This is a genomic window from Stutzerimonas kirkiae, from assembly GCF_004327335.1.
GTDB classification, from domain to species: Bacteria; Pseudomonadota; Gammaproteobacteria; order Pseudomonadales; family Pseudomonadaceae; genus Stutzerimonas; species Stutzerimonas kirkiae.
Genome location: NZ_QJUO01000027.1, coordinates 1 through 57,671, shown reverse-complemented (window position 1 = coordinate 57,671; position 57,671 = coordinate 1). Strand labels below are relative to the sequence as shown.

51 protein-coding genes and 1 tRNA gene are annotated in these 57,671 nt (G+C 59.8%); 12 read left to right on the top strand and 40 right to left on the bottom strand.

The annotated features are described in order from the left end of the window. Nucleotides 1-356: 356 nt before the first annotated feature. The 18 genes from DNJ95_RS14385 to DNJ95_RS14300 form a co-directional block, all read right to left on the bottom strand. Nucleotides 357-1,772, bottom strand: a complete 1,416-nt coding sequence (locus DNJ95_RS14385) for a mannose-1-phosphate guanylyltransferase/mannose-6-phosphate isomerase (protein WP_131185420.1) — start codon at nt 1,770-1,772, stop codon at nt 357-359. Further along, on the bottom strand, nt 1,765-2,895 hold the full coding sequence (locus DNJ95_RS14380; protein ID WP_131185419.1) for a glycosyltransferase family 4 protein: 1,131 nt from the start codon (nt 2,893-2,895) through the stop codon (nt 1,765-1,767). The genes DNJ95_RS14385 and DNJ95_RS14380 overlap by 8 nt, the downstream gene beginning before the upstream one ends. Continuing rightward, nucleotides 2,873-4,069: an O-antigen ligase family protein gene (locus tag DNJ95_RS14375; protein WP_131185418.1), complete on the bottom strand. Its 1,197-nt coding sequence runs from the start codon at nt 4,067-4,069 to the stop codon at nt 2,873-2,875. The genes DNJ95_RS14380 and DNJ95_RS14375 overlap by 23 nt, the downstream gene beginning before the upstream one ends. A gap of 88 nt (nt 4,070-4,157) precedes the next feature. Next, nucleotides 4,158-5,384, bottom strand: a complete 1,227-nt coding sequence (locus tag DNJ95_RS14370) for a hypothetical protein (protein ID WP_131185417.1) — start codon at nt 5,382-5,384, stop codon at nt 4,158-4,160. A gap of 44 nt (nt 5,385-5,428) precedes the next feature. Then, nucleotides 5,429-6,190, bottom strand: coding sequence for an acyltransferase (locus DNJ95_RS14365; RefSeq protein ID WP_131185416.1), 762 nt, complete (start codon nt 6,188-6,190; stop codon nt 5,429-5,431). Further along, entirely contained in the window at nt 6,181-7,524 is a 1,344-nt protein-coding gene (locus DNJ95_RS14360) for a glycosyltransferase family protein (protein WP_131185415.1), read from the bottom strand. Before DNJ95_RS14360 ends, DNJ95_RS14365 begins: the two co-directional genes overlap by 10 nt. Nucleotides 7,525-7,645: 121 nt before the next feature. Continuing rightward, nucleotides 7,646-8,698, bottom strand: a complete 1,053-nt coding sequence (gene pseI, locus DNJ95_RS14355) for a pseudaminic acid synthase (RefSeq protein ID WP_131185414.1) — start codon at nt 8,696-8,698, stop codon at nt 7,646-7,648. Between the two features lie 10 nt (nt 8,699-8,708). Next, nucleotides 8,709-9,275: a UDP-4-amino-4,6-dideoxy-N-acetyl-beta-L-altrosamine N-acetyltransferase gene (pseH, locus tag DNJ95_RS14350; RefSeq protein ID WP_244944426.1), complete on the bottom strand. Its 567-nt coding sequence runs from the start codon at nt 9,273-9,275 to the stop codon at nt 8,709-8,711. Continuing rightward, nucleotides 9,272-10,387, bottom strand: a complete 1,116-nt coding sequence (pseG, locus tag DNJ95_RS14345; protein WP_131185413.1) for a UDP-2,4-diacetamido-2,4,6-trideoxy-beta-L-altropyranose hydrolase — start codon at nt 10,385-10,387, stop codon at nt 9,272-9,274. Before pseG ends, pseH begins: the two co-directional genes overlap by 4 nt. 11 nt (nt 10,388-10,398) lie before the next feature. Further along, complete coding sequence (gene pseF, locus DNJ95_RS14340) at nt 10,399-11,094, bottom strand: pseudaminic acid cytidylyltransferase (RefSeq protein WP_131185412.1); 696 nt, start codon at nt 11,092-11,094, stop codon at nt 10,399-10,401. After that, the gene (locus DNJ95_RS14335) at nt 11,091-11,732 is read right to left on the bottom strand and encodes an LbetaH domain-containing protein (RefSeq protein ID WP_131185411.1); all 642 of its coding nucleotides are present in this window, start codon (nt 11,730-11,732) and stop codon (nt 11,091-11,093) included. The genes pseF and DNJ95_RS14335 overlap by 4 nt, the downstream gene beginning before the upstream one ends. A gap of 1 nt (nt 11,733) precedes the next feature. Continuing rightward, entirely contained in the window at nt 11,734-12,894 is a 1,161-nt protein-coding gene (gene pseC, locus DNJ95_RS14330) for a UDP-4-amino-4,6-dideoxy-N-acetyl-beta-L-altrosamine transaminase (protein WP_131185410.1), read from the bottom strand. Between the two features lie 3 nt (nt 12,895-12,897). Further along, a complete protein-coding gene (gene pseB / locus DNJ95_RS14325) occupies nt 12,898-13,896 on the bottom strand; it encodes a UDP-N-acetylglucosamine 4,6-dehydratase (inverting) (protein ID WP_131185409.1) in 999 nt (332 codons plus the stop codon). 22 nt (nt 13,897-13,918) lie between these two features. Then, nucleotides 13,919-14,410 (bottom strand): hypothetical protein, encoded by a 492-nt coding sequence (locus DNJ95_RS14320; RefSeq protein WP_131185408.1) that lies wholly within the window; start codon nt 14,408-14,410, stop codon nt 13,919-13,921. A gap of 334 nt (nt 14,411-14,744) precedes the next feature. Continuing rightward, nucleotides 14,745-16,022, bottom strand: a complete 1,278-nt coding sequence (locus DNJ95_RS14315; protein WP_242671978.1) for a Wzz/FepE/Etk N-terminal domain-containing protein — start codon at nt 16,020-16,022, stop codon at nt 14,745-14,747. Between the two features lie 449 nt (nt 16,023-16,471). Beyond that, nucleotides 16,472-17,959 (bottom strand): MBL fold metallo-hydrolase, encoded by a 1,488-nt coding sequence (locus DNJ95_RS14310; RefSeq protein ID WP_131185406.1) that lies wholly within the window; start codon nt 17,957-17,959, stop codon nt 16,472-16,474. Nucleotides 17,960-18,164: 205 nt separating this feature from the next. Beyond that, a complete protein-coding gene (locus DNJ95_RS14305; protein WP_131185405.1) occupies nt 18,165-19,160 on the bottom strand; it encodes an Rpn family recombination-promoting nuclease/putative transposase in 996 nt (331 codons plus the stop codon). Nucleotides 19,161-19,475: 315 nt separating this feature from the next. Then, complete coding sequence (locus DNJ95_RS14300; protein WP_131185404.1) at nt 19,476-20,030, bottom strand: DUF2780 domain-containing protein; 555 nt, start codon at nt 20,028-20,030, stop codon at nt 19,476-19,478. 264 nt (nt 20,031-20,294) lie between these two features. On the opposite strand from DNJ95_RS14300, the gene DNJ95_RS14295 reads away from it, so the two are divergent. Beyond that, complete coding sequence (locus DNJ95_RS14295) at nt 20,295-21,329, top strand: Rpn family recombination-promoting nuclease/putative transposase (RefSeq protein ID WP_131185403.1); 1,035 nt, start codon at nt 20,295-20,297, stop codon at nt 21,327-21,329. 277 nt (nt 21,330-21,606) lie between these two features. Here the strand turns inward: DNJ95_RS14295 and ligA are convergent, their stop codons facing one another. From ligA to DNJ95_RS14265, 6 genes are read right to left on the bottom strand one after another with little or no spacing between them, the layout of a single operon-like run. Next, complete coding sequence (ligA, locus tag DNJ95_RS14290; protein ID WP_131185402.1) at nt 21,607-23,970, bottom strand: NAD-dependent DNA ligase LigA; 2,364 nt, start codon at nt 23,968-23,970, stop codon at nt 21,607-21,609. 53 nt (nt 23,971-24,023) lie between these two features. After that, the gene (gene tssA / locus DNJ95_RS14285; RefSeq protein ID WP_131185401.1) at nt 24,024-25,073 is read right to left on the bottom strand and encodes a type VI secretion system protein TssA; all 1,050 of its coding nucleotides are present in this window, start codon (nt 25,071-25,073) and stop codon (nt 24,024-24,026) included. After that, entirely contained in the window at nt 25,070-28,822 is a 3,753-nt protein-coding gene (locus DNJ95_RS14280; RefSeq protein WP_131185400.1) for a type VI secretion protein IcmF/TssM N-terminal domain-containing protein, read from the bottom strand. Before DNJ95_RS14280 ends, tssA begins: the two co-directional genes overlap by 4 nt. Further along, nucleotides 28,819-29,577 (bottom strand): DotU family type IV/VI secretion system protein, encoded by a 759-nt coding sequence (locus DNJ95_RS14275; protein WP_131185399.1) that lies wholly within the window; start codon nt 29,575-29,577, stop codon nt 28,819-28,821. Before DNJ95_RS14275 ends, DNJ95_RS14280 begins: the two co-directional genes overlap by 4 nt. Before the next feature lie 17 nt (nt 29,578-29,594). Further along, nucleotides 29,595-30,929, bottom strand: a complete 1,335-nt coding sequence (gene tssK, locus DNJ95_RS14270) for a type VI secretion system baseplate subunit TssK (protein WP_242671979.1) — start codon at nt 30,927-30,929, stop codon at nt 29,595-29,597. 53 nt (nt 30,930-30,982) lie between these two features. After that, nucleotides 30,983-31,441 (bottom strand): type VI secretion protein, encoded by a 459-nt coding sequence (locus DNJ95_RS14265; protein ID WP_131185398.1) that lies wholly within the window; start codon nt 31,439-31,441, stop codon nt 30,983-30,985. 212 nt (nt 31,442-31,653) lie between these two features. On the opposite strand from DNJ95_RS14265, the gene tssB reads away from it, so the two are divergent. The 10 genes from tssB (at nt 31,654) to DNJ95_RS14215 (ending at nt 43,895) form a co-directional block, all read left to right on the top strand. Then, nucleotides 31,654-32,193: a type VI secretion system contractile sheath small subunit gene (gene tssB, locus DNJ95_RS14260; protein ID WP_131185397.1), complete on the top strand. Its 540-nt coding sequence runs from the start codon at nt 31,654-31,656 to the stop codon at nt 32,191-32,193. 24 nt (nt 32,194-32,217) lie between these two features. After that, nucleotides 32,218-33,702 (top strand): type VI secretion system contractile sheath large subunit, encoded by a 1,485-nt coding sequence (tssC, locus tag DNJ95_RS14255; RefSeq protein WP_131185396.1) that lies wholly within the window; start codon nt 32,218-32,220, stop codon nt 33,700-33,702. Nucleotides 33,703-33,777: 75 nt separating this feature from the next. Continuing rightward, nucleotides 33,778-34,275, top strand: coding sequence for an Hcp family type VI secretion system effector (locus DNJ95_RS14250; RefSeq protein ID WP_131185395.1), 498 nt, complete (start codon nt 33,778-33,780; stop codon nt 34,273-34,275). Between the two features lie 15 nt (nt 34,276-34,290). Then, a complete protein-coding gene (gene tssE / locus DNJ95_RS14245; RefSeq protein WP_131185394.1) occupies nt 34,291-34,713 on the top strand; it encodes a type VI secretion system baseplate subunit TssE in 423 nt (140 codons plus the stop codon). Further along, a complete protein-coding gene (tssF, locus tag DNJ95_RS14240; protein ID WP_131185393.1) occupies nt 34,706-36,553 on the top strand; it encodes a type VI secretion system baseplate subunit TssF in 1,848 nt (615 codons plus the stop codon). The genes tssE and tssF overlap by 8 nt, the downstream gene beginning before the upstream one ends. Next, nucleotides 36,517-37,557, top strand: a complete 1,041-nt coding sequence (gene tssG, locus DNJ95_RS14235; RefSeq protein WP_131185392.1) for a type VI secretion system baseplate subunit TssG — start codon at nt 36,517-36,519, stop codon at nt 37,555-37,557. The genes tssF and tssG overlap by 37 nt, the downstream gene beginning before the upstream one ends. Further along, nucleotides 37,557-40,091, top strand: coding sequence for a type VI secretion system ATPase TssH (gene tssH, locus DNJ95_RS14230; RefSeq protein ID WP_131185391.1), 2,535 nt, complete (start codon nt 37,557-37,559; stop codon nt 40,089-40,091). Before tssG ends, tssH begins: the two co-directional genes overlap by 1 nt. 30 nt (nt 40,092-40,121) lie before the next feature. Further along, on the top strand, nt 40,122-41,147 hold the full coding sequence (locus tag DNJ95_RS14225) for a hypothetical protein (protein WP_131185390.1): 1,026 nt from the start codon (nt 40,122-40,124) through the stop codon (nt 41,145-41,147). A 188-nt stretch (nt 41,148-41,335) separates the two neighbouring features. After that, complete coding sequence (locus DNJ95_RS14220; RefSeq protein ID WP_131185389.1) at nt 41,336-43,342, top strand: type VI secretion system Vgr family protein; 2,007 nt, start codon at nt 41,336-41,338, stop codon at nt 43,340-43,342. Nucleotides 43,343-43,352: 10 nt separating this feature from the next. Then, entirely contained in the window at nt 43,353-43,895 is a 543-nt protein-coding gene (locus tag DNJ95_RS14215; protein WP_131185388.1) for a toxin-antitoxin system YwqK family antitoxin, read from the top strand. 3 nt (nt 43,896-43,898) lie between these two features. Here the strand turns inward: DNJ95_RS14215 and DNJ95_RS14210 are convergent, their stop codons facing one another. The 15 genes from DNJ95_RS14210 to DNJ95_RS14140 all read right to left on the bottom strand — a co-directional run bounded on the left by DNJ95_RS14210 (nt 43,899) and on the right by DNJ95_RS14140 (nt 56,349). Beyond that, nucleotides 43,899-44,294, bottom strand: coding sequence for a DUF4280 domain-containing protein (locus DNJ95_RS14210; RefSeq protein WP_131185387.1), 396 nt, complete (start codon nt 44,292-44,294; stop codon nt 43,899-43,901). Between the two features lie 108 nt (nt 44,295-44,402). Beyond that, nucleotides 44,403-44,477, bottom strand: a tRNA-Lys gene (locus DNJ95_RS14205). Between the two features lie 106 nt (nt 44,478-44,583). After that, nucleotides 44,584-45,375: a tol-pal system protein YbgF gene (ybgF, locus tag DNJ95_RS14200; RefSeq protein ID WP_131185386.1), complete on the bottom strand. Its 792-nt coding sequence runs from the start codon at nt 45,373-45,375 to the stop codon at nt 44,584-44,586. A 6-nt stretch (nt 45,376-45,381) separates the two neighbouring features. Then, a complete protein-coding gene (gene pal, locus DNJ95_RS14195) occupies nt 45,382-45,882 on the bottom strand; it encodes a peptidoglycan-associated lipoprotein Pal (protein ID WP_131185385.1) in 501 nt (166 codons plus the stop codon). Nucleotides 45,883-45,928: 46 nt separating this feature from the next. Then, nucleotides 45,929-47,227, bottom strand: coding sequence for a Tol-Pal system beta propeller repeat protein TolB (gene tolB / locus DNJ95_RS14190; protein WP_131185384.1), 1,299 nt, complete (start codon nt 47,225-47,227; stop codon nt 45,929-45,931). After that, nucleotides 47,224-48,240, bottom strand: a complete 1,017-nt coding sequence (tolA, locus tag DNJ95_RS14185; RefSeq protein ID WP_131185383.1) for a cell envelope integrity protein TolA — start codon at nt 48,238-48,240, stop codon at nt 47,224-47,226. The genes tolB and tolA overlap by 4 nt, the downstream gene beginning before the upstream one ends. Further along, complete coding sequence (gene tolR / locus DNJ95_RS14180; protein WP_131185382.1) at nt 48,240-48,692, bottom strand: protein TolR; 453 nt, start codon at nt 48,690-48,692, stop codon at nt 48,240-48,242. Before tolR ends, tolA begins: the two co-directional genes overlap by 1 nt. Nucleotides 48,693-48,703: 11 nt before the next feature. Then, nucleotides 48,704-49,396, bottom strand: a complete 693-nt coding sequence (tolQ, locus tag DNJ95_RS14175) for a protein TolQ (RefSeq protein WP_131185381.1) — start codon at nt 49,394-49,396, stop codon at nt 48,704-48,706. Between the two features lie 2 nt (nt 49,397-49,398). Further along, complete coding sequence (gene ybgC, locus DNJ95_RS14170; protein WP_131185380.1) at nt 49,399-49,839, bottom strand: tol-pal system-associated acyl-CoA thioesterase; 441 nt, start codon at nt 49,837-49,839, stop codon at nt 49,399-49,401. Nucleotides 49,840-49,890: 51 nt separating this feature from the next. Then, nucleotides 49,891-50,943: a Holliday junction branch migration DNA helicase RuvB gene (gene ruvB, locus DNJ95_RS14165; RefSeq protein ID WP_131185379.1), complete on the bottom strand. Its 1,053-nt coding sequence runs from the start codon at nt 50,941-50,943 to the stop codon at nt 49,891-49,893. Between the two features lie 3 nt (nt 50,944-50,946). Beyond that, entirely contained in the window at nt 50,947-51,552 is a 606-nt protein-coding gene (ruvA, locus tag DNJ95_RS14160; RefSeq protein WP_131185378.1) for a Holliday junction branch migration protein RuvA, read from the bottom strand. Between the two features lie 22 nt (nt 51,553-51,574). Beyond that, complete coding sequence (gene ruvC, locus DNJ95_RS14155; protein ID WP_131185377.1) at nt 51,575-52,099, bottom strand: crossover junction endodeoxyribonuclease RuvC; 525 nt, start codon at nt 52,097-52,099, stop codon at nt 51,575-51,577. A gap of 355 nt (nt 52,100-52,454) precedes the next feature. Then, nucleotides 52,455-53,201: a YebC/PmpR family DNA-binding transcriptional regulator gene (locus tag DNJ95_RS14150; protein WP_131185376.1), complete on the bottom strand. Its 747-nt coding sequence runs from the start codon at nt 53,199-53,201 to the stop codon at nt 52,455-52,457. A 107-nt stretch (nt 53,202-53,308) separates the two neighbouring features. After that, nucleotides 53,309-55,084 (bottom strand): aspartate--tRNA ligase, encoded by a 1,776-nt coding sequence (gene aspS, locus DNJ95_RS14145; protein ID WP_131185375.1) that lies wholly within the window; start codon nt 55,082-55,084, stop codon nt 53,309-53,311. A gap of 764 nt (nt 55,085-55,848) precedes the next feature. Then, on the bottom strand, nt 55,849-56,349 hold the full coding sequence (locus DNJ95_RS14140; protein WP_131185374.1) for a cytochrome b: 501 nt from the start codon (nt 56,347-56,349) through the stop codon (nt 55,849-55,851). 291 nt (nt 56,350-56,640) lie between these two features. Between DNJ95_RS14140 and DNJ95_RS14135 the strand changes: the two genes are divergently transcribed. Next, nucleotides 56,641-57,123 carry an acyl-CoA thioesterase gene (locus DNJ95_RS14135; protein ID WP_131185373.1) on the top strand — a complete coding sequence of 161 codons (483 nt, stop codon included), beginning with the start codon at nt 56,641-56,643 and terminating at the stop codon, nt 57,121-57,123. A gap of 99 nt (nt 57,124-57,222) precedes the next feature. On the opposite strand, the gene DNJ95_RS14130 is transcribed toward DNJ95_RS14135, so the two are convergent. Further along, nucleotides 57,223-57,671, bottom strand: a 449-nt coding sequence (locus tag DNJ95_RS14130; RefSeq protein WP_131185372.1) for a ZIP family metal transporter, incomplete at its 5' end; no start/stop codon positions are given.

The following is a 57,671-nucleotide window of genomic DNA, read 5'->3' as shown; positions in this document are numbered from 1 at the left end:
AGTTCTTAACAGCTCCCAGCCATGTTGGCTACGACGGTATAAGGCACAGCTACGAAAGTGCGCGGGAGTTTAGCATCCAGGGAAGCAGATGTTCGTGGCGTCGACGAAACCGGCGACACTGCCACAGCCAAAGCGCCGGCCCCGGAACCTATACGCCCGCGCGCCAGCACGTTGCGTCTATTTCAGACGGCTACCGGCATTCGGGGGTTCCCATACGCCCTGGAAACAGGCAGGTAACTGTAACCAACCATGGAACTAACGAACAGACAATACAATACTGAATATATAATTTCAGCAACCAATCATTCACACTCAATAATGGAGGCGGCTACCGTATTAGAGCCCCTATTACAAAATCATGCTCTCCCGTATTTATCCTCGAAACGCACAATATCATCCTCTCCCAGATACGAACCTGATTGCACCTCAATCAGTTCCAGTGGGATAACACCAGGGTTTTCCAAAGAGTGAACCTGTCCAATGGGTATATAGGTCGATTGATTTTCAGTCACCAAATACGTCTTGTCACCGTTAGTTACCTTTGCCGTACCGCTGACTACGATCCAATGTTCTGCTCGGTGATGATGCATCTGCACCGAAAGCTTGGCACCAGGGTTAACCGTGATGCGCTTGACCTGATAACGATGGCCGCTGTCCACTGAGTCATACACCCCCCATGGCCGATACACTTCACGGTGGCTCGCATGCTCGTGCCGCCGGCCATTCTTCAACTGCTCGACGATCTTCTTTACATCCTGCACTTGGCTCTTGTGCGTCACCAGCACAGCATCCTTGGTTTCGACAATCACCAGATCCTCGACCCCCACAGCAGCCACCAGACGGTGATCGGCATGTATATAGCTATTGCAAGAACACTCGCTTAGCACATCGCCTTTGAACACATTGCCCTCGGCATCCTTTGCACTTACATCCCACAATGCCGACCAAGAGCCGATATCACTCCATCCCGCGTCCAGCGGCACCATCACCGCATCGGCGGTTCGCTCCATCACCGCATAGTCAATCGAATCCTCGGGGCAAGCAGCAAAGGCTTCGGCGTCGACACGGATAAAGTGCATATCCTGGCTTCCCCCCGCCAGAGCCTCGCGGCAGGCTGCAGCAATCGCCGGCTGGAAACGCCCAAGCTCTTCTAGATAACGGCTGGCGCGAAACATGAACATGCCACTGTTCCAGAAGTAGTCACCACTGGCCAGGTATTCGGCCGCCGTCGCCAAGTCAGGCTTCTCGACGAAACGGCTCACCGCAAAACCATCACCAACGGCAACGCCTTTCTCGATGTAGCCGTAGCCGGTTTCAGGATGACTCGGAACAATGCCGAACGTAACCAGCTTGCCAGCGCGGGCCAGCGGTAGAGCCGCTTGAATGCTGGCATGAAAGGCCGGCACATCCTGAATCAAGTGATCTGCCGCCAAAATAAGAAGTATCGGGTCTTCTTCTTCGCCACAGGCTTGCAATGCCGCCAGAGCAATAGCTGGAGCTGTATTGCGAGCGACCGGCTCCAGCAAAATACTGGCCTGTTCCATTCCTATTTGTCGAAGCTGCTCAGCAGCTAGAAAACGATGCTGCTCATTGCAAATCAAGCGCGGCATAGCAATGTCCAGCCCCTGTAAGCGCTGGATAGTGGCCTGCAGCATCGACTGCATGCCATCGGCCAAGGGCAAGAACTGTTTTGGATTCAGCTGACGCGATAAAGGCCAAAGGCGAGAGCCAGAACCTCCGGCCATGATCACTGGATTAATATTATTAGACATGTTCAATTTTCCTGAATTGGAAAAACTCTTCACTTTTCTGTTCGACAAAAGATTTGAATTGAGTCTTAAATCGCTCTGTTGAAAAGGAACATGCATGCAGCCTTATAGCATCAGGATCAAATTGAAACTCCTGCTCGAATCTCCCGACTGCCGCTTGAATAGACTTTTCCGTCTGCTCGTGAAAAAACACTCCAGTTTTTCCATCAACCACCGTCTCCAACACCCCGCCTTTACTGAAGGCAATGACGGGAGTACCACATGCTTGAGCTTCCACGGGCATGATCCCGAAATCCTCCTCAGCTGCGAAAATAAATGCTCTGGCCCGTTGCATATGATCACGAAGGATCTCGAACGACTGGTATCCCATAATCAAGATATTCGGTGCAGCAGCCTGCTTCACCTTTTCAAATTGAGGTCCATCGCCAATGACGATAAGCTTTTTGTCAGGCATTTTGGAAAAAGCACGAACGATAAGATCAATTTTCTTATAGGGGACCATGCGGGATGCTGCAAGATAAAAATCTTCCTTCTCTGCTTTCAACGGAAAGTCTTCGACAGCGACATTTGGATAAATAGTGTCAGCACTGCGTCTATAGACCTTATTGATTCGACGGGCAATGTAATCACTATTGGATATGAAGTGGTCAACGCCATTTGCAGTGCGATAATCCCAATTACGGATGCGATGCAGCAGAACACGCGCCACCCAGCTCTTCAATCCCTCGGCTAGGCCAGCTTCTTCTAGGTATTGCGATTGCATGTCCCATGCATAGCGGATGGGCGAATGGCAATAACAGATATGCACCTGATCCGGACCAGTAATGACACCTTTGGCAACCGCATGACTGCTGCTGATGATCAGATCGTACGCAGATAAATCGAACTGCTCAACCGCCAAGGGCATCAGTGGTAGATAGGTGCGATACTTTGTCCTGGCTTTCGGCAGAGATTGGATAAACGAGGTTGTAGCCATCTTACCTGACAGGGCCATTCTCTGACTATCACTGAGAAAATCGACCATCGAAAAAAGGTCCGCATCAGGGTACAACGCTATAATTTCTGCCAGTACCTTTTCGGCACCAGCAATAGTCACCAACCAGTCATGAATAATAGCTACTCGCATTCTCTCGCTCCCAATTACTAAGACAATAAACAACCAGCCAGTAAATAAAGCAACCAGTAACACCATAACAGAAGGTAAATACCGAATTCGCAACAAACAAAATTAAAACCATCATCCTAACATCAAAGAAAGGCGTCTTGAGGAAAATAAAAACCAAGGGAAGCAGATAAAAGGAGACCCCCAACACACCAAAATCCAGCAACAGCGTCAGCCAGCCACTTTCAGCATTATTATTATATACAGATCGATAAAATCCATTCTCACCTAAAACAACCTGAGAAAACGAATAATTGGATAACTCCGTAAAAGCCATAGACCAGAAGTAAACTCTTGCGTTATTTGTAGAAGACCCTCCAGAAAAGTCCAGCGCGTCATGAACCCTGCTCAAGACTTCAGAATTCAACGCCAGAGAAATACAGACAAAAGAAAACAAAGCAAACGTCGAAACAAAAACCTTAACCCCTTTATTTTTATTTTCAGCAGAAAACAACATAACCAAAAAAACAAGGAAAACCAAAAATATACCAGTCCTTGAAATTGCCAAGACAACACCCAAGAAACACAAACCAACAGCAATTTTATTTTTTCGCAAAACTATGGCAGAACCTATAAGAAATGCAGACAAAGAAAGCGGACCTAAAAAAATAGATTTTGCTCGTAACAAACCTGCGGCGCCTGCAAAAAGTGCCTCATCAAGAACGACCCCAGCAGAACCATCAACTGCAACCGTTGAAGACTCCGCAACAAAAATATAGCTCCCAGTAATCTTCTCTATGACAGCCAAAAGGACAATCACCAGAACAGAGAAAAACAAGACATCTTCAACTCTTTTCTTGTCAGAAAAAGCGAGCATGAAAAAAATTGCAACTGGCGCCGCAATCACAAAAGAATGAGAATTCAACCCCCAAAAAAGTTGCCCCAATAAAAACAAAGAAAACAAGCCAAACACAGATAAAAAAAGTAAAAAATTTCGCCGCCCAACATGCAAACTCCACTTCTTCCGTAAAAGGAAAAAGGAAATCAACAACACCACCGTGACAGCGATAAGCAAAGAAATCACTCTCTTGGGGCCATCAAGAAAAGCATATGTCAAGAACAGCAAAAAAACCAAAATATGGTAAGTTTTTTGTCCGAGACTCCTTAAAGTCATGATTTCAGATAACTTAAATACCATACCAAATATTTTTCATACCCCATATAAACCAAATAGCACCATCGGAAATATCAAGAATCAACCATACACATTTCAGGCAACACTAAGATCATACAATCCAGAGAGCTGCAAAAGCAGAAGCTACAAATAATATCAAACAACCACTTACCACCCTCAGTAGAAAAAACATCTCTTGACCAGCAATACGCAAAGCCAAATTTTGCACAGCAATAGTTATAACAAGCCCCAAAAGCCAAGCATAGCTCACGCCGTAGAGCAATACATTTCCAGAGGCAAGCACAGCCACAAGGGCCAGAACAAGTATCTGGACAAACAGACCAGACACAATAGCTCGTATCTGGGCTAGAGAAGCGCCTTCGCGGTACAGACTACCTTCAAAACAGGCAGTGGCAGACCACATGACCATGACGATAGACATCGACCATACCAACTCCATTGACGTGGGAATAGGCAATGGTAAGTTAAGAGCTTGAGCAATATACAGTGCAAATACAATGCTCACCGTACCAAATGCGACCAAGAGCACTGCCGATGAAAGCATACGGTCACGCTTCCGTGTGTCTATATCAGTAAATATCGTGCGAAAGAAAACCGTACTTATGAACTGATGGGCGACGATGGATATAGAAAGCCAGCGAAATACCAGGGCAAACTCTGCCACCTTCTCGGGCGAGGCAAGAAGGCCAAGCGAGATTCGCGGCAATGCCATGAATATCCCCATCAATGTACTGCCTGCCATGAAATGCAGGCCTACACGCAGAAACGCACGATAATTGCGCCTTTGCCAGCGAGAAAGGCTGGGTACAGGTAAAAATCTAATCACCCCTCCTATCAATAAACTGCAGGCAAACAGCAATAGCCCCATGAACGAGAGAATAAAATCAAAGCCTTGCCAGTTGAGTAGCAGTGCACACAACAGACTCAGGTAGAGCGTACTCTCTACCAAAGAGGCCCAGGCCCCTTTCCCCAACCCTTTGAGCCGGGCAGAGAGTGTCATCTGCAGAGCAACTACAGCGCATTGCAATGCCACAGGACCGTAAAATGAGCTTTTCCAGTCTAAGCCTAGCAAGGGCATTGCCAAAGCCAGTAGCAAGAGCACAGTCACCGCGATCAGTACAAATACTGTTGCAGTACGAACATGCCGACGAAACTTGTCACCCAAAGTGCCATAGGCAATCAAGCCTGGCGCCCCCATTGCCAGCAACGGTCCGAAAGACAATGAGAGAGCCAACCACCACTCGACCGTCCCATACAAACTCTGACTCAGAAGTCCTGCGGCCAGCAATGGGGCAATCAAAACTGCCGACTTGGCCAAGACAAAGATCAGACCATGCTGGCCTAGATATAGTATCAGTCGCATTATGGTTTGATCGACGAGTGCTTGTTCACAACACGCTCAACCAGCCCTTCCACCTGGACTTCCGGATGACGACGAGCAGCCTCCTCGTAATTGAGTTCAATATGCCGCAGCGGCTGGCTGACATACAGCCCAGGCACATCCAGTGACCGCGCAACGCACGAAGAAGCTCCTATAGTGATGGCGTCAGCAACATGCACACCCGCATTGAAAACACAGGCCGAGCCAATATAGACGTTACTGCCGATGCGAATGGAGCCATCGATACGAAAACGACCCAACCCTTGAGGCGCATGCAAATAGCCATGAGTCCATAGCTGACTACCGCGTCCTGCCAATATCGAGTAATCACCAATAGTGACACTACGAGTGCAATCCACTATGTGCTCAACAGTAATTTTCGACCATTTACCCAGTCTACAAATTGCATGTCCCCAACTCACCCCATTTTGGGCGCGTACAATCTTGTTTTGATTGCCTACGCCAGCCTGCTCATCAAGAACCAGCCATAGTGGTCCCGTCACTCGATTAAGATGGCCAATATATGCATTATTGGCCAGGAAAAGAGCATCTGCCACTATCAGATTGGCATGTCCGACTCGCGCACCATTGGCCAGCCTCACCCTTTTAGTACTAATCCACGAAAAGCCTACTCTGCAGTTGCTCCCCATTTGCCACCCAAAGACACTCAACAACCAGTTCTTGAATTCGCATGGAGGTAAAATAAAACAAAAAAAACCCGTAACAAAAACCTTCAGACGCATCCTTTGGCCACCTCAAGAATTGTATTGGCGACTGATCTAACATTATCCACAGCCATAACGGAAGGTAAGTTTACCGGATCAGACACCTTACCAGGAAAAGTTGTGGCATATAACTTTCTCACCAGATTTATACGACTTTCATCCGTCGCGAGTCTGTAACGATTGGCTTCGATACTCCTAGCCACATCAGCGATCTCGACAGCTGACCTCAACTGCTCGCACCCCGAACCATGATCAACCACACTCGGTCCAAACTGTACCAAGGGTTTGCCTGAAAGCACGCATTCCACCGCGACTGTGCCAGTAACGGTGCAGACCAGATCGACTTCAGCAAGCACCGAAGCCATGCTGTCCATAAGCGGGATCGGCGACACCTTGGGATGGGAGCGCAGGACATCCAGCAATCCGTCGCTGAGTTCATACTTTGACTTAGGATTGGCCTTGACCCGCAGATGCCAGCCTTCAGGTAATGCATCGGCAAGTTGGATAACCAGCTTCGCCTGATCGCGAAATTCCTGGCCCCAAACATCGAGGTTGGCTTCCGGTTGTATCTGCAAGGGGTAAAGCGCAAGGCGCAATCCCTTGCCCTCCAAGGACTTGTCTGAGGCTATCTGTTGCCATACCTTCAGGCGCCGCTGCACCTGCCTGTCGAGCAGCCACTTTCGCCATGGAGCGGGCGTGTTGTAACGCTCACCCGCCACATAACCGCGCAGTATTATCAGACGATCCTTCATTGAACGCGGCAAGGGATGACTACGTTCAGGTTCCCTGCCAGTGGGGGGAATCATGTAATCAGGTATGCGCTCACGCTTGCGAATAGCCTCCGCCATTGCCAAGCAATCAGCATCACAGGGCACCTTGCTATTTAGCCCCACCGTTTCCTTACTGTCGTAGCTGTATATAGAGTAACGACCACCAGGATAACCGGGCATACTCGGATGTAGATATGGAATGCCCCTATCACGGCAGACACTGATCACAATCAACTCATGGAACAATGTACTTTCTCCGACGACAACATCTGGTCGCTCACGGTCAAGCCACGCTTTTATTAAAGACTTGTAGTATCCATAATGTCGATCGGATCCGCCAAAATAATTTATATAGCGATCTGCTTTACGCGCTTTTCCCAACGAGCCGGCATCAGAAGTCATAACCAGATCAGAACGACTAGGGAAAGGCATGTTAAATACTGTATCCATCGGTTCCCCAACAGGAGAAAAAACCGGATTTTGAACCAACCATGTAACAGCACAATTCAGTAGGCGTAACTCTTTCGCCAATTCAGCCCAAAATATTGTCTTGTAACGATTTTCAATAAATGCAAATTTCATCTTGCCAGCCATTAACCTTTAGAGTAGTGAACGCTGGATACCGACCGTGAGCAAACCCAGCAGCTGGATCAAAATCCTTAGCAAAAAGCTGTTGGCACCACCAGCTGAGCCGCTCATAGCCTCAAGCTTTGAAAGTCTCAGCACTCACGGCAGTATTAGCCTTAATATCCATGGCAGCCTTCTTGCCGATAATTTTATCAAGATACTTTGGAGACAGGCCAAAGCCGGGACGCACACTGCGCACCGTATCGAAAGTAATCACATCCCCCTTCTTTATATCCTTTACGAAATACAGTGAGCGACGGAATTTGACATTTCCTTGCTCACTGGACTTACGCCCATAGTCAACCCGCCCCAGCGCCTGCCAAGCTGTTCTGGTATCACGACACAGTACAGCCAACTCCTGAGGCTCCAGCGAGAAGCTGTCGTCGGGGCCGCCACCGGAACGGTCAAGGGTAAAGTGCTTTTCGATGATCGAAACGCCCAATGCCACACTGGTAATGGCGGTGGTGTTATCCAAGGTGTGATCGGAAAGCCCGGTCACCAGGCCGTACCGCGCGATCATGTCGGGAATGGTGCGCAGGTTGTAGTCCTCGGCAGGCGCCGGATAGCCGCTGACGCAATGCAGCACGGCCAGTTCCTTACACCCCCCTTCGCGTGCAGTTTCGACTGCTTCGGCAATCTCATCAGCATCAGCCATGCCGGTGGAAATAATCATGGGCTTGCCAGTGCTGGCCACGTACTTGATCAAGGGCAGGTCTACGGCCTCGAACGAGGCGATTTTGTACGCCGGAACATTAAGGCTTTCCAGCAAGTCAACGGCAGTATTGTCGAACGGCGAACTGAAAATGGTGATACCCAGCTTATGCGCATATTCGAACAAAGGCCGATGCCATTCCCAAGGCATTTGCGCTTCTTGGTAGAGCTGATAAAGATTTTTACCATCCCAGAGGCCACCGTGGATCTGAAACTCCTCGGAGTCGCAATCCAGTGTGATGGTGTCTGCTGTATAGGTCTGCAGCTTGAGTGCGTCGGCGCCAGCCTTCTTGGCTTCTTCAATGATTTTTAGCGCGGTTTCCAGACGACCGTTATGGTTAGCCGACATCTCAGCGATTATGTACGCCGGATAGTTAAGACCGATATCTCGGCCCGCAATAGAGATTTTCGGAGTCATCAATCATATCTCAGAGGCTGGATAATTTTAGAAGTTTATGCAACATCTCTTCGCGTTGCACTGCCCACTCGGACGCCAGCACTCCCAATCGATAAATATCGACGAACGCCTCGTCCACCATATGTTGCTCACGCAATACACCTTCAACCTTAAATCCAAATTTCTGATGAAGCTTTATAACGGGGGTATTGAAGGCCAGGACCTCGCAACACAGTTTATGAAGCTGTATATTGCGGAAGGCATACTCCAACGCGACAAACTCCATCTTGCTTCCTGTGCCCTTCTGGGCTTGCGGAGAAGCATAGAACGCCCATGACGAATTCTGGTTCGTGCGATCGATGCCAGTAAACGCGACAATTCCCAAGGGAGCCCCTTGAAATTCATACATGAAATACTTCTGGTCACTACGTCCCTGAATCCTTGACCACCATGCAAGATGCTCGGCGAGGCTGATTTCGTGCCGAGTATACATATTGGCTCGTACGCTTGGGGCATTTCGCCACGCAAGCATTAACTCGAGCTCTTCCGGATTGATAGGTCGGAGCACGCCGAATTTCAATATGGAGCTCTCCATCATTCTTCCTCTCTAGAAATCAGCCAGTCAGCGGCGCGCTGGCAGCCCTTACCATCGGTCACGAAACTTGCATTCTTACTAAGCCGCTTTAAATATTCGTCGGAATTAGCGACTTCACCAATAAAAATAGCCAACTCATTTGAAAGGCTCGTATCAAGATGCACCATCCGTACTGATTGTGCCTGATCCAGCAGCCAGGCGGCGTACCTCTGGTTATCGGCTACCACCATCATCGCTGTCGGCAATCCAAGACAGCAGCGCTCCCAGGATGTGGCGCCTGCAGCGCCAATCGCCAGGTCACTGTCGGCCATTATTTGCGCCATATCATTGACCCCAACCAGAACCCGGATTGGCCAAGGCATACTCTTCGCCAGACTGCTGACTTCCGCCAACCATGGAGCAGCCGCCCCCATGACAACTGTGATTTGGCATTCAGCGGGGAGCGGGCTGGCCTGCAACGCTTCCAACACCCGTCCAGTAGCATTGTCCTTATCGACCCCCCCCATGGTGATCAACAAATTGCGCAGTCGCGGCGTAGCACGACGCGCCAGGCTGTAAGGGCGCAGAGCTGAGAACTCCGGGCGCAGCAAAGCGTATTGCGAACCACACAGCAGTCGGCAGTCGGCTGGCACCCAGGCCTGATAATCATCGGCATCACGACCGAAAGTCTGGTCAAGCAACAAGTCGCACTGGTGCTGACGATCAGCCAGATCATCGATCACCATCAAGCTTTTGTAGTGTGGTTTGAGCACGAGTTCCCAACGAACGTCCAGTGCGTAATGATCGACGATCAACCAGTCGGAGCGTAGTTCGGCAAGCACAGGAACACATGCTTCGGCATCCTGCTCCTGTGTCGCACCAAGCCAATGGATATGGGCCGGAGACTGCTCATCTTTCGTAGTCAAGCTCGCCTCTGCAGGTTCAGTCAGGGCTGGCAAGGCATGGGCGATATAGCCCTTGTTACGAATCTGCTCGATTAGGTTGCCCTGGTGCTCACGACAGATGAACTGGCAATCGGCCCCCTGCGCAGTAAGAACATCGGCCAGAGTCAGGCAACGCATCACGTGGCCGGTGCCAATCTGAAGCGATGCATCAGTACGAAAGACGACGTTCATATGGCAATGCCTTAATCTTCCCGGTCCTGCTTCAAGGCCTTGAACAGCCATTCTGCACGCACCCAATCTTCCGGGGTGTCGACATCCTGCACTCGATGGCGAGGCAGCAATACCGGAAACGAACACGGAGTGAAGATCATCCGCCCCTGCAACCAGGCTTCGGCACGGCCCCAGTAGAACTGACCGGCATCGTGGAATGCCTCTTCCAGGTCCTGCGAGCGGGTATTGAAATGTTCGGGATTAAACATTTCGACGCGACCGTCATTGATGCGGATGGCTCGCTGAATCGGAAAAGCGTAGCTGGTCACCGAGAAAGCATAGTCGCAATCGTTGCCTTGCAGGATATCCAGACCAAGGCGCAGGTCCTCGGCACTGACAAAGGGTGCGGTGGCATAGAGGCAGCAGGCCTGTTCGACGCCCAGCCCCTGGTGATTGAACCATTCTATGACATGCCGAATCACCGGAATGGTGCCGGTATGGTCGTCGGATAGCTCCGTCGGGCGCATGAATGGCACTTCGGCCCCACACTGCCGTGCGACTTCAGCGATCTCTGCATCATCAGTAGAGACGACGATCCGGTCGAAGCAGCCGCTTTGCAATGCCGCCTCGATAGACCAGGCGATCATCGGCTTGCCACAGAACGGCTTGATATTCTTGCGCGGAATGCGTTTGCTGCCACCACGGGCAGGAATGATTGCGAGCCTCATTCAGGTAACACCTTTCTAGGCTTTATCACAAGATTGGGCGAGCTACCAAAAACCAGTGAATTTGCAGGTATGTCGGTATCCTTGACATAAGCGTTTGCAGAGATAATCACATTATCTCCAATCTTGCATTTCCCTATGATTTTTGACCCCGAGAGCATCTGTACATTCTCACCAATCTCCGGGAATATCCCTTTGTTATTCCCGACAGTACAAAGCTGGGCGAACGTAAAATTATTTCCGTAAGTCGCGCGCCCCAGCACACTACCAACCGGATGATCCAGATGAAAAATCTCCGGCATCGCTATCTCATAGAAAACATCCAGACCATTCAGCGCCTTATTCAGACAGTAAACCTTGGCGGCCAAATCAGTATTTCCGGAAGATTCCAGAAAAAGACTTCTGGACAAAAAGTATAAAAAAATACAGTATTGACCCGAGTGGTAAACATCAAAAAATACTACGCCATCCTTCCTATAGTACTTATTGCTTGAATGACCGAAGCAGTATTCAACTTTTCCCAAAACTCCCGGAATAAGACCTACAAGTTTCTCTCGCTCATCCTCGTCCAGAAGGAAAAGATTGTGAACTTGGTGGCAAACCAACTTATCAAGAGTCTCTCGGGATGGTGAAATTATCATTCTACTCCCCGAGGGCTTGTCTGAGCACATTGAGAACTTCATCCTGCTGCTGCTCCAGCAACGTCTGATACATCGGCAAACTGATCGCTTCGCGGTAGTACTGCTCAGCCTGCGGAAAATCGCCAGCCTTGAACCCCATGCTCTGGTAATACGGCTGGGTATGCACAGGAATATAGTGCAGATTGACGCCTATGCCCAACTCACGCAGGGATTCGAATACCTGACGATGGGTTTTCCGAATCTTATCCAGTTGCAAGCGGATAACATATAGATGCAATCCGGAATAACTGTCCGGATGCTGCCACGGCCTGGTAACCGGGAAATCCGCCAGCAGATCGTCATAACGCGCGGCCAGTTGATGGCGACGGGCAACATACTGATCGAGCCGCTGCATCTGACTGACGCCCAGAGCTGCCTGCAGTTCGGTCATGCGATAGTTGAAACCCAGATCGATCTGCTGGTAGTACCAGGGGCCATCCGCTTCATGGGTCATCCGGGCCGGGTCACGGGTGATACCATGGCTGCGCAGCAGCGCCATCCTGTCCGCCAGTTCGGCGCTATTGGTCAGCGTCATACCTCCCTCGGCAGTCGTGATGATCTTGACCGGGTGAAAGCTGAACACTGTGATATCGCTGTATCGACAATTGCCGATGAATTCGCCCTGGTATTTGCCACCAATCGCATGGGAAGCATCTTCTATGACGTGGAAGCCATAGCGCTCGGCCAGCCCACCAATGGCCCGCATGTCACAGGGCTGCCCACACAGATGCACGACCACCACCACTTTGGGCAGCTTACCGTCACGCTCGGCTTGCCGCAGCTTCTGCTCCAGCGCCTTGGGGCAGAGATTGTAAGTACGTGGGTCGATATCGACGAAATCAACCTGGGCACCACAATACAAAGCACAGTTAGCCGATGCGACAAAGGTAACCGGTGTCGTCCACAAGTAATCGTCCGGACCAAGCCCCAAGGCCAGACAGGCTATATGCAAGGCAGAAGTAGCACTGTTCACCGCCAGAGCATGACGTGCCCCGACATGCTCCGCGACCAGTGTCTCGAAGCGGGGAACCATCGGCCCTTGAGTCAGAAAATCCGACTGCAGCACTGACAGCACCGAATCAATGTCGGCTTGGGTAATATCCTGACGACCATAGGGGATCATGGTTCAGATACTCCCGATCTTTTCACGGTTGACGTCGATCCATCCCTGCAGCTCTTCGTCGCTCATCCACTCGGCATTGTTATCACTGGCATAGACGAAGCCTTCGGGAACCTTCTTTCCATCCTTGATACGCTTTTCGCAAGTCGCCCAGTTATTGATTGTTGGCAAGATTTTGAAGTGCTCTGGATATTCGTAGGTGTAATACGCATCCTCGGCACTGATCATCTGCTCGTGCAGTTTTTCTCCAGGGCGAATGCCGATGACTTCCTGCCGGGCTTGCGGAGCGACTACGCGTGCCAGATCGGTTACCTTCATCGACGGAATCTTCTTCACGTAGATTTCGCCACCCTCCATATCCTCGAAGGCATGCCAGACCAGTTCGACGCCTTGCTCCAGGGAAATCATGAAGCGGGTCATACGCTCGTCGGTAATCGGCAAAACGCCCTTGTCCTTGATCGACATGAAGAAGGGAATGACCGAGCCACGCGACCCCATGACATTACCATAGCGGACAACCGAGAAGCGGGTGCCGTGTTCACCGGAATAGGAATTGCCGGCTACGAACATCTTGTCCGAAGCCAGCTTGGTGGCGCCATAGAGATTGATCGGGCTGCTGGCCTTGTCGGTGGAAAGTGCGACCACACCTTTGACGCCCTTGTCGATACAGGCATCGATCAGATTCATCGCGCCCAGTACATTGGTCTTCACGCACTCGAAAGGATTGTACTCGGCCGTGGGCACGATCTTGGTCGCGGCGGCATGTACCACATAATCGACACCATCAAGAGCCCGATACAGACGCTCCTTGTCACGCACGTCTCCGATAAAGAAGCGGATACGCTTATCATCCGTGTATTTCTTGGCCATATCCCATTGCTTCATCTCATCCCGAGAAAAGATGATGATCTTCTTCGGGTTGAACCTGGCAAGAGTCATAGGTACGAAAGTGTTACCAAAAGAGCCCGTACCGCCGGTAATGAGAATGGTTTTATCGCTGAACATCCAAAGTTCCTTAAATTAAAGCCTATAATGCAGGGCTGTGATGACGATACCGCACAGGAGTCAGCCGAGCATAGGCGGCTGTCTTCCTGACGACGATCAGAAGGAAAGCGGCGCTCAGGCAAAGTGGAATCACCAGGTGAGGCCAGTAGAGGAAAAATAGCCAAGTTGTGGGAATGAATACGATCATGTTGGCGATATGACGATGGGCCAGAGGCCGGGTGACCTTCAGGCCCTGCTCGATCCACTTCCAATCGACTTTTCCTCTCCAACAACCTACCCGCAACCGAATAAAGCGCATGAAAGCAAGAACGAATCTTAGTCCCACCACTAAGGCTAGCAAGACTGATTTCAATGTACGTATCAACTCATCGACACGACAATTATCCAGGCACCCTGACAAAGGAATAGCACAAGGCTGGGACTGGTTAGCCGTGGTAGGCAAATGGCGACCAGCAGCCGCACAGTCTCCTGGCTGAGATACTTCAGGATGAAAAACCAGCCAGCCAGTGTCCATGGCAGGCATCTCTAGGCAAAGACGAGTGGTAACAAAAGCACAAAAAGGACATTGCCAGTGGTCACAACCAACAGGCCATATAGCCCCATCTCTGCCGACTTGAGAAATTGCGTAAGGAAAAAGACCAACAGAAACTTGCCGGCCAGAGTAAACGAACGCATGCTCAAGTTGGGGAGGCGTCTCCAGGCACCCCGAGGGTCGCGAACGCCTGTGTCGATCACAGGTCTCTTTTCCAGTGATCAAAAGCGAATACCCACACAACTCGTCAGTAGTGGCATAGAGACAGAAACAAAGAGCCTCTCTACCCCCCCCAAAAAAAAACGGCTCAACAAGGCTAGGCGAGTGCATTAGCTTTTCTACGTAGAATCACTCTTAGAAGAGCCGCGAACACCCCCAACATACCTCCAAGCACCACACCCAACGCCATGATCGTCATCTTTATCGGCTTTATCGGCTTTATCGGCTCGATAGCGGGCCGGTCCACACGTGCCAATTGCAACTGGCTAAGGTCCAGCTTGATATTCTCCAGGCGCGAGCTTTCCTCGCGGAGATCGGCAAGCGCTGCCAAGAAGAGATCTTCATCCTCACGGCTCTGCATGAACTGGATCTGCCGGTTGTTCTCCAGCAACTGCAGTTCATGCTGGATCTTGGCGATACGCGGTTCGGTATGGTCATCCGAACGTCGCTTCAGCAAGCCATTGCGCTCGGCTTCCAGGGCCTCGCTGCCCATGAAGTAAAGGGGGAATTGCTGGTTGAAGACTTCGGTGCGGATGATATTGCCTTGTGCAGCCCCTGCGTCCTGCCCCATCGAGGTTGGTGTGGTGGGTTTGACGATGCCCAGCGAACGAGCAATGGCGATGGCTTCATCCAGTTGGGTAATACGACTCTGCCGGCGCAAGCGCAGTTCGCCGCGCAGGGCCTTGAGTTCATCCTGCAACTGGGCGCGTTTGATCTCATCGCCTTCCTTGAGGCCGGCAATCTTGTTTTCCTTGCTGGCCTCGTATTTGGCACGGGCCGCAGTCAACTGCCGGTTGATGACATTGAGCCGGCTCTTGATGACACCTTCCAGATCCTGGGCGATACGCACCTTTTCATCGGAAATGGCCTGCCGCACCATGCCATTCAGAATGGCCACGCCATCCACATCCGCCGGATACTCCAGTTTCAGCCCAACGAAAGGCACCAACGAGGTTTTCCTCGGGTCCGGCTGCAATAAGGTGAACTGCTCCTCGTTGAACGCCGCAAAGGCATTTTCCAGGCTACCACTGCCCTTTTTCAGCGGTTCGAACAATTCACGGTTGGCATTGAAAAAAGAGACTCGCGTTTCATAGGAATCCAGCGAGGCCCCCACACGCCTGAGGGCTTCTTCCGGGTCGATCTTATAGACTCCCGTGCCATTGAGCTCATCGAGCTCTTTCAACTGGGTTGTGCGTAAGATACTGTGCACTTCGTAGTAGGGCGTGGCCAGAAAAGCATAGGCCGTCGCAACCAGCAGGGCCAACGCAGAACAGCCCACGATCAGCCATTTCTGCGCCCAGAGACCGGAAAACAGCTCGAACAGGTCGATTTCGTCCGTACGCTGCTCCTGGTTGGCGGGAACATTAGGGTTCAATGCAATACTCCATCACTTCATGAATGCTACGTCGCCATCCGGCAGACCTTCGATAACCGCCTGCCGAGTTTTCCGCAGGCTCTGCCAACTCATTCTTGCCGCCACCGCGGAAGCTGCCGCATTGCAGGGGAAGCGAAATCCTTCACCACAAAATCAAGAAATATTCTTATTTAATTCAAGAACATCTGAGTCCAAGTGCGGATTTTACATGGATAACCTGCGTGTGGCGTTTTTTTACGCCAGTGTTTGACGCCAGCTTTTTGGCCTTTACCGGAAGTGAATGGAAGACCGCCTGATTCCCTGCCCGAGCCGGAAAAGCGAATTTCGGATTGATCTTGACCCCATCGATCACACCTGGTTCCCCATATCAGCCAGCGAAGTCTTCCATCAGGCCATTTGCAGCGCTGACGGTAAGGAAGTCTACGAATCGGTTTCCAACCGCAGCAGACCTATGGCGTGACCACTTCCACCGGTCTTCCCTGCTCCCGGTACAGGCGTCCCAGTGCTGCGGCCAATTGCCGCTTGGCCTGCTCTTCGCCATGCACCAGCCGAATCTCCCGTGGCCATGCCCCGCCTTCACTGACGAAGCGCAGCAGGTCGGCCTGGTCGGCATGGGCCGAATAGCCACCGATACTGGCGATGCCGGCACGGATGTCGAAGCGCTGCCTGTCCAGGTAGACGTAGCCGCCTTTCGGTCCGTATCGCTGGATATCATGGCCAGGGGTGCCGGGCGACTGGTAGCCGACGAAAAGCACGTTGTGCCGCGGATCGCCCAGCATGGCCTTGAGGTATTCGACGATGCGCCCGCCAGTGCACATGCCGGCCCCTGCAATAACAATGGCGGGCCGCGCGGTTTTGCCAAGGTGCGCGAGGATACGCTGGTGGTCGGCGTGGCTATCGAGCTTGATCAGTTGTTCGAAGGCCAGTGGCTTGCGCCCCGCCTGCTGGCGTAGGCGCGCCTCTTCATTCCACCAAGGCTGGAGCTCGCGATAGGCCTGGGTGAAGCGGCTGGCCAGGGGCGAATCCAGGATCACCGGTAGCCTGGGCCAGTCGACCCGACTGCCGTCCGGCAGGGTATCGGTTACACGCTCCGGTGCGCCGGCCTGGTGGATGATGTCTTCCAGTTCATACAGCAGTTCCTGGGTGCGCCCGACGCTGAAGGCTGGGATAAGCACCGTCCCCTGGTCATCCAGCGCCTGTTCGATCAGGGCCGCGAGGCGCTCGCGGCGGTGCTCCCGGCCTTCGTGCAGGCGATCGCCATAGGTGCTTTCGAGCACCATGATATCGGCTCGCTCGGGCGACCGCGGCGGCATCAGCAGAGGGGCATGAGGGGCGCCGATATCGCCGGAGAAGAGGATGCGCTGCCCATCCGGTTCCGCCCCGAGGGCGATTTCCACGTACGCCGAACCGAGTATGTGGCCAGCCCGTTGCAATCTCAGCCTGAACTGGCCAGGCGGGAACTCCGCCGGGCTGTGCCAGTGGTCGTAGTCCAGCACGACCAGACGTTGTGCGATCAGTTGCAGGTAGCGTTGCAGCGTATCGCGGTCACGGCTGATCTGTAGCCTGAAGGCATCTTCCAGGGCAATGGGCAACAGGCGGGCAGAAGGCGGCGTGCAATAGATCGGGCCTTTGAAACCTGCCGCCAGCAGTTGCGGGATACGCCCGATATGGTCGATATGTACATGGGTGACAATCAGCGCCTTGACGGTGTCGATGGGGAAGTCGATGGCCGCACCATCGCCATGGCCCTGGGCGTCGTCCCCCTGGAAGAGGCCGCAATCGACCAGCAGGCTGTGATTTTCGTCGAAGTGCAATTGGTGACAAGAGCCGGTCACGCCCGAGGTCGCACCACGGTGCACGATGACGGGGTATGCATGAGGAGCCTGTTGCGCAAGCTCGCGGGAAGCAGGGGGCTGGGCTGGTCCTTGAGTGCTCATAGGCTATCGAACCGATTAGCTTGGAATGTAATTCGGTCCCGAGGATACCGCGACTCGATGGGTTTCGCTGCGCTCTACCCATCCATGCCAGGGCGATTGCGCTACACCGTTATTCACCGGAAAGGGACTTCGACAAAAGCGCCTTGCCGTGCATAGCGCGATTGCCCTGCCATCTATGGATGGACTCGCCAGCGAGTCCATCCCGTTACGGCTTGTCTTGGCCCAGCAGTTCTTCCAGGCTTGGCGCATCGAAGATCGCTTCGGCCCAGGCTCCGATTTGCGCCTGCCCAGCCTGCTCGACTCGCTGTGCGGCCCATTCCGGTAGCGGCCCGAAGCGCCTGCCCAGTTGCCGCTGTAACAGGGTTGCCTGGTATTTCCGGCCTTGCTCCAGGCCTTCCTCCCGGCCTTGTTCCAACCCCTTCGTCATGCCTTCCTGCACCCAGCGTTCGGTCCAGGTTTCCGTGCGTTCCGCCAACATGGTGCTTACCTCCAGCAGGTCGCTCAATGGTGGGATCCGCCCGTTCGACGTACGACGACGGACCAAACCGATGATCCAACGGATGATATTACGACGCAAGTGGGTCTGGTCGTCCAGTGTCAGCCAGCCGCGCAGTTCGTCGATGATCGCTTTCATGATCTGCGGTGTTTGCGCCTGTTCCAGACGCATCAGCATCGCCACCAGGTTCCGCCGCCCGCTCAGTTCGCTGTCCGGGTACTGGTTTTCGTCGATCAGCAGGTAGTCGAAGCTCGGCTGGAACACCTGCAGGCCGGCAGGTGCCGGGTGGCACAGATCGCTTAGCCGGGTGGAATGCCGCCAGGGCTTGAAGCCGTTGTAGAGCACCAGCGGCAACACCGGCGGCAGCCGTCCATCGCGGGTCAGCCGGCCCTGCTTTTCCAGTTGCTGCCAGAACAGCCCGATATAGGTGAGCAGGCGCAGGGCCATGAAGCGGTCGGGGGTGGACTGGAACTCCAGCAGCAGATACAGGTAGACCCAGTCGTCGTCACCCAGCTTGAGCCGCCACACCATATCCTCGTAACGCCCCTGCATATCCTCGCTGACGTAATGTCCGTTGAGCATTTCCAGGCTGGAAAAATCCACCTGCCCCACCCAATCCTGCGGCACGAAGCCCAGCAGCAGGTCGCGCACGAACTCGGGGTTGGAGAACAGCAGCTTGTAGCCGGTGTCGTGAGCCTGGGCCATTTCCCGGGTCCTGTGGGATGGGACACAGGACGCAATGCTGCCAGTTTACGCCGATGGATTCCGTGATGAAGTACACACTTCGCCACCCATCTGGACAGTAGGGTGGTTAAAGCGTACCGACCCGTCAGGCAATGGCCGGCATGGCAAGGATCGCAAGCTTGAATCCGGGTTTATCGGCGGTGAGGGGGTGGTTGGTGACCGCGGTGGTTGTCCGGGTGCGCAATGGGTCTGATCCGTACGGGGCACTCGGGGGGCCGGTTCGACGGGTAACGCGGCCATGCCGCGATACCCGCCCCGTCATTCATGAACCTGATATCAGGAACCGCTGACGCCCCAGATGCCCGACAGGCTTTGCAGCAGCGAAGTGGAAAGCCCCTGGTTACCGAGGTATTGCAGGATGATCGGGCTGAATTGCCCCACCAGGGAGTTGTCCATGCCCAGGGCCGAGAAGGCCTTGTTGACGTCCTGCAGGCTTTGCACATTTTCAAGGACGCCGTTGAGCGCATTGCTCGAAGTGTCCTTCTTGCCCAACAGGCTGCCGCCCAGCGAGGCCAGTTGCCCCAGGTTGCCGCTGCTGCTCAGTTTCTCCAGCCCCGGTACCTGTGCGGCCAGTTGCGTATAGTCGGAGGCCGTCAGCTTGCTTTCAGCCAGTTTGAGCAATGCAGTGGTACCACCGGCAGCCTGCTGCGGAGTCACATCCAGATTCGACAACGTGCCTAGCAGCTCCAGGGTCCCCGAGTTCGCGGCGACCGCCTGATTGCCAGAAACCGCCGAGGCCAGCTTGGCAGCTTCCCCCAGATCGAAAGCCGAAGCCGGACCGGTCGCAATGGCCAGGGCAGCGGCGATGGTGATGGCAAGGGAATTTTTCATAGACAGATCTCTAGTCGAATAAGCAGCCGAGGAGGCTGTGAAAAGGCATCCGCCCTGCGGGCGGCGCAACCGCCACGAACGATAGGCGGCACGCTGGCGGATGTCCATAGCGGACAAGCAACCGTATCGAACGGGCACTATCCATGCAGGCAATAGCAGCGTTTCCAAGCCCTTTCGTGAACGCCATCACAAATCGACGACCACGATTTGCAGGTGTGCTCGCTTGCGTTGAAGCTTTGTCCATCTACCGCCAGGGAGTGGCCCATGGCAAGCCATCACGAGCAGGACAAGGCACAGCGCAACCTGTTCAATCACCCAACGATGGTGCGCGATCTGTTGACGGGGTTCGTCCATGAAGCTTGGGTTGAGGAACTGGACTTCACGACCCTGGAGAAGGTCAACGGGCACTATGTCAGCGATACGCTCAGGGAACGGGTCGACGATCTGGTCTGGCGCGTCCGTCATCACGGGGAATGGCTGTATATCTACTTGCTACTGGAGTTCCAGAGCAGGAACGACCACTGGATGGCGTTGCGTCTGCTGGTCTACATCGGTCTGCTGTACCAGGACCTGATCAAGACCGAGAAGATCCCCCCACACAGCCAATTGCCGCCGGTCTTCCCATTGGTGATCTACAACGGCCGGCCGCGCTGGCGCGCGCCCATGCAACTCACGGAACTGATCAGCCAGTTGCCCGGCCCCCTGCAACGCTACCAGCCCAGCCTGCGTTACTTCCTGCTGGACGAAAGCCGCTCGGCGGACCTCGCCCGGCAATTGCCCGGGAACAGCGTCGCCCGCCTGATCGAGATCGAGGAAGGCGCCAGCCCGCAAGCCATCCAGGCAGCGGTGGCACGCCTGCGCATGCACCTGAGCGGCCCTGAGCATGACAGCCTGCAACGCGCCTTCACCGTCTGGCTCAACCGCGTTATCCTCAAACGCATCGAATTCCCGACGGGCACCGTCCCCGAAATCGAAAACCTGCAGGAGGTGGAAACCATGCTGGCTGACCGTATCAAGCAATGGGAACGGGACTTCCAGAAAGCCGGAATGCAGAAAGGTCTTGAAAAAGGACTTGAAGAGGGCATGCAAAAAGGCCTTGAGCAAGGGCTTGAACAAGGCCAGGCGCTGGGACAGTTGCAAGGCCAGCGCCGTGTGTTGAACCGGCTGCTGAGCAGCCGCTTCGGCCCGCTACCGCCCCGGGCTTCGGAGCGACTCGACCAGGCAACGCCTGAACAGCTCGACCATTGGGCCGACAGGCTGCTCGAAGCACAGTGCCTGGAAGAAGTCTTCGCCGATTAGGACCTGGACCATCCCTGCGTCTGCGTTTCCATATCCAGATATCGCACGCGATCTGGCACAGGCCAGTGGAATGCCATTGGGAAGCAGGCAAAACCCTCATAACCTGTTAACGATCTCACAAGCCAAGGCCGCCGCAGGGTGCGCCATGCGCACCGGCTTCCCGCTCAGGTGCGCACGGCGCACCCTGAACCTGATGGTCGGCATCGCCACGGAAACCGAGTCGACTCACAGGGAAATACCGCGAAAAGATCACGAACAGGTTCTCAAGCACCTATCGCTAGCCCTCGAGCCGAGCCAGTTCAGCCAGGAACGCCTCTTCCTCCAGCACGGTGACGCCCAGCTCCCGGGCCTTGCCCAGCTTCGAACCGGCGCCCGGCCCGGCGACGACACAGGCCGTTTTAGCCGAAACGGAGCCTGCGACCTTGGCCCCCAGGGCCTCCAGCCGTTGTTTGCCGACATCCCGGCTCATGCTTTCCAGGGTACCGGTCAGCACCCAGCTCTGCCCGGCCAGCGGCAGGCCCGCCGCCGTTTTGCGCTCGCTCTGCCAGTGCATGCCGAACGCCAGCAATTGCACCTCTATGGCCCTGGCGCGCGCGGCATTGGCGGGCACATCGAAGAAATCGCGCAGGGAACGTGCAGCCTTTTCATTGAGCCGCTCGACCTGGCGCAGGTCGAGCCAGTCCGCCGCGATCACCGCCTCCAGGCTACCGAAGCGTTCGGCCAGGCGCTGCGCGCCGGTGCTGGCGATAAAGGGAATATCCAGCTTGCCCAGCAGTTCGGCCAGTGTGGTGCTGGCGGCGAACTGCGGGTGCATATCGCCCTCGTCCTGCAGTTCGAGGTACCCCTGCAACGCCGCGATCACCTGGCGGTTATGTTCGTCCTCGAAGAAGCTGCGGATCTCATGGGCCACTTCCAGTCCGACATCCGGCAGGTAGGTCAGCACCTCCGGCAGGGCCTTGCCGATACGCTCCAGCGAGCCCAGTGCCCGCGCCAGCAGCTTGGCGGTTTCCTCGCCGACATCGGGAATGCCCAGTGCATAGATGAAGCGTGCCAGGGTCGGGGTCCTGCTCGCCTCGATAGCTGCCAGCAGGTTGCGTGAAGACAACTCGGCGAAGCCATCGAGTACGACCAGTTGCTCGAAGTGCAGCTTATACAGATCGGCGGGGGAAGCGACGAGCCCCGTGTCCACCAACTGCTCTACGATCTTGTCGCCAAGGCCATCTATATCCATCGCTCGACGCGAGACGAAATGGATGATCGCCTGCTTCAACTGTGCCTGGCAGGCCAGGCGCCCCACGCAGCGATAGATGGAGCCCTCACTGGTGGAGGAACGCCCCTTGCTGCGCTTGACCAGTTGCGTGCGCTCGACGGCCGAACCGCACACCGGGCAGTGCTGCGGCACCTGGATCGCCTGTGCATCCACCGGGCGGCGTTCGGCGACCACACCCAGTACCTGCGGGATCACGTCCCCGGCACGGCGCACGATCACGGTATCGCCAACCATCACCCCGAGCCGCGCCACTTCGTCCATATTGTGCAGGCTGGCATTGGACACGGTCACACCCGCCACCTGCACCGGCCGCAGCCGTGCAACCGGCGTGACCGCCCCGGTGCGCCCCACCTGGAATTCCACGCCGAGCAGTTCGGTCAGCTCTTCCCGCGCCGGGAACTTGTGGGCGATGGCCCAGCGCGGCTCCCGGGCGCGGAAGCCCAGTTCACGCTGCTGGGCCACTGCATCGACCTTGAACACCACGCCATCGATTTCATAGGGCAAGGCGTCGCGGCGCTCACCGATATCGCGGTAGTAGGCCTGGCATTCGGCGATCCCGGATGCCCGCTTCAGTTCCCGGCTGATGGGCAACCCCCAGCCCTTGAGGGCCTGGAGGATATCGAAGTGAGTCGCAGGCAGTTCCCCATCGCTGCGACCGACGCCATAGGCACACAGCTCCAGCGGGCGGCTGGCGGTGATCTTCGAATCCAGTTGGCGCAGGCTGCCGGCTGCCGCATTGCGGGGATTGGCGAAGGGTTTACCGCCACTTTCCAACTGGCGCGCATTCAGTGCCTCGAAGCCTTCCTTGGGCATATAGATCTCGCCGCGCACCTCCAGTGCCGCCGGCCAACCGCTGCCATGCAGCTTCAGCGGGATATTGCGCACGGTGCGTACATTGCTGGTGATGTCCTCGCCCGTCGTACCGTCGCCACGGGTGGCACCACGCACCAGTTGGCCGTTCTCGTACAACAGGCTGACCGCCAGGCCATCGAGCTTCGGCTCACAACTGTAGACAACGCTGACACCATCGCCGAACAGGTCACCGCCCGGCAGGTCCAGCCCCTCGCGCACACGGCGGTCGAAGTCCAGCAGGTCCTGTTCCTCGAAGGCATTGCCCAGGCTGAGCATCGGCACTTCATGCCTGACCTGGCCAAACGCCTGCAGCGCCTCGCCACCGACCCGCTGCGTCGGCGACTCGGGGGTGATCAGCTCGGGATGCTCGGCCTCCAGGGCCTTGAGCTCGTTGAATAGCCGGTCATATTCGGCATCCGGCACGCTCGGTTCATCGAGCACGTAGTAGCGGTAGTTGTGCGCATCCAGTTCACTGCGCAACTGGGCGATACGTTCGGCGGCGGCCTGGGCTGAAGACATGGGGGAACGAGTGCTTTATCGAAATATCGGGCCAGGGATTCTAGCCTCCTCCGTCAGCGCAGAACACCCAGCAACGACCACACCCGTCGCGATTCGGCATCGGCCTTGATCAGTTCATCGAGCAGGTCGCTCAATGGCATGTCTCCCCACTCGACCACGCGACGGATCACATAGGGCACCGGGCTGTGCGGCTCCGTACGTGCCAGGTAGTCGGCGATTAGCGACAGTTGCCGGTAGGCCTCCGCACGGCTGCCGGGCGCCCCGGCCGGCAGCCGTGCCTCATGGACATTCCCGGACGGCGGGGCTTCGGGCATATCTGCGGGCATAGCGCTGGTTTCCTCTGGTGCCATGTTGCTCAACCCCTTGATGATGGCGGTGAATGACTGGATAGCACTATCCAGCGGCTGCAAGCTCGGCGCTTCGCGCCCCAGGGAACGCGCGCACCATGCATCGAGTGCCTGCAATTCGGCGCTGGCGCTTTCCAGTTGCGCAAGCGCCGCCTGCCAGCCGCCCACCTTGCCGCCACGCACGCTTTCATCGAGCTTTTTCTGTTGCAGGCGCGCCGCCTCCGCGGCGGCTTTCTCGGCCTTGCCGTCCCCAGCCTGGAGCGGCCGGCGCTGCAGGCTCTGCCAGGCATGCGGGGTCATCTGTGGCCAGTCCGGGCAGATCGGCAATCGGGTCGTGAGAATGTCGGCATAACGCCGTACCAACCAGTCCAGGGGCGCCGCTCGCCACGACTGGTCACCGCCCAGGGCCAGCGGATGCAGGTCGTCGTCAAAGCGCTCGCACAGGCCGACCAGCAGCCTCAACGCAGCCGCCAGGCCGGCCAGCCCGTCGAGAAACAACCAGGCTTCCCCCAGGTACGCGGCAATCGTCAGGTCTTTGCTGCGCTCGGCCAGGGCCAACTCGGCCAGTTGCTGCACACCCGTCCAATCGGCAAGCTTTCGCTCGCTTTGCCAGATACCCACGGGCAGGCTGTCATCGTCCTCCCGGCGCAGCTCGCGCAGGCGTTCCATGAGGGGATCGTTGCACAGGGAAGGGCCACAAGGCGCATCGGCGGCGAACGGCCGCATGATGGCCTGCCAGGCTTCATCGGTGATCATGGGGACTCCCAGGGGCTGTTGCCGTTGGCCGCATATGGACGAGAAGCCGGCACTGACAGCTCAGGCAGCGACAGTGTCGCCCCCGTCCCCTGCTCCGCCAGCACCAGGCGCAGGAACATGCGAGCTGTCGACGGTGCTCTGTCCGCTTCTCGCACCGGGACCTGCAACAGTAGCGAGCGTTCATCGGCCGTCGCTGCATCCGGCGTGACGGCATGCGCATTCATCATGCGCAACAATGCCCAGGGACCGCTGTACTGCCAGCCCGCCTCCAAGCCGGCGACAGCCATGCCCGCCTGGCGCGTATCGATGGCGGGCCGCAGCAGACTGCCACTGGCCCAGCGCAGCACCAGCCTGACCGGCTCCCCGACACGCCATTGCAGCCGTTGCCCGCCATCCCCCGGATAGTCTATCTGCCGGTCGGCCACATGCAGCGCCCAGCGAATGACCTGCTCGGCGCCCCGTTCGTACTCGCGCTCGGTACGCCAATGCACTTCGACTTCCAGACCTTTTCCAGTTGCCCGCTCGTCCAGGATCGCTGCCAACAGGGCCTGGGCCGACTGGAGCCGGTCGAGAAAATCGAGTTGCTCCAGAGAAGTGGAAGACTGCAGACCGGTTCGCGCCACCGCCAGGTTCTTTTCCAGCAAGCCGATGAAGTGCCTGGCTTTCTGCGGATCGGCATCCTCGGCCCGCGGGTCATGGCTGAAGGGGAAGCGCCCGGCCAAGTGGCGCTGGAAATACTCGACGATGGCGTCCCAGGCGTCCCCGGCCAGCCGCTGCTGCAACGCCTGGCAACGCCGTTGCGCCTGACCGTGCAGGTTGCGTATGTGCCGCGACAGTTCGCCCTGCCCGGGCGGCAGCATGCTGGTAGCCAGTACCTGGCCGCAGTTGGCGGAATCCATCTGCATGAAATCCCTGCTGAGCATCTGCTCCAGCAGGGCGGGCGCACTGGCTGGATTCTGCATCTTGTAGCGGGCCATTTCCTCGCTGAGCCCATACAGGCGCAGCACCTGGTCCCGCTCGGAATAGCCGAGGTTGTCATTGCCATTGAGCCATGCCAGCGCCGGTGCGTGACTTTCGGTCACGGCCAGCATGATCTCGAACTGCCGGGCCAGGGTCTGCTTCAAGTCCTGAATATCGGTGGAGCGGTAGAATTGCAGGCCAAGGTTTGGCCCGCCCTGCCAGTCGCTCACTTTGCTGCGTTCGTGCATCAGCGGCAAACGATCGATCTCCACCAGCGCCGCCGCGATATCGTCGAGCGCCAGCGCCGTCAGATGCCCTTCCAGCGCCTGGGCCAGGTGTTCCCGCCCCAGCACCTCGAAAGCCTGCCGAACCTGCCTGGCCGCCTCGACCGGCACGTCGAAGCCGCGCCCCATCGGCACCTCGCGGTTGCTCCCGCGGTGCCCGGCCAGGCGGCTCCACATCGCCACCGCGGCGGCGGACTCGGCGCTGCGGATCAGTGCCTGGCGATAATCCGCAGGCATCGAGCCCTGGGCCTGGGACAGGTAGCCGAGAAAATCCTGGTAATGGGCCAGGGCGGCGTTTATCGACCTCGCATCGAGGTGGACCAACCCTGATGGATCGAAGTCCTGGTCATGATGGCGATATGCCATCACAACGAAATCCTCGCGCAACAGACCATCGATAGCGCTGCCCAGTCCGGCCACATGCTCCTGCAGGAGCAGCGTGCCGTTGGATTGCTGCTGCAGGAGATTGTCGTTGCGCAAGCCTGCCGGAGCGATCCACCGGGCCTGGAACGAACGCCGCAGTTGCTCGGCCTCGGCCACCAGGGCATTCGCCATGTCCTTGCCCAACAAACGGCTCTGCCCCACGCTTTCCAGCAATTCGCGATAGCCCGGCACCAGGCCCCCGTCATTGTTAGAACTGACGTTGCCCTGCTCCAGGGCTCTGCGCAGGCTCTCGATCAGCGCCTGGATTTCCTCCAGCTCCGCCGGCTTGCGGCCTTGGCCATTACCGAGCTGTGCCAGTTGCAAACGCAGATAGCTGGCTGGGCGGACGACGGCATCCGCCATGAAATACTGATCCAGCCACTGCCACATGAGTTCACGGAAATGCCCTTCGATGATTGCGGCGGATTTCTCCATGGCAATGCCTGGCGGGGCTTCAGGCACTCCCGCCGCCAGGGCTGAATCGAAATGGGCCATACCGGGCCTCGCGGAGACCTGCAGGTCGAGCGCCAACCGGTCATTGGCCAGCAGCATCAGGGTCTCGAGCGGGGCCGGCGTGCCGTTGCGCACAGCGGCATACCAGTCGTTGCGCCGCTCGAGGCGCACCAGCCCATCGGCCAGCCGGCGCGAATCGACAAAAGCCGGCCAGCGCTCCGGGCTGTCATGCGCCGTATGTGCCGCGGGGCCATCCTGGCCAATCCTCTGCAACTGCGCGAAGTCATCCCTCAGCAGACGGTGCAGGGGCAACAGCGCCTGGTTCAGGGCAAGGCCACGCACCAGCCGATCCATTTCGTCATCGAAACCGGAAAACCACGAGCCCGGGTACAGCAACGACCGGTAATGCCAGCGGGGCGCATCCTGCAGCAATCGCCAGTAGGCCTGCAGGCGCTGTCGCTCCGTCAGATCGCTGCCACGCTGCAGCGTCTGCACGCCTTGCACCAGGATGCGCGCATCCCGGGTACTGTCATGCCAGACCCACAACATCCCCAGCAGCCAGACACACGCCAGGGCCGCCGCGCCCATGGCCACCAGCCACTGCGAACGCAGGCGCAGCCGCAATATACGCGGCACCGCGCGGGCCAGGCCCTGCTCGGCGAGCAGCCGTTCCTGCCAGAGCCGCTGGCAGAAAACCTGGGGGGCCGCCACGCCCGGCGGCGGCTCAGGGGCGTCCGGGGCCGCCACCTGATGCTGGCGACCGGTGAAATACAGGCCCCTCAGCCGGGCGGCCTCGCCCAGGCTATTACCCTGGAAGGCCAGCTCCAGGCGCAGCCGAAGCCCATCGCGCAAGGCCTCCAGTTCTCGCGGGAACCCATGCAGGTCGTTGTCCAGGCGGCCGTTGAGCACCGCCGCCTCCAGCACCACGGCCTGCAGCGACTGCAGCACGCTGTCGAAGCCCGCGTCCACGACCTCGGTCTGCCACACCAGATCGACCGGGACCGCCGAAGTCCAGCCAAGGTTGCGTTGCCGGGCCTGTTCCGGCAACGCCTCCAGCAGCGCCTCGAACCCCGGCAGTTGTTCCAGTCCGGATACCACCACGTAGACCGGCAGGCTCAGCCCCAGCCGCTGCAGCAGGTCATTGAAACGCCGCTTCAGCAGCAGGCTGTCATGGGACCAGAACAACGGCTCGAGCAGGCGTTGCGCGGGAATGTTCCAGATAACGCCGTCCAGCGGGCGGCGCGGCCGCAGGCGCACCAGCAGGCTCAGCAATCGCCGCCACTGCAACAGTGTCGGCGGGCTGCCCTCCTCGGGCAGGAAAAGCGCCTGGGGCACGGCGAGCACGGCACCGTCCTGGTCCGCCCACCAACGGCCGAACCAGGCCGCCGGCCCCACCGCATTCAGGTTCCAGGCCGGACAGAGCCCCTGCCCCAACGCCGGATCGCCGAGCAACAGATACCAGGGGAAACCATAGCGATCACTCACCCCATGGTCCTGTTCCATCTGTCGCACCGTCAGGTACAAGGCACGCACGGCCCTGGCGCCACGACTGCGCAACCACCAGAACAGCAGGGCGAAGCCCAGCAGCATCAGCAGCGCAATCACCAGCAGGACCGGCCAGAGGCTCACGGTCGCGCCTCCTGGGACATGGGGGACAATAGATGCAGCGCGGGCTCCAGTTCGTCGCGGATGTCACGCCAGAAGCCATGCGCAATCACCAGCAGCAGCCCCAAGGCCAGCAGCAGGGCCAGGCCCAGGCGCGTCCCGTCGGGCAGGGAACGGCTCAACGGCAGACGCTGCAAGGCAACCTGGCTCGGCTGCTGCAGCCGCGCCAGCAGCCCTTCGCCATCGGCATCACGCTGCCAGGCATGCGCATACAGGGCTTGCCGCCACTTCTCGTGCAGTGCCTCGCCGCGCGGGCCACGCAAACAACCGCGAAAGCCCAGCAACAGGCACAACAGGTAGACATTGGCCAGGTCCCGATTCGACGGCGAACGCGCCTTGAGCAAACGCTGGATGGCCCCGGGCAGGCGTTCCCCGGCATTACGCGTACCGTACAGGCGCAACTCCAGTGGCCGCTCCTGCCAGGCGGCCTGGCCCGCCCAGTCTTCGAACAGCAGGGTTTCATCGAGCAGCGCGACAAAGGCGTACACCAGCCCCTTGACCTGATCGCTGGCCGACTCGCCGACCTCGACCATGGCCGTGCGCCACAACCGCCGGACAATGGCCCGGGCATCGTCGACGACGCGCTCGATGGGCACCGCCTCTCCGCCCTGATGCCGCACCCGGCATCGCTGCCAGTCCAGCCAGGCCTGCTGGAACGCCTGGCTCAGCACCGACTCGCCGAATGCTGGGGGATAGATTGCATGCTTCCCTTCGTTCATCGCCGCTTCCTTCGCTTTCAGTCTGTATCGACAACCTCGTCCTTGTAGAACAGCCACAGCTGTTCCGGCACCTGGCCCGTCGCCACCCGCGGCGGCTTCACCAACAGCCGCTGTGCGGGCTGGAACCAGTCCTGGTCGATATGTACGACGAACAGATGGGTCTCGTCCCCCACGCCATAGGCGATCTGCTCGCGCCGGTCCAGCGGACGTACCGCCAGCCCGCGCATGCGCTGGCGTACCAGCGCCGGAATGAAGCTCTCCGAAGCGACCACCGAGCGCTCCAGCCATTCGCGGGCATCGCGCTCGCCACTGCCGGCGGGCATGCGCAAACCGATCACCAGGCGCCGCTCCGACAGCTCCATGCCGGGCAGTTGCAGGATGAAATCATCGTCCTGGCGCTCGAAGACACTACGCCGATAACCGACGTGGATTCGCTGCAGACAGCCGTCCAGCCAGTCCAGAACCGGCCGAAAACCCGCGAGCAGATCGAAATAATCCAGTGCCGCGAACAGCGGAACGCCGTCCTGCGGCGCCAGCGCGCTCCAACTGCCGGCCATGCCGCAGAGCACCGCATGCAGTTGCAATGGCCCCACCACCCCGCTGCCCAGCAGCGCTTCCACCTCGGGCAGGCGCATCCACAGTGCGGCCAACTGGCGCCGGATTTCCTGGACATCCTCCAGCCTGTCGGCCCGCTGCGCCTGGCGTAGTCGCCCGGCCAGGGACAGGCACTTTTCCCGGGCCTGCAGGCAGATGCTCTCCAGCCTTCTGCCGATCAGCGAATCCACACCGATGCGTGGCGTCGGCGCCACATAGTCACACTGGACGTAACCGCCGGCCTCGCGGGCGATACGCAGTAGCGGCAGACAAACGGAATCGGAACGGCTGCTCTCGTCGAGCACGCGCAGATGGGGCTGCCAGACGGGAATCGGCTCGGGGAATTCGCCGCTGGCCAGGTCAGGCACCGCGGCCCCCTGCAACGAATCCATACGGCCCTTGAGAGGGAGCAATTGCCCGGAACGGGCCAGAGGGGTAATCGCCAGGTAGATCGTCGTGGTCTTTTCCGCCGTCGCCTCGATCGCCTCCCGGGCATCGAACTCCAGCGGCTTCGCGTCGCGGGCCAGCCTGACCGGCAAGCCATCCGGCAGGATGGCCTCCAGCTCGCGAATACGCACCAGCCCCCCGCTCAACGCCGTCCTGTCCAGGTCGAGCAGAAAGAGCCCCCAGAACCAGGGATTGGCGGCCTGCGCGAGCTGCTCCGCCAGCACCTCGGCACGCAAACCCTGGAGCTGGAAATGCTGCGGCAGCAATTGCATGCCCTCGTGCCAGCACACCGCATCGGGTAACACTCTCACAGTACTTCTCCCTTCGACATCCAGACTGTCATTGGCCGCCGGCCCACCGCGACTCAGCGGTCGCTCACCTCCAGCACACGCATTTCCCTGCCATCGAAACGCAACCAGACCTTGCGCCGCCCCTCCAGCCGCAGGCGGTGCGCCCCGGGCGTCGCATAATCGGCAAAGACCAGCAGCCCCGCCGCACGTTGCCCGGAAAACGGGAAATCGCGCGCGTCCATGAATTGCCCGGGCACCAGTTCCAGGCTCCACACCGAAAGCATGTGCGGATGATCGCGCCGGTATTGCTCACGCTCGGCGAACCATTGCCGCGCGCTGATTCCTGCCAGTGTTTCCAGCAACCGTGGCTCCGTCACGGCGACGAAATCGACCGCGATGGGCAAATCATCGTTGGCCCTGCTCGCCACATCGAGCGTCAGGCTCTTCAGCTCGATAGCGGGCCCGAACCAGGCACAGCCGGTCGACAGCACGAGCGACAGGATGCATGGAAACCATTTGAAATTCGAGGCCATTTTCGAACGTCCATGTAGTTTTTCTGTCAGAAAAAAGTTTTATTTGCGTTTTTATAAACCTGTTCTACCGTAGTTGGGTAGTCCGTTTTTCGGATTACCGGATCGCCACGGACAGGCGTGAATACCCTCATCCTGTCATGCGCGCAATCCAGTGAAGGAGCACGCCGACACTTCTTCGCGTGCTCGAGCCAACCGTCTCGGAGTTCGCCCTCATGGCCGAAAGCACGCAGCACAGACTCGACCGCGTACGCCCCCCTCGCGTCCAGATCACCTATGACGTGGAAATCGGCGACGCCATCGAGAAAAAGGAATTGCCACTGGTCGTCGGCATCCTCGCCGACCTTTCCGGAACCCCCGAGCACCCCCTGCCCAAACTGGGCGAGCGCCGTTTCGTCGAAATCGACCGCGACAACTTCAACGAGGTCCTGCGCTCCAGCAGTCCCCGGCTCACCCTGCAGGTGGATGACACACTCGGCGGCGACGACACGCTCAACCTGGCGCTGACCTTCGACTCTATCGACGCCTTCGATCCGGTCAGCATCGTCAATCAGGTCCCGGCACTGAAGAATCTCTTCGAAACACGCCAGCGACTGCGCGACCTGCTGACCAAGCTGGACGGCAACGACGAACTGGAGCAACTGCTGCAGGAAGTCGTGGACAACACCGAAGGGCTGCAGGCCATCAGGGACTCCTCGTCCACCGCCGACAGCGCAGAGCAGCCCGGCACCGAACCGACTGAGCCAACCGCCTGATCCCCCGCCCCGGAGTAACCGACCATGCCCAGCAAGAAATCCGCAGCATCCGCAACCGAGGCAGGCACCCAGACCCTCTCCGTGCTGCAGCGCATCATCCAGGAAGGCCGCATGGCCCCCGATGACAGCCAGCAACAGTCGGCCCGGGAAATGCTCGGCGAATTCGCCGGCCAGGTGCTCGACAAGAAAATGCTCGCCAGCAAGAACACGGTGGCCATGATCAACCAGCGCATCGCCGAGATCGACCAGTTGATCGGCGACCAGTTGAACGAAATCCTCCACGCCCCCGCCTTCCAGGCACTGGAAGCGTCCTGGCGCGGTCTGCACCAACTGGTGCAGAACACCGAGACCAGTTCGCGACTGAAACTGCGACTGCTCAACGTCAGCCGCGATGACCTGCAGAAGGATCTGGAAAAGGCCATCGAGTTCGACCAGAGCGCGCTGTTCAAGAAAATCTACGAGGAAGAGTACGGGACCTTCGGCGGCAACCCCTACAGCCTGCTGGTGGGCGACTACGCGTTCGGCCGCAACCCCGCGGACATCGCCCTGCTGGGCAAACTGTCGGAAGTCGCGGCCGCCGCCCACGCGCCCTTCATCGCCGCGGCGCACCCCAGCCTGTTCGACCTGGAAAGCTTCACCGACCTGGCCGTGCCACGTGACCTGAGCAAGATATTCGAGAGCCAGGACATGGTCGGCTGGCGCGCTTTCCGCGAGCGCGAGGATTCACGCTATGTCTCCCTGGTGCTGCCCCATTACCTGCTGCGCCTGCCCTATGGCCCGGAGACCAGCCCGGTAAGCGGCATGAACTTCGTCGAGAAGGTCGATGGCACGGACCACGGCAAGTACCTGTGGGGCAATGCCGCCTGGCTGATGGCGCAACGCATCACCGATGCCTTCGCCAAATACGGCTGGTGCGCCGCCATCAGGGGCGTGGAAGGCGGCGGCGCGGTGGAGAACCTGCCGGCCCACAGCTTCCGGGCGGCGGCGGGCGACATTTCGCTGAAGTGCCCCACCGAAGTCGCCATCACCGACCGGCGTGAGAAGGAACTCAACGACCTCGGTTTCATCGCCCTGTGTCACAAGAAGAACACCAGCCTCGCCGTGTTCTTCGGCGCCCAGAGCACCAACAAGCCGAGGCTCTACAACACCAGCGAAGCTAACGCCAACGCACGTATCTCGGCCATGCTGCCCTATGTACTGGCGGCCTCGCGATTCGCCCACTACCTGAAGGTGATCATGCGCGACAAGGTCGGCAGCTTCATGACCCGCGACAACGTGCAGAGCTACCTCAACAACTGGATCGCCGACTATGTGTTGATCAATGACAACGCGCCGCAGCAGATCAAGGCGCAATACCCGCTGCGCGAAGCGCGCATCGACGTCGTCGAGGTGGCCGGCAAGCCGGGCACCTACCGGGCGACGGTATTCCTGCGCCCGCATTTCCAACTGGAAGAGCTGACCGCCTCGATCCGCCTGGTGGCCGACCTGCCACCGCCGGTAGCGGCCTGAAACACGCTGCCGGCTGCCCCGACCGCCAGCCTGTGAGCCTTTTCCTCCCCTTCAGCTACAGCGGAGTTCCATACGATGGATGCGATCATTCTCGACCTTGGCGACGATATCAAAGGCACCAGCCAGATCAGCGGCTACGAAAACAAGATCGAAATCATGTCCTACAGCCACAACGTGGCGATGCAGGTGACCAACGACGTCAGCAACTCGGAGCGGACCTCCGGCAAACCGCATATCGGCGAATTCACCCTGACCAAGTTCGTCGACACCTCGACCCCGACCCTCAACGAGTACTGCTGCTCGGGCAAGGCCATTCCCAGCGCCACCATCACCATTGGCCGCAATGCCGCCGAGAGCGATGGCAAGATCATGCCCTTCATCGTCTACACGCTGGACAACGTCGTGCTGTCCAACGTCAGCGTCAGCGGCGGGGCCGGGGGCAAGCCGGTGGAAACCCTGTCGCTGAACTTCACCAAGATCAAATGGGAACTGACCGCCCAGAAGGACGACGGCAGCAAGGAAGGTACTTCCGCCTCGACCTGGGACCTGGCCGCCAACAAGCTGGCCAGTTGATAAGCGATGGCCAGCATGCGCCAGAGCGAATTGCGCGCCCCGCTGTTCGAGCGTCTGCGCCAGGTGGACGAGGTGTTCGACCGCACGGCCATGGCGGCGTCGGTGGCCGGGGAGCTGGAGCGCCTGCTCAATACCCGTTGCGGGCATGCCCTGGCCGGCAACGCCCCCGGCATCCTCGGCTACGGACTGGCCGACTGGACGATGTTCCAGAGTGGGCACGAGAGCGACCGGCGATACCTGGCCCGCGCCCTGCGCCAGGCCATCGAACGCTTCGAACCGCGTCTGCAACTGTCCTCCATAGAAGTGCAACACGATCCGTGCCGCCCACAGCGACTCCACCTCCGCCTGCATGGCCAGTTACGCCAGGGCGGCCAGCGCTGGCCGGCACTCTTCGTGGTCTCTCGAGAGGGCGAAACAGTGGAGGTACACCATGAGTGACTCGATCGACGACGAGTTGCTGGCGCACTACCAGCGCGAACTGACCTGGCTGCGACACGCCGGCGCTGGCTTCGCCGAACGCTACCCCAAGGTTGCCCAGCGCCTGGAACTGGGGGCCGATGAGTGCAACGATCCGCACGTCGAACGCCTGCTGGAGGGCTTCGCCTTCCTCACCGCCCGCCTGCAGCGGCGCCTTGACGATGATTACGCGCAGTTCAGCGACGCGCTGCTGGAACAGCTCTACCCCCACGCCCTGCGGCCCTTTCCATCCTGCGCCATCGCCCAGTTCACGCCGGACCTGCACAAGGGCAACCTTGCGCAAGGCTACCCAATCGCACGCGGCACCCCTCTGTTCACCACGGTGAACGAGCGCGACCCCCTCGCCCAGCACGGCAACCTGCACGGGCAGACCCTGCACTTTCGCACCACCGACCACCTGACCCTGTGGCCGATCGAGATCACCGAGGCCCGCCTGCTCGATGCCGAGGAAACCTGCGCCAGGCTGCCCCTGGATTACCCCGCGCAAACAAAGGCGCCGCGCAGTGCGTTGCGCATCGTCCTGCAATGCCTGGAGGGCTACGACTGGCCATCGCTGGAAATCGAGCGACTGCGGATACACCTGTCGTCGGCCTCCAGCATCACCAATGCCCTGCTGTATGACCTGCTTGGCGCCCATGCCACTGGCATCACCCAGGGGCCGAGCGAGGACGAGCAATCTCCGCTCGACGGCAGCCCCGTAGCCGTCGGCTTCGCGGCCGGCCAGTCGCTGCTGCCGGAGGACGACTGCACCGCTCCGGGCCTGCAACTGCTGGCGGAATATTTCACCTTCCCGGAAAAATTCGCCTTTTTCGACCTCCCCATCCAGGCCGGGAAGATCAGCGGCAGACAACTATGCATTCATCTACTGTTCGCGCATGAGCCGCCCCGGTACCTGGACCTGCAGGCTGGCGACCTGGCGCTGGGCTGCGTCCCGGTGGTCAACCTGTTCTCGCGGATATCCGAACCCCTGCGCCCGGACGGAACCCGTAGCGAATACCGCCTGGTGGCCGACGCCTACCGCGAAGAAGCGACGGAAATCCATAGCATCCGCAACCTGCAGGCCAGCGGCGCGAATGGCGCGCGGCCCATGGCGCCCTACCATGGCTGGCAACATGCCGCCAGCGGCGCCCCCCTCTACTGGCATGCCCGCCGTGTGCAGGGCATGACACCCGGACGGCAAGGCAGCGACCTGCTGCTGAGCCTGGTGGACAACGACTTCAACCCCCGGGAAGCGGCAGCGGAGCAGACCCTCAGCGCCGACCTGCTGTGCACCAACCGCCACCTTGCCGAGCGCCTGCCGGCGGGAACGCAGTTGCACTTCGAGCGCCCGGGGCCGGTGGGCAATGTGCATCTGCGCAAGACACCCAGCCGGCAATATCAGCCAGCGCTGGACGGCCCGTCGCGCTGGCGGCTGGTCTCGCAATTGACCCTCAACCATGCCTCCCTCAGCGAAGGCCCGCGAGCCCTGGAAGCCCTGCGCGAAATGCTCGCCCTGCACAACCTGAGCGAAACCCCCGAGGCCTTCCGGCAAATCCAGGGCATAGAGGCGCTGGACTGCCGGCGAGTGACCGAACACCGCGGCGACGATGCCTGGCGCGGCTGGCAGAACGGCCTGGAAGTGCGCCTGCGGCTCAAGCCGGAGTCCTTCACCGGCAGCAGTGCGGTGCTGTTCTCCGCCGTACTGGCGCAATTCTTCTCCCTCCACGCCAATGCCAACCGCTTCGTGCGCACGGTGCTGGTACAAGCCGACCAGGAGATCGCCCTATGGCGCCCGCAAGCAGGCCAGCCCCTGGTAGTCTGAGCCAGCGCCTGCGCGCTGAGCCACAGGCCTTCGAATGGTTGCAGGCCTTGCTCCTGCTGCAACGTGAACGGCCACAGGCCACACCGCCTGGCCAGGGCAGCCAGCCGGAAACCGAAGCCCTGCGCCTGCGCGGTACGCTGGCGGCTATCTTCGAGCCCAGCCAGATAACCGCCCTGCATGAAGACGCCCAGGCCCCGGTAAAAGGGCAGCCCGCCATAACCGTCGAAACCCCCATGTTCGGCCTGGGTGGCGCCGATGGCGCCCTGCCCTATGCCTACCAGGAATGGCTGCGACAACAGACCCGGCAGAAGGACCACGCCCCCGCGGAATTCTTCGATATATTCCAGCATCGCCTGCTCAGCCTGCTCTACCGGACGCTGTGCAAGCACCGCCTGGCGTTGGGCTTCCAGCCCCCGTCCCGGGCCGCGCTCGACCAACCGCTACGCGCCCTGGCCGGGCTGCTGCCGTTCCCTCGACGGACCCATGGTCCCTGCCCGGATAGCCTGGTCCTGGCCCGTGCGGCAGCCTTCAGTGGCAAACGCCGGCCACTGGCCGTATTCGCCGCCATTATCCAGCGGCAGTTTTCAGTGCCCGCCCGTTGCCAGGCCTATGCAGGCGCCTGGCGAGAAATCCCTGCAGCCAGCCGCAGCCGCCTGCAACGAGGCGCCGGCAACCTGCGCCTCGGGCACAACGCCGTGGCCGGATACCGGACCTGGGACGAACAGGCCGGCTTCCACCTTCAACTCGGCCCGCTGCAAGCGGAACAGGCAAGGGCCTTCCTGCCTGGCGGCAGCGCCCATGCCACCCTGGCGGAGCTGCATGCGCAATATCTCGGCACGGACCTGGACTGCCGCCTCGAGCTTATCGTCCGCCCCCAGAGCCCGCTCCACCTCGGGCACCAACAGGGTGCGCGGCTGGGTATGAACACCGGCCTGCGACGGGATGCGCAAAAGGCCCCGGAACAGCGCATCAGGCTGCACTTGAGAAAGACGGAGGCCGGTTGATGGAACTCGCCGCCCTGGTCGACCGGCTCGCCCCGGAATGCCGAAGCGCCCTGGAGCGAGCCGCGCAACGCTGCCACCAGCAGACCCACCACTATGTGGAAATGGAACACCTGCTGCTGGAACTGCTGGCACTGGACGATGGCGCGTTCGCCCGGCTGCTGTCGCACTTCGGCCTGACGGTCGCCAGCGTGACCCATGAGCTCGAAACGGCCCAGGCACTGTTCAAGCATGGCAATACCCGCACCCCCGCCCTGTCCGCCCAGACCATCGGCGTACTGCAGGATGCATGGCTCCAGGCCAGCCTCGACGGGCAGGCCGCCATCGCCCCCAGCCAGTTGCTGCTTGCCCTGCTCGGCCGCGAAGAGCGCCGCGTACTGCTGCTGAACAGCACGCCAGCGCTGCTGCGCATACCCCTCGAGACCCTGCGCGAACACCTGCAGCAGCAGGAGCCCCAGCGGCAAACGCCCCGGCCCCCGGCCGACAGCCCAGCCCTGCAAACCGCCCACCTCGACCAGTACACCCAGGACCTTACCGCCGACGCCCGCGCCGGACGTATCGACCCGATCCTCGGGCGCGACGGGGAAATCCGCCAGTGCATCGATATCCTGCTGCGCCGGCGGCAGAACAACCCGATCCTGGTCGGCGCCCCCGGCGTCGGCAAGACCGCCGTGGTCGAAGGGCTGGCCCGGCGCATCGCGGCCGGCGAAGTGCCGCCATCCCTGCAGGACGTCACCCTGCGCATCCTCGACCTGGGCCTGCTGCAGGCCGGGGCCGGGGTCAAGGGCGAGTTCGAACAGCGCCTCAAGGGCGTGATCGACGCGGTGCGCAGCAGCGCGCAGCCGACCGTATTGTTCATCGACGAAGCCCACACGCTGATCGGCGCCGGTGGCAGCGAAGGCGGCAGCGACGCCGCCAACCTGCTCAAGCCGGCCCTGGCCCGGGGCGAACTGCGCACCCTGGCCGCCACCACCTGGCTGGAATACAAGAAGTACTTCGAGAAGGACCCGGCACTGGCGCGCCGCTTCCAGTTGGTGCAGGTGGAGGAGCCGGACGAGGCCACAGCCGTGGAGATGCTGCGCGGCATCGCCGCCAAGCTGGAACAGCACCATGGCGTACTGGTGCTGGATGCCGCCATCCAGGACGCGGTGAAACTCTCGCACCGCTATATCTCCGGCCGCCAGCTACCGGACAAGGCCATCAGCGTGCTGGACACCGCCTGCGCCCGGGTTTCCCTCGGCCAGTACGACGTGCCGCCACAACTGGAAAGCCTGCGCCGTCGCGAACAGGCGCTGCAAGAAGAGCTACAGCGTCTGCGCCGCGAACAGGCCACCGGGCTGGAACACCATGCGCGCATCGGCGCACTGGAGCTCGAAGCCAGCGACAATCGGCAGGCCATGCGCGAGCTGCAAGGCCGCTGGGACGAAGAACGCGAAGCCGTGCGCGAACTGCTCGCGGTGCGTAGGGAGTTGCTGGCCCTTGGCGTCGATGCCGATGCCGACAGCCTCGACAATCCCGACGAAGAGCGGGATGGCCGTCTCGAGCACCTGGCCGCCGAACTGACACGCCTGGAAGCCGGCCTCGACGCCATCCGCCAGGACGACCCGCTGGTGCCGGAACAGGTCGACTCACGCAGCGTGGCGGCGGTGATCGCCGGCTGGACCGGCATCCCGGTGGGCAAGATGCTCGCCGACGAAGCCCACGCCATCCGCACCCTCGGCCAGCGCATGGGGCAACGGGTGATGGGCCAGCAGGCCGCGCTCGACAGCATCGCCCTGCGTATCCAGGCCTACCGCGCCGGCCTCACCGACCCGGCCAAGCCGGTCGGCGTATTCCTGCTGCTCGGCCCCACCGGCGTCGGCAAGACCGAAACCGCCTACGCCCTGGCAGACGCTTTGTACGGCGGCGAACGCAACCTGATCGCCATCAACCTCTCCGAATACCAGGAAGCCCATACCGTCAGCCAGCTCAAGGGCGCCCCACCCGGCTACGTCGGCTACGGCAGCGGCGGCGTGCTCACCGAAGCGGTGCGCCGCCGTCCTTATTCCGTGGTGCTGCTGGACGAAATCGAAAAGGCCCACCCCGACGTGCTGGAGGCGTTCTACAACGTCTTCGACAAGGGCGTGATGGAAGACGGCACCGGCCTGCTGGTGGACTTCAAGAACACCGTGATGCTCGCCACCAGCAACGTCGGCGCCGAACTGCTGCTGGACACCCCGCCCGAGCAGCTCGGCGGCGACGCCTTCAGCGAACGCCTGCGCAAGGTGCTGCTACAAACCTTCCGCCCCGCCTTCCTCGCCCGTATGACCGTGGTGCCCTACCGCCCGCTGGACGAAGCGACCCTGGAAGGCATCGTCCAGGCCAAGCTGGAGAAACTGCGGGAACGCTACAAGGCCGCCACCGGCAAGCCGTTCGATTTCGATCCGGCCATCGTCAAGGCCGTGCTCGCCAAATGCAGCTCGGCGGGTGCAAGGGATATCGAGAATGTGCTGATGGCGCAGGTGACGGGGAAGTTGGCGGAGTGGGTGTTGGAATAGGAACCCAGATATCAAGAAACTGGAGGAAAAATGTCTTCACTGAAAGCACTCGCAATCGTCTCGCGAATCCCAGCCTCCCTGCTGAGTTTTGCCGCCAGCACTCTTGGCATCAGGTTAGACACCGAGCTATCCAGCGAAGACAGATCCCGCATGAGGAGCTATATCGAGTCACACTCGCAGTTTCCTGAAGACGCGCTGGATAGATTGGAAACCGCAAACTATCTTTTATACAAGGAGCTTTTGAATCAGCGCTTGGAGGACAGAATAGCGCAGACAATAATGGCGACAATCTACAGTTCATGCCACATTGAAATCAGGTCCCCAGTACAACCTTATACAGCAAACGAACTAAGAAAGAGTGTCCCAAAGCCATCGGCAATTTCCTCCCGCCAGGCAGCACTTAACCAGCAATTCCAGTTATCTAGAATTACCGCATCCACTCCAACTACCACACATCTGGCCGACGTTTTACAGGGATCCATTGCACGCACGCACTCTGCACCTGAGGTTCTTATCCGCACCGATTTACAACCATCCGAAATCGAACTGGACACTACAGCCGTCGCAATAATAGGGGACACCTTGTACGCAGCTTGCAACTTCAAACGCCGCACAATTACCGGCAACCCGAAACTATCCCCCAAAAGCTTCGACTACATAAACTTCGGACACTTCCCCGACGTGTCTCTCGCCCTGCTCTGGGCAGTGTTAAGATCTGAACTGGCAGATATCTGCAACGACCAACTCTCAGAGGATCAAGATCGTGTGCAAGCCATACAGTACTGCAAGATCATCGCGCCTACCACCTCACCAACTAACGCCGAAGAAAATGCCGAGACACATGCTGAAATGCAGATAGTAAATCACTGCCAAGCAAAATCCATCGAGAGAAACATACCATTAAACATCGGCGTATCACGCCCTTGCTGCCCAGAGTGCACTCGCACTCTGCTCGAGAGAAATATCGGCTTTACGCGCAGCCATGCAATTCCACCAAAAAACTGGAGATCCCCCGACTCTTTCACGACAAAAGTTTTGCACACTATTCCGATTTAATTACGCCGAGGAGGATTTCCAGATGAAAAATGCAAGTCCGTCCCTCGGAGACTCAACCTGTTGAAGCTAAGTAAACTCTGAAAAAGCCTGAATTATACGAAACGATAGACCTGCAAAGCTCATGGCTTGTGGGTCTGTGTCTTCGTGGAAAGGCTTTTCAGCCCGCCCCTAACCAGCCGAGCTACCGTATGTCCCGTCCAACCGACGCCACCACCAGTATTTCCCTCACAGCATCGGCGCGGATGGAGATCTATCCGCAGGGCATCTTCGGGCACGAGGCCCTGAACGGCCTCGCCCAGTTGAATCTACAAAGCTTCAGCAGTAATCCACTCACGCTACCCGACTCCGTGGCGTCGCATATCACCACCACCCTCCACAACGACACCCAACAACGTCCCCTCGACGCCCTGATTGCCGAGATTCACCAACTCCCCGCCGATGCCACCGCCGAACGCTACCAACTGATTCTGCGCCCCTGGCTCTGGTGGCTGACCCTGGCCAGCAACAACCGGGTGTTCCAGAACCTCTCCACCAGCGACATCGTCACCACCATCTTCAAGGCCCACGGCTTCACCGATTTCAAGCTGTCGCTCTCCGGCAGCTACGAGCCGCGCGAGTATTGCGTGCAGTACGGCGAGACGGATTTCGCCTTCGTTTCGCGGCTGCTGGAGGAGGAAGGCATCTTCTGGTTCTTCACCCACGAGGACGGCAAGCACACACTGGTGCTGGGCGATAACAACGATGCCTTCCCGCCCATCCCCAACGGGCCGAAGGTGCCTTACCTGGGCCAGGAAATCGGCGTGCGCGAGCTGCATGGCATCCGCTCGGCGCAGTTCTGCATCCAGGCGGTGTCCGGGGTGTACAGCGCCACGGACTACGAATTCACCACCCCGACCACTTCCCTCTACAGTCAGGCGGAGGCGCTGGCCGGCCCCCTGTCGATATACGAGCATCCCGGCGGCTATACCGCCAAGGCGCGGGGCGATGCGCTGACCAAGCAGCGCGTGGACGGGCTGCGCAGCCAGGAGAAGCGCCTGGTCGGCGACAGCGACTGCCGCTGGCTGGTGCCGGGGCACTGGTTCACCCTCAGCGGGCATGACGACGCCAGCCTGAATATCGACTGGGTGGTGACCTCGGTCAGCCATGACGCTAGCCACCAGCACTACCGCAACCGCTTCGAGGCCATCCCCAGGGCCAGCGCCTACCGCCCGCCACGCATCACACCCAAGCCGCGCATGCACACCCAGACCGCCCAGGTGATGGGCAAGGCCGGCGAGGAAATCTGGACCGATCAGTACGGCCGCATCAAGATCCAGTTCCCCTGGGACCGCGACGGCAAGCAGGACGAAACCGCCTCCTGCTGGGTGCGCGTGGTGCTGCCCTGGAGCGGCAAGGGTTTTGGCATGCAGTTCGTGCCACGTATCGGCCAGGAGGTGATCGTCACCTTTATCGACGGCGACCCGGATCGCCCGCTGGTCAGCGGCTGCGTCTACAACGGCGACAACACCCTGCCCTACCCGCTGCCGGCCAACCAGACCCAGTCCGGCATCAAGACCAACTCGTCCAAGGGTGGCGGCGGCTTCAACGAGTTGCGCTTCGAAGACAAGAAGGACGCCGAGGAAGTCTTCCTCCAGGCGCAGAAGGACCTCAAGCTCAATGTGCTCAACGACAGCAGCGCCAGCATCGGCCACGACGAAATCCTGACGGTACAGAACGCCCGCACCCGCACCGTGAAGGAAGGCGACGAAACCGTCACCCTGGAGAAGGGCAAGCGCCGGGTAAGCATCCAGGCAGGCAGCGACAGCCTCGACGTGAAAGACAAACGCACGGTAACCGTCGGCGCCGACCAGGCCCACAGCACCGGCGGCAACTATAGCCACAAGGTCAGCGGCAACTACGAACTGACGGTGGACGGCAACCTCACCATCAAGGTGAGTGGCACCCTCAGCCTGCAGAGCAGCGGCGACCTCACGGCCAAGAGCGAGCAGAACCTCACCACCCAGGCCGGCATGGCCCTCACCGACAAGGCCGGCACCTCGCTCACCAACCAGGCCGGCACGTCCCTGGAGAACAAGGCCGGGACCACCCTGAGCAACGATGCCGGGATCAGCCTGAGCAACAAGGCCGGTGCCGAACAGACAGTGGATGGCGGCGGCCTGCTGACCCTCAAGGGCGGCCTGGTGAAGATCAACTGAGGCCAGCGATATGAGCACGACCCGGCTGGAGCTGCAGCGTGACGACAGTCGTCTACAGGGCAACCTGCTGGACCAGCGCCTGGAAGGGCCACTGCAGATCAGTGAGCATGGACGCCCCCAGGCTCGCCTTGAGTACCGTGACGGTGTACTGCATGGCACCAGTACGCTTTATCACCCCAATGGCCAGGTCAGCGCCCTTATGCCCCATGCCCAGGGCCGCCCCCACGGCCAAGCGCGCTTCTATAGCGATGAGGGCTGGCTACAGCGGACGATCAACTATCGCAATGGCCTGATGCACGGGAAAGCGAGCAGTTACTTCGCCAATGGGCAGGTCGCCGAGCAGGCCTGCTACCACGAAGGCATCCTGCATGGCCCACTCCAGCGCTTTCACCCGAACGGCCAGTTGGCGCTGAACAGCCGTTATGCGCAGGGGCAATCGCTCGGCACACCACTCACATACGATGCCCAGGGCCACACGCTCGACGAACAAGGCCGCCGCCCCTCGAGGCTGCGGATATGGCTGGACAACTGGCGTGAACCCCGGGATAACTGACGCTCAGGGCACCAGCACGTTCACCTGTCCGGGCATCGCCACCTTGATCAGCCCTCCCCAGTTGCACATCAGCATGCCATTGCTATTCAGCACCGGGCTTCCACCCAACAGCACACTGGGCGCCCCGCCAGGAATCCAGGGAGCGCTGGTGACCGGGATGCACGGCATCGGGGTCAACACACCCAGTGCGGCTGCGGTGGCCGCCGCGACCGAAGGATTGGCGAGGCTGCTGCACAGGCCGAAAGGCAGAATATTCACCAATGGCAGATGGTCCTGCAAAGTGGCAGCCGGCATACCGCCGAGCAACGTGCGGTTGAGCGGAAGGACATTGAGCATGGAGGGGGCGACGCCAAAGCAGCATTGCAGCAGCGCGCCACTACAAACCTGGGGACATGCCATATGGAACCTCCGGATACGGAAGTCCAACTGTAGCCCATGCATAGGCTGCGAGGGCATTCCAGGAACGCCAGAAAGACAAAAGCCCTCACGAGGAGGGCTTTGCGTATATGGTGGGTCGTGTAGGGGTCGAACCTACGACCAATTGGTTAAAAGCCAACTGCTCTACCACTGAGCTAACGACCCAACGCGGGGCGCATGATACTGATTTCGTTGGGGAATTGGAACTTTTTTTTGAAATTTATCGCGTCTGCCCGGTCCAGCCCGCTTTCCTCGGGCAACGGGCAGCGGCTCAGCGGTTCAACTGGCGCTGGGAAAGCTGTGCGGCCGAGCTATTGGGGTACTGGGCGATGACCTGGCGAAAGATCCCCTGGGCCTTTTCGCGATTGCCCAGGCGCATCTCGACATCCGCCAGCTTGTAGAGGGCGTCGGGCACCTTGCCGTGCTGCGGATAGGTCTCACTGACTTTGGCGAAAGCCTGTGCAGCGCCTTGCAGATCGCCGTTGGCCAGGGTCACTTCGCCCAGCCAGTATTGCGCGTTGCCGGCGTACTGGCTATTGGGATAACGACGCAGGAAGGCCGCGAAAGCCTGGCTGGCTTTGTCGAAGTCCTTGGCCTTGATCAGGTCGAAGGCGGCATCGTAGAAAAGCTTTTCCTTCTCGGGATCGCCCGCGGCGGCCGAAGCGCTCTGCGTTGCCGAGGTAGCAGTGCCCTGGGCACCGCTCGATGAATTCTGGTCGCTGGAAGGCGCGGCAGCCGCTCCACCCGACAGACGACGGTCCAGATCCTGGTAACGCTCCAGGCCTTCCTGTTGCATCCGCTGAATCTGGTTCTGCTGCTCTTCGAGCAGCCCGCGCAACTGCGCGATTTCCTGCTGCATCTGCTGCAACTGCATGAACAGCATGCCCTGCGCGGAAGATGGGGCGGTCGCCCCACCTCCCGCATAAGCACCACCGACATCCGTATTGGTCACCGGGTAGCTGCCATAGGCAGCACCCGAATCACTTTCGGAAACCGGCACAGCCAGCGCTGTAAGCGGCAGGCTGAGCGCGATCAGAGACAGAAGACGGCGGTACTCACGCATGACGACTTACTTGCGCAGTTCTACGCGGCGGTTCTGGGCCCAGGACTGCTCGTCGCTGCCCAGAGCGACCGGGCGCTCTTCGCCGTAGGAAACCAGCTCCAGTTGAGCCGGGGAAACGCCCTGCAGAACCAGGTAGCGTTGTACGGCCTGGGAACGACGCTCGCCCAGGGCGATGTTGTACTCGCGGGTACCGCGCTCGTCGGTGTGGCCTTCCAGAACGACGCGAGCGCCGTTGCCCCTCAGGTCCTTGGCGTGAACGTCCAGGGCGCGCAGGGCCTCGGGCTTCAGCTCGGAGCTGTCGAACTCGAAGTAGAAGGTGGTGATGGCGCGCAGGGCGGCTTCTTCGCTCAGGCTGCCGTCAACGGCGCCAGTGTCGGCGGAGTAGCCGGCGTTCGGGTCGATGGCAGCGCCTTCGCCAGAATCGTCGCCGCCTTTGGAGGAGCAACCAACTGCAACAGCCATGGCCAGAGCCAGAGCAGTGAACTTACCGAATTTCAGCATTTCCATGTGTAACAACCCCAGGTGTGTTTTGGTTAAAAGCGTTGATACCGCATCAGTTCAGGTAAGGGGACCATGACGGCTCTCGGACTTCGCCTTGAGCGGTAGGAAGTGGGAGCCTGACTCGACCGTTTATGGATGCAAGCATCAAGACTCCCCGGCCCTGCTGGCGGGTTGCATAGATTAGCATGGTGCCATTGGGCGCAACAGTGGGCGACTCGTCCAAAGTGCTATCAGAAAGCAACCGAAGGTTTCCGCGCTGGAGGTCTTGTGCAGCCACCTTGAAATTGGTGTAGCCGTCCTGGCGATGGATCATCACCAGGGTCTTTTCATCGGCCGACAGCTTCGGGTTGGCGTTATAGTTGCCGACGAAAGTCACACGCTCGGCATTGTTGCTGCCAAGGCGCTGCTTGTAGATCTGTGGCTTGCCGGCGCGATCGGAAGTGAAGTAGATGGTCTGGCCATCCGCGCCCCAGAACGGCTCGGTGTCGATGCCGTAGTGGTTGGTCAGGCGCTGCAGGTTGCGCGACCCCAGGTCCATGACATAGATCTCCGGGTTGCCGTCCTTGGACAGCACGAAAGCCAGGCGATTGCCATCCGGAGAGAATGCCGGCGCACCGTTGAGCCCCTCGAAATTGGTGATCTGCTCGCGGCGACCGGTGTCGATATGCTGGATGAAAATGCGCGGGCGCTTCTGCTCGAAGGAAACATAGGCGATACGACGACCATCGGGCGAATAACGCGGCGACAGGATCGGCTCCCGCGACTGCAGCAGGGTAACGGCGCGTGCACCATCGTAGTCGGAGCGCTGCAGCGTGTAGCGCGTATTGCTGGTGGCCAGGCGCTCGGCCGTGACATAGAGCAGGCGTGTCGAGAAAGCGCCCTTGATGCCGGTCAGCTTTTCGAAGACCTGATCCGAAGCGTAGTGGGCCATGTCGCGCAACTGGTCGAGCGACCCGCCGACGCTGCCGGTCATCACCTGCTGCTCGGTGGTGACATTGAACACGGCGAACTGGATCTGCAGTCGCCCGGCGGCGGGCTGGATATTGCCGACCACCAGGTATTGCGCGCCCAGAGCCTTCCAGTCGCGGTAGATGACTTCGCTGGCCTGGGTCGGCAGGCTGATCATGTTCTGCCGCGGGATCGGCTCGAAACTGCCGGAGTTGCGCAGGTCGTTGCCGATGATGGTCGACATGTCCTCGGGCAGCACATTGCCGCCCTGCCAGCCGAACGGGACCACGGCGATGGGCACCGCACGGTCGTTGCCACCGGAAATGATCAACGGATCGGCTGCCTGGGCAGTGCCGGCCAGCATGATCAGGCCCATCAGGGCGATACGAATCAGGGTATTCACAGGCTCAGGTCCTCGGGTTTGAAGATGACGCGACGCTTGCGATACAACTGATCGAAAGTCGCGCGGTCCAGTTTCTGCATCTCCGCAATGCGGCCCACGTTACGTACTGCCGCCACCGCCGAGCTGTCGAACGGCGAATCGCCGCTGGAACGTGTGACGCTGGCATTGGTGATGGTGCCATCCGGCAGCATCTCGATCAGTACCTCCACCGTCATGCCATTACGTGCTGAAGGCGGTCGGCGCCACTGCTCGCTCACCAGGCGCACGATAAGGTCATCGAGATTACCGGCGACCTTATCGCCCTGTTCGTCGGCCAGGGCCTGCTGGTAGCCAGTATCTTCCGACAACAGTTCAGCCAGGGCCTGGGCCTTGCGATCTTCGTTGGCCTTGCGCCGCGCCTCTTCGGCGGCCTTTTCCCTGGCGGCCTCGGCGGAGGCTTTCTTTTTCGCTTCTTCGGCGGCGGCTTTCTTCTTGGCGTCTTCCGCCGCTTTTTTCTTCGCCTCTTCGGCGGCAGCTTTCTTCCTGGCTTCCTCGTCAGCCTTTTTCTTCGCGGCTTCCTGCTCGGCCTTCTTCCTGGCGATCTCGGCCTGCTGCAGCTCTTCGGCCTTTTTCGCCTCGGCTTCTTTCTTCGCCGCGACTGCCTTCTGCTCTTCGGCCGCCTTGGCCTCAGCCGCTTTCTGTTGTTCCTGCTGGGCCTTTCGAGCTTCCTCGGCGCGCTTTTGTTCCGCCGCCTGCTCGGCTTCCGCCTTGCGCTGCTCCATCTGCTCGGTTTCGTATTGGGGCGCGGATGTCTTGGGCTTTTCGCCGGCGATCTTCTGGTTGGTCTGGGTGGTGGCCTGGCTCTGGGATTTCAACTGGTAGAGCGTGGCCTGGATCACCGGGCGGGAAGGAGGCAGTTCGGGCGTTCGCGAGAAGCTGATAAAGAGCATGGCGAAGATCAGCACATGCAGCGCCAGCGCCACGATGGTGGGCCAGAAATAGCTTTCCGAGGGTGAACGCGGTGCGTTGTGCATCAGGGGGCCTCGGTGATCAGGCCGACATTGCCGACACCGGCTTCCTGCAGCCCGCCCATGGCGCTCATGACCGCGCCATAGTCCACGGCCTTGTCGCCACGCACGAAGACTTGCACGGCCTTACCCTGGCTACGGTTCTGATTCATGATCGCGGTGACCGCCCGGGTCATTTCGTCGAGGGTCAGGGCCTTGTCCTGCACCGTGTCGGTATCGACCTCGGTGCCCATGTTCCAGTAGTAGGTCTTGTCGGCCTTGATGGAAATGGTCAGCACCTGGGCGTCGTTGTCCTGGGGCAGGGTTTCGCTGCTGACCTTGGGCAGGTCGACCTTGACGCCCTGGTTGAGCATCGGCGCGGTCACCATGAAGATCACCAGCAGCACCAGCATCACGTCGATATAAGGCACGACGTTCATCTCGGCGACGGGCTTGCGTCTGTTGCGAATTCGGGCCATTGCGTCGGACCTCAGTCTTCGGAGGTATGGACTTTACGGTGCAGGATCGCCTGGAACTCGTCGGCGAACATGTAGTAGCGGGCGATCAGCGTTTCCGAGCGGGCGGCGAAACGGTTGTAGGCGATGACCGCCGGAATCGCCGCGAACAGGCCGATGGCCGTGGCGATCAGGGCCTCGGCGATACCCGGCGCGACGGTCGCCAGGGTCGCCTGCTGCACCTGGGCCAGACCACGGAACGAGTTCATGATCCCCCAGACGGTGCCGAACAGGCCGATATAAGGGCTGGTCGAGCCGACGGTGGCGAGGAACGGCAGGCTCTGCTCGAGTTTTTCCTCCTCCCGGGAAATCGCCACGCGCATGGCGCGATTGACGCCATCCATGACCGCATCCGGATCGACACCATGCTGCTGGCGCAGGCGGGAGAATTCCTTGAAGCCGGCGCGGAAGATCTGCTCGACACCGCAGTCCGGATCGGGGTTGGCCCCCGCCTGGCGGTACAGCTTGGACAGGTCGATACCCGACCAGAAGCGCTCCTCGAATTCCAGCAGCGAGCGCTTGGCGGCACGCAGCAGGTTGCTACGCTGGAAAATCAGTATCCACGAGACGACCGAGGCGCCAACGAGGATCAGCATAACCAGTTGAACCACGAAGCTGGCATTGCTGATCAGGCTCCACATGGACATATGATCGACGTTGGGTTCCACGCTTACTCTCCTGCTGGGAATGGGCCCTGGCCCGAGAGGGCTGTGCGCAGCGCCTCCGGCATGGCCCGGGGTTTCAAACTGTCGGTGTGCACACAGGCCACCACGAACCGCCCCTCGCAGAGCAGCGTATCGTCCTTCGCGCGCCTGACCTGCTGGTGGAAACGCAGGCTGGCCCGTTTCATCTCATCCACCTCCGCGCTCACCAGCAGTTCGTCATCCAGGCGTGCCGGCGCATGGTAGCGGGCCTCGCTGGAATGAACGACGAACAACAGCCCCTCACTGGCCAGACGCGACTGCTGGAAACCCAGGCCACGCAGGCGCTCGGTGCGTGCGCGCTCCATGAACTTGAGGTAATTGACGTAGTAGACGATGCCACCTGCATCGGTGTCCTCGTAATAGACACGACAGCGGTGGCTGAAAGCTTCCTGAGTGTGCGCGCGCATACTAGTCCCAGCCCTGGTAGTTGCCAATTGGGGAAACGAACAATTTTTCAATCATTCTGCTACAGGCTCGAAAAGGTCGGGAGTCGGCGGATCGAGCATGCGCTTGGGCAGGTTCAGACCGAAGTGCAGGTAGGCGTGACGGGTCACTACCCGGCCACGCGGTGTGCGCATGATATAGCCCTGCTGGATCAGGTAAGGCTCGAGCACATCCTCGATGGTGTGGCGCTCCTCGCTGATCGCCGCCGCCAGGTTGTCCAGCCCGACCGGACCGCCGTCGAACTTCTCGATCAGGGTCAGCAGCAGGCGGCGGTCCTGATGATCGAAGCCACGTTCGTCGACATCCAGCATGTTCAGCGCCCGGTCTGCGACGGAGCGGCTGATCTCGCCATTGCCCAGCACTTCGGCGAAGTCGCGCACCCGCCGCAACAGGCGGTTGGCGATACGCGGCGTGCCGCGCGCGCGCCGGGCGATCTCGAAAGCGCCCTGGGCCTCGATGGTCAGGCCGAGGATATTCGCCGAGCGACTGACGATGGTGGCCAGGTCCTCGCTGGAGTAGAACTCCAGGCGTTGCACGATACCGAAGCGATCACGCAAAGGGTTGGTCAGCATGCCGGCCCGGGTGGTGGCGCCGACCAGGGTAAAAGGCGGCAAGTCGAGCTTGATCGAACGTGCCGCAGGACCTTCGCCGATCATGATGTCGAGCTGGAAGTCTTCCATCGCCGGGTACAGCACTTCCTCGACCACCGGTGACAAGCGATGGATCTCGTCGATGAAGAGCACGTCCCCCGCCTCCAGGTTGGTCAGCATCGCGGCCAGGTCCCCCGGGCGCTCCAGCACCGGGCCGGAAGTGCTCTTGATCGAGACGCTCATTTCCTGGGCGATGATGTTGGCCAGGGTAGTCTTGCCCAGGCCGGGCGGGCCGAAGATCAGGGTGTGGTCGAGGGATTCGCGGCGTGCCCTGGCGGCGCGGATGAACAGGTCCATCTGCTCGCGCACGACCGGCTGGCCGATGTATTCGGCCAGCTTCAGAGGACGGATGGCACGGTCCAGTTGTTCGTCGCGGTCACGCCCCGTGGCGGTCACCAGCCGATCGGCTTCTATCATGCGCTACACCATGCCTTTGAGGGCGCGACGGATCAACTCTTCACTGCTCAAGTCTTTTTCCTGAATGGCGGCCACCGCCCGGCTGGCTTCCTGGGGCTTGAAGCCCAGTGCGACCAGCGCACTGAGCGCATCGTTCTCGGCGCTTGAGACTGCCGCGTCGGCACGAGGTTCAACCACCAGGCCGGAAATGGCCGGGATGCTTTCCCAGGCCTTGAAACGATCCTTGAGTTCGACCAGCAGGCGCTCGGCGGTTTTCTTGCCGACCCCCGGTATCTTCACCAGCACCGAAGTGTCCTGGGCCTGGACGCAGCGCACCAGCTCATCCACCTCCAGCCCGGACATCAGCGCCAGCGCCAGCTTGGGGCCGACGCCATTGAGCCGGATCAGTTCGCGGAACAGCTCGCGCTCGCGTTTCTCGGCGAAGCCGTAGAGCAGATGCGCATCCTCGCGCACCACCAGGTGGGTATGCAGCGTCACCGCCTCCCCGACTGCCGGCAGGCGATAGAGAGTGGTCATGGGCACCTCGACCTCATAGCCGACGCCATTCACATCCAGTATCAAATGAGGCGGCTGTTTTTCAGCCAGATTGCCACGCAAACGTCCAATCACTGCTGTCTTCCTGTCGAACCATTCACAAACGGAGGCGCCCGCCACGCCGCTTGGCGCCGGCCAGGCCGTGGGGGATCAGGCTTTGCCTATGGTGCGCGTGGCACAGTGCGATGGCCAGCGCATCGGAAGCGTCGATCTGCGGTTTCTGCACCAGCTTGAGCAGTTGCATGACCATCATCTGCACCTGCTCCTTCTTGGCCGCGCCGGTTCCGACAACGGCCTGCTTGACTTGGGTGGCGGTGTATTCGGAAATCTCCAGGCCAGCCTCGGCACCGGCGACGATGGCCGCGCCACGCGCCTGGCCGAGCTTGAGGGCGGAGTCGGCATTGCGCGCCATGAACACCTGCTCGATGCCCATGGTCATCGGCCCGTAGGTTTCTATGACCTGGGCCACGCCGCGAAAGACCAGTTGCAAGCGTTCGGCCAGGGCCCCGTCACCGGTACGGATGCAACCGGAGGCGACGTATTCGCAATGTCGCCCGGTATCGCGCACCACGCCATAGCCGGTGATGCGCGAACCGGGGTCGATACCGAGAATCAGGGTCATGCCACTCCATCCGTCGATGCCACGCATGGCGCATCGAACTGTTTATTTATCCAGTCGGAGAGTATATGCGCCCACCTGCGGCGCGTCATCATTCATATCGCATTACCCAGGGCGATCGCGCCATACCTTTATCCACCGGAAAGGTGCTTCGATAAGAGCGCTGGAGGCTGAAAAGCCGGACGAAAAACACTGCCAGCCACGCTCTTTCGCCCAGCCCCGGCGTATTTATCGAAACGACTCGCCAGCGGATAACCAGATGGCGCGCCCACTGGGCAACCCGCACTTCTGCGTGCGCAAACGAAAAAGCCGGAAACCCTCTCGGGAAGGGTTTCCGGCCTTGCCTCACAACCTGGCCTCAGCCCAGTTGTTCCATGATCTCGTCGGGGATATCGGCATTGTGATAGACGTTCTGCACGTCATCGAGATCTTCCAGCATGTCGATCAGCTTGAAGACCTTCTGTGCTGTTTCCAGGTCGGTAATCGGCGCGCTGATCGAGGGAATCATCGCGATATCGGCCTCCTCGCCCTTGAAGCCCGCGGCATTCAGCGCCTCGTTGACCACATGGAAGTCGCTGAAACCGGTGGAAACCAGCGCGGAACCGTCATCGCCCATTTCCACGTCGTCGGCGCCAGCCTCCAGCGCCGCGTCCATCAACGTCTCTTCGTCGACGCCCGGAGCGAAACCGATCTGCCCCTTGCGCTCGAACATGTAGGCCACCGACCCATCGGTCCCCAGGTTTCCGCCGCACTTGCTGAAGGCATGTCGCACTTCGGCTGCGGTGCGGTTGCGGTTATCGGTCATGGCCTCGACGATGATCGCCACACCACTGGGCGCATAGCCTTCGTAGCTCAGCTCGACCATGTTGTCGGCATCATTGGTGCCGGCGCCACGGGCGATGGCCCGGTCGATGACATCACGCGACATATTGGCGGTCAGCGCCTTGTCCACGGCCAGGCGCAAGCGCGGGTTGTCCGCCGGAACGCCGCCGCCCTTGGCGGCCACGGTCAGCTCACGGATGATCTTGGTGAAGATCTTGCCTCGCTTGGCGTCCTGGCGACCCTTGCGATGCTTGATATTGGCCCATTTGGAATGACCAGCCATAACTCACTCCATTCATTTCAGTTCAGGTTTCAGCCGGGGTGCGCAAATGCGAATCGCACTACCCCATAACGAAGGAGCCTGGTAAATCCAGGCTCCTTCCGTGCCGCTTATTCGGCCTTGGGCTGCTCGCGCAGGCGGATATGCAGCTCGCGCAACGCCTTGCCGTCCACCACGCCTGGCGCCTGGGTCATGACACAGGCGGCACTCTGGGTTTTCGGGAAAGCGATCACTTCGCGAATCGACTGGGCACCGGTCATCAGCATCACCAGACGGTCGAGACCGAAGGCCAGGCCGCCATGGGGCGGAGCACCGAACTTCAAGGCATCGAGGAGGAAGCCGAACTTCTCCTGCTGTTCTTCTTCGCTGATGCCCAGTACACGGAACACGGTCTGCTGCATCGCCTTGTCGTGGATACGGATCGAGCCGCCACCCAGCTCGGTACCGTTCAACACCATGTCATAGGCTCGCGACAGCGCAGCGGCCGGGTTGGCCTCCAGTTCCGCCGGCGTGCACTTCGGCGAGGTGAAGGGGTGGTGCAAGGAAGTCAGGCTGCCATCGTCGTTTTCCTCGAACATCGGGAAGTCGACCACCCACAGCGGCGCCCATTCGCGGGTCAGCAGTTCCAGGTCATGCCCCAGCCTGATGCGCAGTGCGCCCAAGGCATCGCTGACCACCCTGGACTTGTCGGCACCGAAGAACACGATATCGCCATCCACCGCGCCGACCCGGTCGAGGATCACGTTCAGGTTGTCTTGCGGGATGAACTTGACGATCGGCGACTGCAGGCCCTCGACACCCTTGGCGCGCTCGTTGACCTTGATATAGGCCAGGCCCCTGGCACCGTAGTTGCCGACGAAGCGGGTGTAGTCGTCGATCTGGCTGCGCGGCATGCTCGCCGCACCCGGCACGCGCAACGCGGCGACCCGCCCCTTGGGATCGTTGGCCGGACCGCTGAAGACCTTGAACTCGACGCCTTGCAACTGATCGGCGACATCCACCAGTTCCAGCGGAATGCGCAGGTCGGGCTTGTCCGAACCATAGCGGCGCATGGCCTCTTCGAACGACATGTGCGGGAACTCGCCGAACTCGACGCCCAGCACTTCCTTGAACAACTGGCGGATCATGGTTTCGGTGATACCGATGATATCGCTCTCGTCGAGGAAGCTGGTCTCGATATCGATCTGGGTGAATTCCGGCTGGCGATCAGCGCGCAGGTCCTCGTCACGGAAGCATTTGGCGATCTGGTAGTAACGGTCGAAGCCGGCCACCATCAGCAGTTGCTTGAACAGTTGCGGCGACTGCGGCAGGGCGAAGAAGCTGCCGGCATGGGTACGGCTCGGCACCAGGTAGTCGCGGGCGCCTTCCGGTGTGGCGCGGGTCAGGATCGGCGTCTCGACATCGAGGAAGCCGTTGTCGTCCAGGTAGCGGCGAATGCTGGAGGTGATGCGCGAGCGCAGTTTCAGCTTCTCGGCCATTTCCGGACGGCGCAGGTCGATGAAGCGATAGCGCAGGCGGGTTTCCTCGCCGACATCGGTGTATTCGTTGAGCGGGAACGGCGGCGTCTCGGCATCGTTCAGCACTTCCAGCTCGTAGCCCAGTACCTCGATGGCACCCGAGGCCATGTTCGGGTTGCGCGCCCCCTCGGGGCGCAGGCGCACCTTGCCACGCACCTTGATCACATATTCGCTGCGCACACGGTCCGCCGTGGCGAAGGTGTCCGCCCGGTCCGGATCGAACACAACCTGGGCCAGCCCTTCACGATCACGCACGTCGAGGAAAATCACCCCGCCGTGGTCACGACGGCGATGAACCCAACCGCAAAGAGTGATTTCCTGGCCGTCCAGGCTTTCGTTCAACTGGCCGCAATAGTGACTGCGCATCATGATGGTGTTCGCTTCTCGTATCTTGAATTCGTTGGGTCGCTCGGTGCGACAAGACAGACGGCAGCGCTTCGGCGCGCCCTGGCGGCTGCTCCGCATGGGGAAAGGCAGCCGCACCCGGGGCACGGACCTGCCAGCCTTGGCTGACAGCCCTCCGGGCACAAGCGCGGGATTATATCCGCTTAATAGCCCCGACGCACAGGGCAGCGCCAAGACAGCAGGGCGAAGGCGAACACCCGCCTTCGCTTGCGCACGGGCATATGCCCTGCGTCAGAGGGCGATGCTTTGCGACCGGGTTGGCAATTGAGTGCGTCTGGCCATGTGCGGCGCGGCCTTGGGATCACCGCCCCTGTGCGAATGCCTGGTGGCGGGACGGGGCACGCGTGAATACATCCCTGTAGCTCTTCGCCGCCATCCCTGGCGGCGAAGGCCCCGTCCCGCCACCAGGCATCCGCACAGCCACTAGCGGCGGTGCCTGTGGGAAAGAGCCAGCCCTGCGGAGGGTTCGGGTACCACGCCGATAAGCTCTTTCCATAGTCGCCACGGTATTCGCCGCGAGCCCGGCCCGCTACGAAACCTTCGTCGGTAGGAGTGCCGACGAAGGGTGCCCCCTTACTTCATATGGTCGACGGGCTCATGCGTGTTTTGTAGCGGGGTTGACCGGGTTCGCGACATCACAGTCGGATGAACACCGCTAACAGCGCCCGACAAACCGCACGCACTATTGCCAATCCGGTAGCAACGGAAAGATGAACCGCCCCCTGCTTTCAGCGCACCAGCGGCAACATGTTGCGCAGGGTATCGTCACGGCGGACATAGTGGTGCCAGAGCGCCATGGCTGCGTGCCCCAGAATCAATACGAAAAGAGCGTACTGAGCATACAGGTGCACGCCATGGGCAATATCACGCACCCCTTCGGAAAAGCCCAGCGGGCCTATCTCGACCAGCCAGAACAGGTTTACCGGACGACTGCCGAACACCAGCCCGGTTATCGGCATGACCAGCAACAGCAGATACAGCAAGCCATGGCCTAGCCTGACGGCCAGTTCCGTATCGCGATCCCGGCGACGAACCAGCAGACGCAACAAGGTCAGGAACAGCACGGTAATACCGAGGGACTTGTGCAACGTATAGACATTGCCCTTGCCTCCAAACCACTGTTCGAAGAACAGGTCGTTGCCATAAGGCAAGGCGATGATCAGCAGAACCAGAATCGCGGATAGCCAGTGCAGAGCGATCTCCGCAGGCGAGAAGCGGGAAGTCGTCATATTTATTTCCTACCATCAGGTTATCGCGCCAGGGCGCTTGTAATAGTCACGGCGCAACCATTCTCACCTGCCACCCCGGCATCCTGAACAACCACCTTTTACAAAATGTGACAAGCAGCGCTGGCAAAACCTCACGCCAGAAGCCTTTGCCATGCGCAACGAACAGCGTGCGCACATGCCGCATTGACCAAAGCAAAAAAACAGGAATGAAAACCCAGACCATACACAGACAAACGCAAGACATTAGACTAAAGTAGCAGCCCCACCCAGAACCCATGAGTTGCACCTTGCATGCAAGACAACAACGCTGAACTGACCATGACCGTCCTGATGACGCCGGACCAGGCTAACTTTTCCGGCAATGTGCATGGCGGAACCCTGCTCAAATATCTCGATGAAGTCGCCTACGCCTGCGCCAGCCGCTATGCCGGTCACTATGTCGTGACACTCTCGGTCGACCAGGTGATCTTCCGCCAGCCAGTGCATGTAGGCGAACTCGTGACTTTCCTGGCCTCGGTCAACTACACCGGCAACACCTCGATGGAGATCGGCATAAAGGTCGTCACCGAGGATATTCGCAACAAGACCGTACGCCACACCAATAGCTGCTTCTTCACCATGGTCGCGGTTGGCGAGGATGGCCGCCCCGTCGCCATTCCCGAACGCGCACCGGTGACGCCCGAGCAGAAGCGTCGGTTCGCCCAGGCGCAACAGCGCCGGCAGATCCGCCGCGAACTGGAAGAGCGCTACAAGGCGATCAAGGCGGAAAACTGAAAAAGCGCTCGCCGGCTCCAGGCGGCAAGCTGGAAATCGTTGCAGGGTATGCACTACAAGGCGCATCCGGGTATTTCCAGCTTGTGGCTTGCTGCCCGCTCAGACCAGGGCGGTGTCCAGCACCATCATCAGGCAGAAACCCACGGCCAGTGCAAGACTGGCCTCGGTGGAATGCCCGTTGCGGTGAGACTCTGGGATGATTTCGTGGGCGACTGCAAACAGCATCGCTCCCGCGGCCAGCGCCAACCCCCACGGCAGCAACTGGGCCGAAACCCCCACCAGCCAGGCACACAGAACAGCAAACACTGGCTCGACAAGCCCCGAGGCCGCACCAATCAGCAACGCCTTGCGCCTGGACATTCCCACCCCTGCCAGTAGCAGCGCGACGATCAGGCCTTCCGGCACATCCTGCAAGGCAATGCCCAGGGCCAGACTGTCCGCCCCTTCGAGCCCGGCGCCCGCGGCCACGCCAACCGCCATCCCTTCAGGAATGTTATGGGCGACGATGGCCACCACGAACAATGTGATCCTAGCTCCGCCCCCCTGCC

Coding starts and splice junctions, on each gene's coding strand:
- tssB (WP_131185397.1), top strand. CDS start 31,654: ATGGCCGAAAGCACGCAGCACAGACTCGACCGCGTACGCCCCCCTCGC.
- DNJ95_RS14150 (WP_131185376.1), bottom strand. CDS start 53,201: ATGGCTGGTCATTCCAAATGGGCCAATATCAAGCATCGCAAGGGTCGC.
- DNJ95_RS14250 (WP_131185395.1), top strand. CDS start 33,778: ATGGATGCGATCATTCTCGACCTTGGCGACGATATCAAAGGCACCAGC.
- DNJ95_RS14220 (WP_131185389.1), top strand. CDS start 41,336: ATGTCCCGTCCAACCGACGCCACCACCAGTATTTCCCTCACAGCATCG.
- DNJ95_RS14375 (WP_131185418.1), bottom strand. CDS start 4,069: ATGGTATTTAAGTTATCTGAAATCATGACTTTAAGGAGTCTCGGACAA.
- aspS (WP_131185375.1), bottom strand. CDS start 55,084: ATGATGCGCAGTCACTATTGCGGCCAGTTGAACGAAAGCCTGGACGGC.
- ruvC (WP_131185377.1), bottom strand. CDS start 52,099: ATGACCCTGATTCTCGGTATCGACCCCGGTTCGCGCATCACCGGCTAT.
- tssE (WP_131185394.1), top strand. CDS start 34,291: ATGCGCCAGAGCGAATTGCGCGCCCCGCTGTTCGAGCGTCTGCGCCAG.
- tssG (WP_131185392.1), top strand. CDS start 36,517: ATGGCGCCCGCAAGCAGGCCAGCCCCTGGTAGTCTGAGCCAGCGCCTG.
- DNJ95_RS14310 (WP_131185406.1), bottom strand. CDS start 17,959: ATGAGCACTCAAGGACCAGCCCAGCCCCCTGCTTCCCGCGAGCTTGCG.
- ybgC (WP_131185380.1), bottom strand. CDS start 49,839: ATGCGCGCGCACACTCAGGAAGCTTTCAGCCACCGCTGTCGTGTCTAT.
- DNJ95_RS14140 (WP_131185374.1), bottom strand. CDS start 56,349: ATGACGACTTCCCGCTTCTCGCCTGCGGAGATCGCTCTGCACTGGCTA.
- DNJ95_RS14135 (WP_131185373.1), top strand. CDS start 56,641: ATGCAAGACAACAACGCTGAACTGACCATGACCGTCCTGATGACGCCG.
- DNJ95_RS14335 (WP_131185411.1), bottom strand. CDS start 11,732: ATGATAATTTCACCATCCCGAGAGACTCTTGATAAGTTGGTTTGCCAC.
- DNJ95_RS14380 (WP_131185419.1), bottom strand. CDS start 2,895: ATGCGAGTAGCTATTATTCATGACTGGTTGGTGACTATTGCTGGTGCC.
- DNJ95_RS14265 (WP_131185398.1), bottom strand. CDS start 31,441: ATGGCCTCGAATTTCAAATGGTTTCCATGCATCCTGTCGCTCGTGCTG.
- DNJ95_RS14295 (WP_131185403.1), top strand. CDS start 20,295: ATGGCAAGCCATCACGAGCAGGACAAGGCACAGCGCAACCTGTTCAAT.
- tssH (WP_131185391.1), top strand. CDS start 37,557: ATGGAACTCGCCGCCCTGGTCGACCGGCTCGCCCCGGAATGCCGAAGC.
- pseB (WP_131185409.1), bottom strand. CDS start 13,896: ATGTTCAGCGATAAAACCATTCTCATTACCGGCGGTACGGGCTCTTTT.
- tssA (WP_131185401.1), bottom strand. CDS start 25,073: ATGATCACCGATGAAGCCTGGCAGGCCATCATGCGGCCGTTCGCCGCC.
- DNJ95_RS14365 (WP_131185416.1), bottom strand. CDS start 6,190: ATGCGTCTGAAGGTTTTTGTTACGGGTTTTTTTTGTTTTATTTTACCT.
- DNJ95_RS14300 (WP_131185404.1), bottom strand. CDS start 20,030: ATGAAAAATTCCCTTGCCATCACCATCGCCGCTGCCCTGGCCATTGCG.
- DNJ95_RS14215 (WP_131185388.1), top strand. CDS start 43,353: ATGAGCACGACCCGGCTGGAGCTGCAGCGTGACGACAGTCGTCTACAG.
- pseC (WP_131185410.1), bottom strand. CDS start 12,894: ATGATCCCCTATGGTCGTCAGGATATTACCCAAGCCGACATTGATTCG.
- tssF (WP_131185393.1), top strand. CDS start 34,706: ATGAGTGACTCGATCGACGACGAGTTGCTGGCGCACTACCAGCGCGAA.
- pseH (WP_244944426.1), bottom strand. CDS start 9,275: ATGATGGAGAGCTCCATATTGAAATTCGGCGTGCTCCGACCTATCAAT.
- tssC (WP_131185396.1), top strand. CDS start 32,218: ATGCCCAGCAAGAAATCCGCAGCATCCGCAACCGAGGCAGGCACCCAG.
- ybgF (WP_131185386.1), bottom strand. CDS start 45,375: ATGCGTGAGTACCGCCGTCTTCTGTCTCTGATCGCGCTCAGCCTGCCG.
- DNJ95_RS14320 (WP_131185408.1), bottom strand. CDS start 14,410: ATGGACACTGGCTGGCTGGTTTTTCATCCTGAAGTATCTCAGCCAGGA.
- DNJ95_RS14305 (WP_131185405.1), bottom strand. CDS start 19,160: ATGGCCCAGGCTCACGACACCGGCTACAAGCTGCTGTTCTCCAACCCC.
- DNJ95_RS14275 (WP_131185399.1), bottom strand. CDS start 29,577: ATGAACGAAGGGAAGCATGCAATCTATCCCCCAGCATTCGGCGAGTCG.
- DNJ95_RS14225 (WP_131185390.1), top strand. CDS start 40,122: ATGTCTTCACTGAAAGCACTCGCAATCGTCTCGCGAATCCCAGCCTCC.
- ruvB (WP_131185379.1), bottom strand. CDS start 50,943: ATGATAGAAGCCGATCGGCTGGTGACCGCCACGGGGCGTGACCGCGAC.
- DNJ95_RS14210 (WP_131185387.1), bottom strand. CDS start 44,294: ATGGCATGTCCCCAGGTTTGTAGTGGCGCGCTGCTGCAATGCTGCTTT.
- pal (WP_131185385.1), bottom strand. CDS start 45,882: ATGGAAATGCTGAAATTCGGTAAGTTCACTGCTCTGGCTCTGGCCATG.
- DNJ95_RS14360 (WP_131185415.1), bottom strand. CDS start 7,524: ATGAAATTTGCATTTATTGAAAATCGTTACAAGACAATATTTTGGGCT.
- pseG (WP_131185413.1), bottom strand. CDS start 10,387: ATGAACGTCGTCTTTCGTACTGATGCATCGCTTCAGATTGGCACCGGC.
- pseF (WP_131185412.1), bottom strand. CDS start 11,094: ATGAGGCTCGCAATCATTCCTGCCCGTGGTGGCAGCAAACGCATTCCG.
- tolA (WP_131185383.1), bottom strand. CDS start 48,240: ATGCACAACGCACCGCGTTCACCCTCGGAAAGCTATTTCTGGCCCACC.
- tolR (WP_131185382.1), bottom strand. CDS start 48,692: ATGGCCCGAATTCGCAACAGACGCAAGCCCGTCGCCGAGATGAACGTC.
- ligA (WP_131185402.1), bottom strand. CDS start 23,970: ATGTCTTCAGCCCAGGCCGCCGCCGAACGTATCGCCCAGTTGCGCAGT.
- DNJ95_RS14385 (WP_131185420.1), bottom strand. CDS start 1,772: ATGTCTAATAATATTAATCCAGTGATCATGGCCGGAGGTTCTGGCTCT.
- pseI (WP_131185414.1), bottom strand. CDS start 8,698: ATGACTCCGAAAATCTCTATTGCGGGCCGAGATATCGGTCTTAACTAT.